Raw genomic sequence first — 55,190 nt, forward strand, 5'->3', positions numbered from 1 at the left:
CCCAGGCCGCTGCGGGCCAGGCTGGTTTCCAACCGCACACTGACTTGTTTCGGGGTATCGTCCAGCAGCAGGCGCTGCAGGGTCGGGCTGTGATCGCCCTGGCCGTCGTGGTCGCGGGTTTGCAGGCCGCTGACGGTGCCGGCGTGGTTGGTGCCGTCTTCCTGGGCGACGCCGAACGGCGGTTTCACTTCGCCGTTGTAGAGTTGGCCGATGATCACCGGTTGGTCGATGTCCCCCTGGCGGAATTCCACCAGCACTTCGCTGTCGACCCGGGGCAGGAAATTGCCGCCCCAGTTCGGTCCGGCCAGGGCTTCCGCCACCGGCACCCAGATGCCGGAAGAATGGTCTCCCGGGGCGTGTCCTGGGTGCTGTCCACCGGTGTCGTCAAGGCCGCCGGGGTTGGGCGCCGCGCCGCGCTGCCAGGCGTATTGAATGCGCACCTGGTGGTCGCGATTGCTGGTGACGGCATCGCCGGGCATGCCCACCACCCGCGCCACCAGCGGCCCGCCCACGGTGGGTTTGGGGCGGTATAGCGGCGCGATCGGGGTGGTCGCCGGCACCGCCAGGAAGGTGTTGCGGTACTGGCCGGCCTTGAGGGTATCGTCGCCGAGCAGTTCGCCGGCGTGGGCCAGGTTGTTCACGGCGGCGTGCTCCACCGCCAGGGTCAGGTAGGGCCCCTGATCACAACGGGGGTGGCCGCTGAGGGTAAACGCCTCACCAGCGGCCAGAGTGCGGGAACGCCCCTCCCCCCGGTGCACGTGCCGCAACACCCGCAGCGCGTCGAGATGATGGCGGGCGCTTTGCTCCGCCTGATCCGCGCCGTCGAAACGGGCGTCCTGGCGGTGCCAGTAGATTTCCCGCACCGGCAAGCCATCGGGATCGGCTTCCTCGGCACGGCCTGTGACGGTACGCACCTTGCCGCTGTGCCAGCTGGCCACCTGCACCGCATTGGGGGTCAGGCGGGTGCCGTCGGTGAAGCGGGTGATCGCCGCCCGCCCTTCCTCGGAAAGGTCATTATGGAAATGCAGCGGCGCGGCCTCGGGGTGTCTGGCATGGCGATCAAAGATCACCAGAGTCACCAGCGCCCCTTGATCCCCCTCCCCTTCGTCCTGGCGATGCTCGAAACGCCAGGCCAGACCACATTCGGCCATCAGCCGCCGCACGAAATGCCAGTCGCTTTCCCGGTACTGGGTAATCATCGGCCGTTGTGGTAGCGGGTCCATCAGGTCGAATCGCACCGCGCCATCGGCGTACTCCGCGAACACCTGCTCCAGCACGTCCCGAACGGTGCATTGGGGGAACACCAGGCTGTTGAGTCGCTGCTCCAGCCACCAGGTCCAGGGCGCCACGATAAGTTCACAGCGAGGCAGGCCGTCCATGTCGACAAAGTGATGGCCGTCCACGCAGACGCCGTGCCAGCGCCGCCAGCCGCCGTCGGTGCGGCGCAGGGACAAGGTCAGGGGCTGACCGATCAGGGCGTCGAGAAAACCGTCGTCACGGCGATCAGAACCGGAGATGAAGCATTGCAACTGGAAACGATAGTCGCCGCAAATTTCCTCGCGGCCACGGAAACGCTCGACCACCAGACCATTCACCGGAGCATCCAGTTCGATCAGGCGCTGATCCTGCAGAGGGCTGGCCAGAGAGGCCAATAGATCACGGGCGAGGGATTGGGTCTCAATCATGGAAAGTCCTTTTCCAGAGGGCGGGTCCTGTCTTAACCTCCCGCCGAATCCGCAGAGCATAGCAAGGCGGCCGGATGAGTCAACCTGGCCGCCACCGGCGTCAGTAACCGTTAACGGTGAGATCCACGGTGAAATGCATGCCCTGGACCCGGCTCACTCCGGACTCGATACGCCCGTCGGGGTAAAGATCCAGCCAGCGGTAGCCCGGGTTGCATTCATCCAGGGCAAAATCGGCGCTGTGCGGTTTGAACTGAACGCAGGTGCTGGGCACCGACAGCAAACGCACATTTTTGCGGCGGCTTTCGTATTCCTGATGAACGTGCCCCCATAACACCGCCCGCACCTGGGGGTGCTGGTCGACGATGCGGAAAAAGGCGTCGGAATTGGCCACCTGCTGCTCGTCGAGCCAGCGGCTGCCCATGGGCACCGGATGGTGATGCAGGCAAATCATCACATGGTGATCACGACTCTCCGCCAGCGCCTGCTCCAGAAACGCCAGATCCCGATCAAACAGCTCACCGGGTACCTGGCCGGGAATGGTGGAGTCGAGCATGATCACCCGCCAGCCGTCCACGGCACCGACACAGGGGCTGACCCGGCCGGCTTCATCGGCGAGCATGGCGCGCATGGGGTGGGTTTCATCGTGGTTCCCCTCCAGCCAGTAGACCGGCACGTCGAAGGCCCTCAGCGTCTGTTTGAGGCGCGTATAGGATGCTTCGGAGCCGTCCTGAGAGAGGTCCCCGGTGGCCAGGATCGCCCGCATATCCGGCTGCTCGGCGCGAACCAGACGAAGAACGGTCTCCAGACTGTGCTGCGTATTCAACCCCAGCATGGTACTGGCCGGGTCGGCGAACAGGTGGAAGTCCGACAGTTGCACCACCCGAACGGGTGTTACCGGTTGCGACAAGGTACGCGCTCCCGCTGTTTGTAGTGATCCGTTTTACCCTCAAGCGCCGTGGCGCCCATCCCATGCGTCGCCGGCCCCTTCCCCAAGCGGCCGGACCACGCTTTCGGCAACTTAGAGCCTGTTCAAGACCTTATAACGCAACCATTACAGGATTGACCAGGAACCTGGTTCCGTTTCAGGAACCGGCCGCCGGCCATACCGGGGCGGCACTGCGTCCATGGTCGCTGACATGGGTCAGCCACTCACCAAGAAAGCGATTCCACTGCGCCTTCTCATCGCGCTGATGCATGTCGGGATTGGGATAGGGGTAGCGGGCGCTGACGCGTTGGAAGCGGCTGGCCTCGGTGACTTCCGCCACCCGGGCATCGTGGTAAAGCCGCACGGTGAGGCGCTGCCCCGGCATGGCTTCGTGCAGCCCCTGATCTTCCAGTCGCAGAGTGGTGGTATAAGGGGCGCGTTCCAGCACCCGGATGTTCAGGGTACGAGGCCGCTCGGCACCCAGCGACAGATCCAGGCTGTCCTGTTCACCCAGAGCGCGGATCAACGGCAAAAGGCGGGCATAGTTGGCCTCACACTGCGCCATCAGATCACGAAAGTTCAGGCGATAGCGGCGAGATACCGTCATCCCCGCCACTCCCGGTCCAGCGCAGCGCGATGCAACAGCAACCATTGAAGGGTGATCAGGGAGGCGGCGTTATCCACCCGCCCGCTTTCCAGCAGTGCCGGAATTTCCGCCACCGCCCATGTCGTCGCCAGGATGTCCTCGCCTTCCCCGGCGCAGCCGTAAACACCGCCGGCACCGGCCAGATCAGCGCGGGCGACGAACAAATGCAGCCGCTCATTGGTGCCGCCGGGGCTGGGCATGTAGCTGAGCACCGGGCGCATCTCGCCAAGTTCAATGCCCGCCTCTTCCATCGCTTCACGGCGTACCAGTTGCTCCACCGGCTCGCCCTCCTTGTCGGCGATACCGGCGATCATTTCCAGACACCACGGGGTATCCCGCCAGCCCAGGGCGCCGACGCGGAACTGCTCCACCAGCAGGATCTCGCCACGTACCGGGTCATAGGGCAGCACCGCCGCGGCCGGCTGTCGCAGGAACACTTCACGGGTCAGTTCGGGGCCCCAATCGCCTTGATAACGGCGATGACGCAGGGTCAACCGGTCCACCTGGAAAAACCCCTTGAACGGGGTTTCCCGCTTCAGCACCTCCACATCGGCGGCACTGAAGCGGGGGGCGCGGGAATTATTCATTGGCCTCATGATAAAGCTTGGAGCCCTGTTGCAGGAATTCGCGGGACTTTTCCTCCATGCCGACACGGGCCTGATCAACCTGTGCCTGTCCATCGCCGTAGGTCTCGCGAACCTCCTGGCTGATCTTCATGGAGCAGAACTTCGGTCCACACATGGAGCAGAAATGGGCCACCTTGTGCGCCTGCTTCGGCAGGGTCTCGTCATGAAAAGCCCGTGCCCGGTCCGGGTCCAGCCCCAGGTTGAACTGGTCTTCCCAGCGGAATTCGAAGCGCGCCTTGGACAGCACATTGTCACGCAGTTGAGCGCCCGGGTGCCCCTTGGCCAGGTCGGCGGCGTGGGCGGCGATCTTGTAGGCGATGATGCCTTCCTTCACGTCTTCCCGGTTGGGCAAGCCCAGGTGCTCCTTGGGGGTCACATAGCACAGCATGGCGGTGCCGAACCAACCGATCATGGCGGCGCCGATGGCGCTGCTGATGTGGTCATAGCCCGGGGAGATGTCCAGGGTCAGCGGCCCCAGCGTGTAGAAGGGCGCCTCGTGGCAGTGCTTGAGCTGCTCTTCCATGTTTTCCTTGATCATGTGCATGGGCACGTGACCGGGGCCTTCGATCATCACCTGGACGTCATGTTTCCAGGCGATCTTGGTCAGTTCACCGAGGGTACGCAGCTCCGAGAACTGGGCTTCGTCGTTGGCGTCGGCGATGGAGCCGGGACGCAGACCATCACCGAGACTGAAGGTCACGTCGTAGGCCTTCATGATCTCGCAGATGTCTTCGAAATGGGTATAGAGGAAATTCTCCTCATGGTGTGCCAGACACCATTTGGCCATGATCGAGCCACCGCGGGACACGATGCCGGTCACCCGGTTGGCGGTGAGCGGCACATAGCGCAGCAAGACGCCGGCATGAATGGTGAAGTAATCCACCCCCTGCTCGGCCTGTTCGATCAGGGTGTCGCGGAAAATTTCCCAGGTCAGGTCTTCGGCAATACCATTGACCTTCTCAAGCGCCTGATAAATCGGTACCGTGCCGATGGGCACCGGCGAGTTGCGCAGGATCCATTCCCGGGTTTCGTGAATGTTCTGCCCGGTGGAAAGGTCCATTACGGTGTCGCCGCCCCAACGGGTGGCCCAGGTCATCTTCGCCACTTCCTCCTCGATAGAGGAGGTCACCGCGGAGTTGCCGATGTTGGCATTGACCTTGGTGAGGAAGTTGCGGCCAATGATCATCGGCTCGATTTCCGGGTGGTTGATGTTGGCGGGGATCACGGCGCGGCCGCGAGCGACTTCATCGCGGACGAATTCCGGGGTGATCTCATCCGGAATGGCGGCACCGAAACTGCGGCCCGGATGTTGCGCCACCGGCAGGCCGGCCTCGCGATGTTCACGCAGGCGCTGGCTTTCACGGATGGCGATGAATTCCATTTCCGGCGTGATAATGCCCTGACGCGCGTAGTGCATTTGCGAGACATTGCTGCCCCGGCGCGCGCGCCGCGGGGCACGGATGTGCGGGAAGCGCAAACCGGCGGTAGCCACATCGGCGGCGCGGCGGCGACCGTAATCACTGGTCAGGTCGGCGAGTTGCTCGCTGTCACCGCGCTCCTCGATCCAGGCACCGCGCAGTGCCGACAGTCCCTGGCGGATGTCGATACGCGCATCGGGGTCGGTATAAGGACCGGAAGTGTCGTACACCGACAACGGCGGATTCTGCTCAAAGGCCCCGTTGGCCAGGGGGGTCGGATCCTGGCGGATTTCACGCATGGGAACGCGGATATCTGGGCGGCTGCCGGAGACATACACCTTCCGCGAACCCATGATGGGTTGGCAGGCCTCGTCGATGGCATTGGGTGCGGCATTACGTTGCTCGTCTGGCACGATCGGCCTCCAGGGCTACAACAAACATGGGGGAGGCGAACACTATACGCAGCGACCCATTTACGGACAACCGAGGGCGCGACGATGGGAGTGTCAATCCGTCTCGCTTGCCATTACCATACTGGCCAGTTCACCATTTCACCGTTACCTGTCGGTGGGGATCAAGCGCCAGCCGTGCAAGGACAAAATGCCCGGCACGGCTGGCGCGAGACACAAGCCGGAACAAAAGAATGAGGAAGGAAACGCATATGAAGCGGAGCCCGCTGAAACCTCTGGCCCTGGCCATCACCCTGCTGTCCATGGGCGCCCAGGCCGCCGACCTGAAACAGGTCGCCAATGCCGCCTGGGATTACGACAGCACCTGGCGCGCCGAGCGGCAAACCTGGGAAGCGGAACAGGAAACGCTGGTGCAGGGCCGGGCGGCGCTGCTCCCCACCATCGATGCCCGCTACGGCCGCTACCGCACCGACCGGGATATCGAGGAAGGTAATTTCAACCAGAAGTATGACTCGGAAGCCACCACGGTAACGCTGTCGCAACCGCTGTTCCGGCTCGACGCCTGGTACGGCTTCAAGGAAGCCAAAGCGGTGGTCTCCACCGCCGAGGCTGAATTCCAGCAAGCGCGCCAGGATTTCGTATTGCGCGTGGCTCAGGGCTACTTCGGCGTGCTGCGGGCCTGGGACACCCTGGTGTCGGCCCAGGCCGAGGAAAAGGCCATCTCCCGGCAACTGGAGCAAACCAACGAACGCTTCGAGGTGGGTCTGGTGCCAGCCACCGAAGTGGAAGAGGCGCAAGCCGCCTATGACCTGACCCGGGTGAACCTGATCGTCGCCGAGCAGGACTTCGCCATCGCCCGTGACCAGTTGGAAACCCTCACCGGTCAGCGTTGGGAAACCCTGGCGGAACTGCGTGAGCAACTGCCGATGGAAGGGCCGCAACCGGCAACAATGCAGGACTGGCTGGACAAGGCCTCGGTACGGAATCCCCAGGTACTGGTGGCCCAGGGGAACGCCACCGCGGCGGGTTTCACCGCCGACCGTCAATTCGGCGCGATGATGCCGCAGGTGGCTTTGGTGGGCACCTACTCCCACACCCACACCTCTCCACGAGGCGACAGCGCGGTGGGCACCACGTCTTCCGGGATCACCCCGGACAACCACGGCACGGAAGTGGGCATCGAGATTTCCATGCCACTGTTCCGTGGCGGCGGCCTCAACAGCCAGCGCAAACAGGCTGCTCTGCGCGCCGACGCCGCCGACCAGTTGTATCAGCAGGCGATCCGTGACGTTACCCAGCAGACCCGCACCTTTTACCGCACGGTGGAGGCGGACGCGCTGCGGGTCAGCGCTCGCAAGCAGGCCATCCGGTCCGCCCGCGCCGCTCTGGAAGCCACCCAGTCCGGCTACGAGGTGGGCACCCGCAACGTGGTTGACCTGCTCAACGCACAGCAGGCCCTGTACGGTGCGTTACGCGACTACGCCAACGCGCGCTATGACTACATCCTCAACACTCTGAACCTGAAAGCCGCCACCGGCGAGTTGGACGTCGAGGATCTGGCCTCACTGAATGACTGGCTGTCCGGTCAGGAAAGCCTGGACCTCTATGATCCGGATCTGGAAGGCCAGAGCGAAGCGCAAATGGTCACGCCACGCTGAAGCGCCCCACGGTTGGCGGCCACCACGGCCGCCGCCCCGGGTCTTCGAACAATCCCGTTACCGCCCGCGCCAGCGCCTCGCCATCGGCCACCAATTCCAAGGCCTCCGCCTGATCCAGCAAATCGGCGATGGCGGTAAAGTTATGCAGATGGGGCCCGCTCAGCACCGGCAGTGACCAGGCCGCCGGCTCCAGCAAATTATGTCCGCCCACCGGCACCAGGGAACCGCCGACGAAAGCCACGTCACTGATACCGAACAGCATCAGTAATTCTCCCATGGTATCCGCCAGGTAAACCTGAGTCCGTTCGTCCACCGCCTCGTCACGGCTGCGGCGAGCGACACTGAATCCACGCCGGCGGGCCAGGCCCGCCACTTCATCAAAACGCTCCGGGTGGCGCGGCACCAGCACCAGCAACGCTTGTGGTTGATCAGCCAGAATCTGGCGATGGGCGGCAAGCACCATCTCGTCCTCGCCGGGATGGGTGCTGGCGGCGATCCACACCGGCCGTTGCGTGAACTCCGCCCTCAATGCCGAGGCCGCCGTTTTCACCGGGTCGTCCAGGGTCAGGTCGAATTTGACGCTGCCGTTGACCTTGATCCGTTGCGGATCGGCGCCCAACTGGCGAAACCGTTCCGCCTCCGCTTCGGTCTGCACCGCCAGCACCTGGAAACGGCCCAGCATCGGGCGCACCAGGGCACCGAGCCTGGCATAGCCGCGATAGCTCTTCTCCGACAGCCGGCCATTCATCAGCATCAGTTTGGCGCCACGGGCTTCGGCGGCGGCGCACAGGTTCGGCCACAGCTCGGTTTCCAGGACGATCACCAGACGCGGATCGAAGGCCCGGAAAAAGCGCCGGTAGGCGCCGGGCAATTCCCATGGGCAATAGACATGCGTGACCCGGTCACCGAACAATGCCCGCACCCGTTCCGAACCGGTGGGCGTGGTGGTGGTCACGATCAATGGCGTTTCCGGGAAACGCGCCAGCAGCGCTTCGATCAACGGCGCCGCCGCCAGGGTCTCCCCCACCGACACCGCATGAATCCAGACGCTGTCCTTGAGCGTACCGGAGCGATAGCCCAGCGCCATGCGCTCACGCCAACGCTGTCGATAGGCCGGCGCCCGCCGCCCCCGCCACCACAGACGCACGAACAGCAACGGCAGCAGCAGATACCAAAGCAAGGTGTAGAAAAAACGCATAGAACGATCCAAACAGTGGCACGGGCGAGACAATCGACCTTGAGGTCGCCGGATATCATCCCCACAGATGACCCACATCGGCATCCTTGACGGCGGCCTATGCTAGCATAGCCGCAACTTTTTCCGGCGGTGAGCCATGACTACCCAGACCCTAGAACCGGACGTTCTCATTTTCGGCGGCGGCATTGCCGGCCTGTGGTTGATCAACCAATTACAGAATCAGGGCTACCAATGCCTGTTGCTGGAAACCGGCACTCTGGGCGGAGCCCAGACCCTGGCCAGCCAGGGCATTATTCACGGCGGGCTCAAGTACGCCCTTGGCGGCGCCCTGTCCAATGAATCCGAGGCCATCGCCGGCATGCCGGAGCGCTGGCGCGCCGCCATGGCGGGACAGGGCCCGGTGCCGCTGAATGGTCTGGATGTGCTCTCGGACACCCAGCATCTGTGGTCCGCCGGCTCCGTGGCCAGCCGCATGACCACCTTCTTCGCCAGCAAGATGCTGCGTGGCCGGATCGAGCGTTTGCGCCGTGGCGACTACCCTTCCGCCCTCGCCAATGCCCGTTTCAAGGGGCAGGTCTACCGGCTCGACGATCTGGTGGTGGATACCGAAAGCCTGCTCGATGTGCTGACCGCGCCGGTGCGAACCCGATTGCTGCGGGCGCCGGATTTAAGCGAACGGCTGACCTGGGATGAGCGCGGCATTCGCGAAGTGCGTCTCGATGGCGCCGTGATCCGCCCGAAACTGTCGGTACTGGCCGCTGGCGATGGTAACGCGGCCTTGCTGGACGACGCCCACGCCCAGCATCTCTTCAGCCAGGATGAGAGCCAGAGCCGGCCACTGAAAATGGTGCTGGTGCGCCATCGTCTCGGCCATTCGCTCTATGCTCACTGTGTCGGTGCCAGCAGCAAGCCCCGTCTGACCGTCACCACCCACCCGCTACCGGACGGTTCCCTGGTCTGGTATCTCGGTGGTGACCTGGCGGAACGGGGCGTGGAACGGAATGACGCCGAACAGATCGCCGCCGCCAAGGCGGAACTCGATCAATTGTTCCCCTGGCTGGACTTCAGCGGCGCCGATTGGGCCACCCTGGATGTGAGTCGGGCGGAGCCGCGCCAGAACAGCCTGGCCAAGCCCGACAACGCCTATGCCCGGCGCGACGGCGACCTGATCCTGACCTGGCCCACCAAACTGACGTTGGCGCCGGACCTGGGTGACCGGGTTGAAGCCTTGATCCGTGAACACGGCCTGCAACCGGGCCCCGCCATGGCGCCGCCCGAAAACCTGCCGCTGGCCCCTCTGGGGCAACCGTACTGGCACCACTGCTTCGCGCGGGAGAATCACTGATGGCGTTTCTGCGCCCGCTCGGCGACACCGGGCTGACCGTCAGCGCCCTCGGCCTCGGCACGGTGAAGATCGGCCGTGACCAGGGCGTGAAATACCCCTCCGCGTTCACCATCCCCGATGACCAGGCGGTGCGCGAGCTGCTGGCGCTGGCCCGGGACCTGGACATCAACCTGATCGACACCGCTCCGGCCTACGGACGCAGCGAGGAACGGCTGGGACAGTTGCTGACCGGGCGCCGGGACTGGGTCATCGTCTCCAAGGTCGGTGAAGAGTTCGAGAAAGGCGAGAGCCGTTTCGACTTTACCCCCGAGCACACCATCGCCTCGGTGGAGCGCAGCTTGCGCCGCCTCAACACCGACTATCTGGATTGCGTGCTGATTCACTCCGACGGCAACGATCTGGACGTGCTGCGTCAGGGCACGCTGGAAGTCCTGGCGGAGCTGAAACGCAAAGGGCTGATCCGGGCCATCGGGGTTTCCACCAAGACCGTGGAAGGCGGCCTGGAAACCCTGCGGCGGGCGGACGTGGCCATGGTCACCTATAACCTGGCCCACGATGAGGAACGGCCGGTGATCGATTACGCCGCCGAACACGGCAAAGGGATTTTGATCAAGAAGGCGTTCGCCAGCGGCCACCTCGACGCCGATCACGCTGATCCGGTTCAGGCCAGTCTCGACCGGGTCCTCGGCACACCGGGCGTCGGCGCCGTGATCGCCGGCACGGTCAACCCCAGGCACCTGCGGGAAAACGTGGAGAAAGCCCGCCGGGCCGTGGGGGCTCTCTGACGCCGGTATTCGCTGCCAAGGCAGCTTCCCACAGCGGCTTCGTAGTGATCTTACTGTGGGAAGCTGCCTTGGCAGCGAATGGTCACGAATGGCGTGTCAGACCCTCACCGGCTCCCCTTGCGGTTGTCTCTCCGCCACTTTTTCCCAGCGATAAACGGACTCGTCCAGGGAGCGGGTCTTCAGCCAGTAGCGCCAGGTGGAGTACGGCCAGATCGCCACGTTGCGGCCATCCGCCTGCTGATACCAGCTGGAACACCCACCGCTCTGCCACACCGTGCCCTTGAGATCCATCTGCAACTGATCATTGAAAGCGTCCATGTCCGAGCGCTTCACATCCAGATAATCCGCGCCACGCCGCGCCACCGTGCGGATGGCATCGACGATGTATCGCGCCTGGCACTCGATCATGAAAATAATGGAGTTGTGGCCGAGTCCGGTGTTGGGGCCGACCATCTGGAACATGTTCGGATAACCAGCCACGCTGACGCCCAGATAGGCCTCGGAAGCATTGCGCCAGTCATCCTGCAGACGATGACCCGGCAGCCCGGTGATCTCGAAATCCTTCATGTAAATGCGCGGATCCACCACGAAGCCGGTACCGAGCACCAGGCAGTCCATCTCCCGCTCGCTACCGTCACTGAACACAATGCTGTGTTCCCGTATTTCCTTTACCCCTTCGGTGACCAGCTCCACGTTGGGCCGGTTGAAGGTAGGATAATAGCGATTGGAGATCATGATCCGCTTGCAGCCCAACCGATAGTTGGGCGTCAACTTGCGGGCGGTGTCCTTGTCCTTCACCTGATAGCGGATGAACTGCTTCACCAACGGTTCCAGCAGCGACGCCAGGCGCGGATGAAAGATCGGCAGTACCCGGGACTCGTTGCTCCAGTACAAGCGCGCCCGATGCAGTTTGCGCAACAGCGGGAAGCGACGGAACCAGTTCTTGTCCCGCTGTGAATAAGCCCTCTCATCACGGGGGACGATCCAGCCCGGGGTACGCTGCACCACGGTCAATTGATCCACCTTCGGCGCAATCTCCGGCACGTACTGAATGGCACTGGCGCCGGTGCCGACGGACACCACTTTTTTGCCACCGAGATCGTAGTCGTGATCCCACTGGGAAGAATGGAACACTTTGCCTTTGAAGTTTTCCAGCCCTGGGAACTCAGGTATGGACGGCACATGCAGCGGGCCGGTGGCCAGCACCCAATGCTGACAATCGACACGGGTGCCGTCGGTGAGCCGCAGCGTCCAGCGGGCTCTCTTTTCATCAAAGTGGGCCTCTTCCACCTCCGAGTTGAAACGGATATTACCGCGCAGCTGGTGCTTGTCCGTCACCCTCAGGATGTATTCCTGAATTTCCCGCCAGCCACTGTAGCGGCGGGACCAGTCCGGGTTGCCCTCGAAAGAATAGGAATACATGTGCGACTGCACATCACAGGCAGCGCCGGGATAAGTATTTTCCCGCCAGGTGCCCCCCACTCCGGCGGCTTTTTCCAGCACCACGAAATCGTCGATCCCGGCCTCTCGCAGTTTGATCGCCATGCACAAGCCACCAAAGCCGCCGCCGACGATCGCCACCTTGGTGGTCAGATCGGTCGGATCGCCAACGTCCAGGTTCACCTTACTGTTCATCTTATTCTCCTGTTGGACACGCCATGCCCGCAGTCTAGCTTGGCGGCCCTCGGCGGGAACGTGTTAGGCTGACCCTGAAATTGATAATTCCGGCCACCACCAGGCGCTTAAGGAAACGCTGAAAGCCCCCGTCATCCCGAGCCTGACCCGTACCGTCATCCCGGGCTTGACCCGGGATCTCCGTCTGTAGGGGCATGGCTTCGTAGAGGGAGATGCCGGATCAGGTCCGGCATGACGTTTTTCAGAGGCTCCTTAACCAAACACCCAGTCAGGCACCTATGTCACAACGCTCCGTTCTTGCCTTGATGTATACCCTGGATCTGCTGGAGGAGCGCGGTATCTCCTGCGCGCCGGTGCTGGCGCGGCACGGCCTGGACGCGGGCAGACTGGATCCCAACGGCGAAATCGAGCGGGACCGGGAACTGCGTTTACTGGCGGAATTGCTGCCCCTGGCGGAGGATCCGCAATTGGGCATGGAGATGGGAAAACGGTTCGGGCTGGCCGGCTACGGCCCGCTGACCATGCTGTTGATGACCAGCGCCACCGCGTTCGATGGCTTCCAGCTCGGCGTCCGCTATCAGTCCCTGACTTATCTTTACGGCGAGTTGTCGCTGGTGCCGGGCAATGATACCACCGCCCTGATTCTGAAGCCGATTCCGCTGCCGGAGTCGGTGCGCCGTATCCTCATCGAGCGCGACATGGTCGGCACCTTCAAACTGGTCAACGATATCCAGACGCAGCTGGGTCTGGACCTGACACCACGGGAAGTCTGGCTGCCCCTGCCCGAGCCGGAGCACAAAGCACCTTATGAACAGTTTTTCCGCGCGCCGGTGAAGTACGACATGCCCTGGTGTCAGGCCACCATCGGCAACCGCGATCTGGCCCTGCCCCTGCCGGGCTACAACCGCACCGCCCATGAACTTTACCGCTCACAATGCGATGCTCTGCTGGCACGCCGCCAGAACCCCAGCGAGCAGCTGGCCGACCGCGTCAGCGCCTATCTGGATTTGTTTCTGGAGGATTTTCCCGGCGCCGCCGAGGTGGCCGTCACCTTCGATCTGCCGGAACGCACTCTGCGCCGCCGCCTCAGCACCGAAGGCCGGCCGTTCCAGCAGCTTCTCGATGAAGTCCGCCTGAACAAGGCCCTGAACTACCTGGCGGACTCCAAACGCAGCGTCGAGAACATCGCCCGCCTGCTCGGCTACAGCGAACCCGCCGCCTTCATTCGCGCGTTCCAGCGCTGGACCGGGGAGACCCCGGCAAAACACAGAAAAGCAGTTGACAGTTGATAGTGGACAGTTGACAGCGGAAAACAAAAACAGGTGATCTTTAGCGGCTGTGGGAAGCTTGCTGGCAAGCGAATGGGCTTCGCTCAGGCGCTTGGCAACATTCGCTTGCAAGCAAGCTTCCCACAGGAAAGGCATGAATCAACTTTGTTGATACGCAAATAGGTTTTGCACTTCCACATTTCTTTTCGCTGTCAACTGTCCACTATCAACTATCAACTCACTCTTCGTTCTTCCTGATTTTTTGCACGATGTGCGTGGTGGAAATGTCCTCGACGAAGTCCAGTACTTCCACCTCGCCACCGTAGGCTTTGACGATGTCGGCGCCAACCACCTGATCGACGGCGTAATCACCGCCCTTGACCAGTACATCGGGCTTTACCTTTTTCAACAGCGGTTCAGGGGTGTCGGTGTCGAAGGCCACCACATAGTCCACCGCTTCCAGCGCCGCCAGCACCGCCATGCGCCGCTCCAGAGGGTTGATTGGCCGGCCCGGCCCCTTGAGGCGGGTGATCGAGGCATCGCTGTTGACCGCCAGCACCAGACGATCCCCCAGACGGCGGGCGGAGTCCAGGTAGCCCACATGACCGGCATGGATGATGTCAAAGCAGCCGTTGGTGAAGACGATTTTTTCCCCCTGGGCGCGGGCGTCCTCGATCGCCACCAGCAATTGCTCCTCGGTCATCACACCCCGCCCCAGGCCGCCGGTCTGATGCACCGCCCGGCGCAGTTCCGGCGCCGATACCACCGCGGTGCCCAATTTGGCGACGACAATACCGGCGGCGATGTTGGCCAGAGCCACCGCTTCCTCCATGGGACTGCCCGCGGCCAGCGCCACCGCCAGGGTGGAAATCACCGTGTCACCGGCGCCGGTGACATCAAACACTTCCCGGGCGCGTGCCGGCAGGTGCAGTTCAGGTTTGCCGGCGCGGATCAGCGTCATGCCCTTTTCGCTGCGCGTCACCAGCAGCGCTTCCAGATCCAGATTGGACAGCAGTTCCTTTCCTTTGGCGACCAGGGTTTTCTCGTCCGGCACCGGCCCCACCACCGCTTCCAGTTCCGCCAGATTGGGGGTCAACAGAGTCGCTCCCCGGTAGCGCTCGAAATCCGTGCCTTTGGGATCCACCAGTACCGGCACCCCGGCCCGGCGCGCCAGCGCAATCAGGCCCTGACAGTCACGCAGCGCCCCCTTGGCGTAATCGGAGAGCACCAGAGCGCCGCAATCACGCAGCCCCTGCTCCACCTCGGCGGCGAACGGAGCCGGATCCTCGTCCTGGAACGATTCCTCAAAATCCAGCCTCAACAGCTGCTGCTGACGACTCACCACCCGCAGTTTGGTGATGGTGGGCAGCCCGGGGATCTTCTGGAAACGGCTGGTGACCTCGGCCGCGCCGAGCCTCTCCTCGAGCAGACGGGCGGCCTCGTCATCCCCGGTGACTCCCACCAGGGAGGCTTTGGCGCCCAGCGCGGCCATGTTCAGAGCCACGTTGGCGGCCCCGCCGGGACGGTCCTCGATGTCCGTGACCCGCACCACCGGCACCGGTGCTTCCGGCGAGATGCGCCCGGTGGGCCCATGCCAGTAGCGATCCAGCATGACATCACCGGCCACCAGCACCCGGGCCTGGCCAAAAGGGGGAATTCGCGGGTCGTGCATCACCGTCTCCTCAAGCGCCGACTCATAAATATCGGCGCAAGCCAATGTTTGCCGCGCAGTGTAGCATAGGACACTGTCGGCACCGCCGCCCCCGGCGTCACTGCCGACGGCCCGCCGGAGTGTGGTTTTTCCCCGGCGCGCTCAGTACACTTCCGACTCGCCGGTGAAGGCGGACAGAGCGTATCAACAGGTTTCTCCTTGACGGAGGACCGGGAGCGATCAACGGGATAAGCATCTATGACGGCATTGCGCCCTAACGTACTGGAAGGCCGGGGACTGCGGCTTTGGTTGACGGTTTCCTTCGCGGTGATGTTCACCGGACCCTTTTTGTTCCATTCCCGGGTCGCCCTTCTCAACGTGGTGGACGTGCTGTTCTTTCTGCCGTCACTGACCCTGTTGACCCGGGCCGTGGTCAGCGGTGATCGCCGCCTGTTGCTGTCCCCCTGGCTGGTGCCGCTGTACGCCCTGCTCGGCTGGTTGCTGCTAACCATGGCCTGGGCGGATAACGCCAATACCTCCCGCACCGTACGCGGCGTGGTGGAGATCATCACGCTGGTGGGCATTCTGCGCTGGCTGCATCTGTACTACCGGCACACGCTCAAACAGGCGCTGACCAACGCCGCGCTCACCTCCACCGTGCTGCTGGTGGTGATCATGATCAGCTACTACACCACCCAACCCCTGGGCAGCCCGCTATTCGGCGAATCCGTGCGTTTGATTTTCGATCTGCCGCAGCCCGGTCCACTGCTGACCACCATGGCCCTGGTGACGCCCTGCTTCATCCTGCTGGCCCAGGCCGTGGAGGAAGGCATCAATGCCAAAGGCGGACGCCGCGCCGCCGGCGCCCTGGTGGGATTCGGCTTCCTGCTGCTGGTGCAATGGCATACCGGCATCATGTTGCTGGTAGCGGCGCTCAGTTGGGTGCTGCTGCGCGCGGAACAACGGATACTTGGCATGCTCGCCGCCGCGGTGGCCTTGTATCTGTCCCTGGATTTCCAGGTACTCGGCAACATGAGCCAGTACTTCACCCATCCTTTCTTCGGCAACGGTCTCAGCCAGGAAACCGGGGAGTCGTTGCTGGTGGGCGTGGACGACGCCCTGCGCATCATTCCGCATCCGGATAATGTGCTGCTGGCGGTAATCCACTCCTCCGGGCTGGTGGGTCTGATTCTGTTCATCGCCGCCTGGGCGGTACCCGCCTGGCGCCTGCCGGACGGTGAACAGAACCTGCGCGAAGGGGCCATCTTCCTGATCGCCGTGGTACCGGGCCTGCTCGCCATGCTGGCGGTGGGCGCCTATCTGCTGGTGCCGTTCCACCCCAGTTGGATGAGCCTGTGGCTACCGCTGGCTCTGATGCTGGCCAGTCTGAGCACCCGTGACACCATCCGCCCGCCGGTGCGGCACCCGCAACCACAAGCGCGGTAACGCCATGGGAAAGAAACGCCGACAACGCCCCACGGATCCCCGTGACCCGCGCCTCTGGCCCACCCGCGTGGGCCTGGCTCTGTTCTGGCTGATTGGCCAACTGCCCTGGGACCTGCTGCTGTCTCTCGGCCGCGGTGTCGGGCACCTCGCCTGGCGGGTCGCCGGCGGACGTCGACGCGTTACTCTGACCAATCTGCGTTTGTGCTTCCCGGAGCTCGATGAGGGCGAACGGGAACGGATGGCCCGCCAGGTATTCCTGAGCACCGGGGAAGCGATCATCGAGATGGCCGGCAGTTTCCATAATCAACGGGTGGATCTGGGCCAGCGCCTCACCGTTAAAGGGATGGAACACATCGATGCGGCCCGGGCCGACGGCCAGGGCGCGCTGCTGCTGGGCATGCATTTCAACAGCATCGACGTGGGCAGCCGCCTGCTAGGAAAGATCCTGGATTTCAGCGTGGTCTACCGCCCCAACGACAATCCGCTGCTGGACCGGCTGATCACCGACGGGCGCGGCGCCTGGGTCAAGCATTCCGTGGATCGCAACGACCTGCGCCGCATGATCAAGCTGCTGCGCCAGGGCGAGATTCTCTGGTACGCCCCGGACCAGGACTACGGCACCGAGCACGCCGTGTTCGTGCCGTTCTTCGGCGTCCCCGCCGCCACCATCACCGCCACCAGCCGGCTGGCCAAAATGGGCCGCGCCCGGGTAATTCCCTGTGCCCATTACCGCCTGCCCGGCGGCCGCTACGAAATCGAGTTCGGCGAGCCGCTGGCCGACTTCCCCAGCGGCGACGATGAAGCGGATACGTCACGTATCAACCGCACCATCGAGCATTTCGTGCGCAAACACCCTGAACAATATTTGTGGGTGCACAAGCGCTTCAAGCACCAGCCGGAGGGGCGGCGCTCGCCTTACTGAGCACGTTTCTCGAACACCAGCACCAGGTCGGAACCCTCGCTGTCGAAGCGCTGGATCAGACGATAGCGTTGTTCCAGTTTGCTCTTGATAGCCGCCTCCTCGTCACGGTCTGTCAGCAATACCTGCCAGCGGCTATCGACCTGCTCCGGCGGGCGGATCTTGTCCGAATGACCACGAAAATAGGGCCGGCCGGAATAAAAGTTCACCTGACCATTGTTGATGTAAACGCGCTCATCACCCGGCAGATTCTTGCGGGCCCATTCGCCCGCCTGCCGAATCGCCAGCTTCTCCGGGCCACGGGTGGATATAGCACCGGACAGCCCCTGTAGCAGTATCAGAAAAATCAGCAGCCCCCAAACCCAGCCCCGCACCTGGTGTTCGGTGAGACGCGTCATACCCACGTAGAGGAACGGTAGCAGGCACACCATTAGCGGCACGAGGTAGCGGGTGGACAAGTAGTAGTGGCGCCAGAGAAACACCACCACCACGGCCAGCCAGGTCAAAGCCAGAGCGCCATAGACCCGCAGCTCACCATCAAACCGCAGCGGCCCGTAGCGTCGCGCCAGAATCGCGGGCAACATCATCGCCAACAGATAATGCAACAGCTTGATCGGAATCAGTATCAGCAGCCCGAACAGCAGCACTTGCGCCCCGTAATCCTTGGAGTACTGATTCAGCACCGCATCGGCCAAAGCCTCCCCGGAGCGTAGAAAACCCTCATGGATCAACGCCGGATTGATGGTATTCAGATAGCCCCATAGCCGCTGACTCAGGCCACCACTATCCCCCAGCAGCACGCCCACCCCCAGCACGCCGATCACTATCGGAACCACGAACAAACGCAGCCTCTCCCGCCAGCGATAACCGCGCTCGAACAGCGACAACAGAAACAAAGGGACCAGGATGATTCCCGTTTCCAGTCGAAACAGAGCCCCCATGAACACGGCCAGAAAAAAGCAAATTGCCCAGGACCAGGCCCGGCTCCGCGAATAGCGCAGGTACAACCATATTGACAGCAGCATGAAGAACCAGGCGGGCCAGTCCCTCAACGCATCCGGCCGGTATTCGTTGAAAGCCGCGAACGAAAGCGCCGTCAGTACCGCCCACCAGATGCTCTTTTCCGGGGTCAATCGGTGCAGAAGAAGCACCAGCATCCAGGAAGCCAGCGCGGCGGACACCACACTGACTCCGTAGGCGACGTGCAACATGGAAACCGGCAGTACCGCCTCCAGAACGGCCATAAAGGCTGAGTAGAACGGCCAGTCGAAAAGGGCGAGAGCCTGATCCAGGCGCCCGTCACCGATCAATTCGGCTACATGGATGTAGAGCATGCCGTCGCGATCCAGGATCGGTGAATAGTGAATAGCCACCAGCGAAAGCATCACACTGCCGAGCAAGGTCACTATCAGCGCTGACCCGTGGGACCGCGCGGGCCGCTGCGCCACGGCGCTTTCATCCATGTTCATCCTGCCTTATCCATTATTTAATCCGGAAGGGAGAAGCCCGATGGCGGGCATGATCACCAACACAATTGCGCTGATCCATCGGCTTGGGCAGACTTGCCCGCACCAATGATGCGTGACCACCAATCCCCGTTCAAGCGCCTGTGTACACTTGGAAATTCAGCAGGCGTCGAGGGTGGCCATTCAAGCTTTTGCATTTTCACCACCGTGGTAGGGACTGCCTTGGATTCTTTCCGCACCGACATCAACGGCCTGAGGGCTTGGGCCGTACTGCTTGTGATCCTGTTTCATTTCCAGGTTCCCGGGTTCCAATCCGGCTTTCTCGGTGTGGACGTGTTCTTCGTCATTTCCGGCTTCCTCATGGCCTCCATCCTCTATCGCGGTCTGGCCAAGAGCACGCTCTCTCTGCCCGCTTTCTACGCCTCGCGGATGAAAAGAATCTATCCGGCCCTGATTGCCGTCTGCGCCGCCAGTCTGGTGCTGGGATGGTATTTGCTGATGCCTCGCGACTATATGGCACTGGGCGCCCATGTTCGAGAGAGCCTGCTATTTTCATCCAATTACCGCTACTTGTCCGAGGCCGGCTATTTCGATACCGCTTCCGAAAGCAAATGGCTGTTGCACACCTGGTCGCTGTCGGTGGAGTGGCAGTTCTACCTACTGTATCCGTTGCTGGCGATGCTGCTCTATCGGTTAACCCGGCATCATCGCACCTTACTCGTCGGAACCCTGCTGATCGCGGCGCTGTCCCTGGCCTGGAATATCCACACGATCCAGGTCGCCCCGGACCGGGCTTTCTATGGTTTTCCCGGCCGCGCCTGGGAAATGCTGCTGGGCGCCGCGGCCTTCCATCTCGCTCAGCTGTGGCGGCCGGAGCGTCGCGTTGGTCTGGCACTGCACCTGGGTGGACTGGCTTCGATAGCGGTGGCAGCCTGTCTGGTCACGCCGGCGTCCTGGCCCGGCCTGTGGGCGCTATTGCCAACGGCCGGCGCCGCCGCTCTGATTCTCGGGAACAGCCACTCACCGCTGACGGCAGGCCGGTTCTGGAACTGGTGCGGTGAGCGCTCCTATTCCATTTACCTCTGGCACTGGCCGGTGGTGGTTCTACTGCACTATTTTCTGATCGCTACGAATCCCCTGTGGGTGGTTGCCGGCCTGGCCGCATCCGCGCTGCTCGCTGAGTTATCCTACCGCCTCATCGAGCAACCCTGCCGTGGCCGAATGGCGCGATTCAGTTCCTGGCGCACCATCGGCACGGTCTTCACCGTGGCGGTTCTGCTCGCCGGGCTAGGACAAACCGTGCGCCGCTCCGGCATTCCCGAGCGCCTTCCCGATGAGGTGATCCATCTGGCGGACGAGGCACGCCTCTCCAATCCACGGCAGGACGAGTGCCTGGATCACGACAGCGAATGCGTCTATGGCAGCGGCCCGGTGGGGTTGATTCTGATCGGCGACAGCCACGCTGATGCGGTGGTCAACGCGATGCAAAGCGCTCTTGAGCCTCGGGTCGGCGGCATTCTGTTCAAAGGCGAGTCCGACTGCATCCCCCTGCCCGGACTTCAGGGCAACGAGCCCGATGATCGCGAGTGCGAACAGCTCGCCGCCGGCATCCCTGATCTGCTGGCACAATACCCCGGATTACCCGTGTTAGTGGTATCCCACTGGGCCGCCTACGCCAATTACGGCGTGGTGGAACCGGACCGGGAGGCGCATTTCTTCGTCCCCGGAGGCGCCAGGCACTTCAGCGAGCGCTGGTTCCAGGAATTTGATAACTGGTACCTGACGTCGCTATGCCGAATCAGCCAAACCCACCCCCTGTGGATCATGCGTCCAACACCGGTGATGCCGGTGGACGTTGCCAGCGTGATGGGCCGCGAAGCTCTGGTAAACCGGGATATTGATCTGTCTCTGCCGCGCCACCAATACGATCTCGACACCGCCTATATCCGGGACTTGCAGGATCAGGCTGCTCGCCAGTGCGGCATCCGCATCCTCGACCCCATCGCCACCTTATGCGATGAACAGCATTGTGTCGCTGAAACCTCCAATGGCCTGCCCATTTACCGGGATGACAACCACTTCACCGAGTATGGCAACCGGCTGTTGATTCCGATGTTCCAATCCATGGTGCTACCCGGGGTTACCGAAGATCATGTCGGCGCTCGTTGAACGGGAAGGTTGCGGCACAACAACCCTCTACGGCAGACTTGCCCGATAACCCAGGGCTCCCTGAGTCTCCGGACTTTTTTGCGTACGAGAATTGGCGTTGAACGACATAGTCTATTTTTCGAAGATGTTCCAGGCAGTGCCGCATCTGGCACAGATCGCCAGGGTTCTGCCGGGAACCTTCGTTTCCAATCGCTCATCCACCCTCAAGGTGGTGCGGCGGCAATATCCTCAACTACAGAGCGCCCGCTACCTGAAGCATCTCGGCCCCCTTGGCAAAGGCAATCGCAAGCTCAGCGGCGCCGATGTTATCGTCACGGGTTCTCCTTACCGGGAGTTTCTGCAACCTTACGCCGCTCGCAAGTGCACCGTCTTTCACGGCACTTACATGTTCCTCAGCCGGGAAGCCCTGCAGGCCAACACACATTTTGATCTGCTTTGCATCATTGGTCCGCGCATGCAGCAAATGGTGGAACGCTTCGCCGATGACATTCCGGTGAAAGCGGTACGCACCGGCTTTCTGCCATTCTGCGAATTTCCCCAACGGACCGAAGCCCATCGCCACGAAGTGCTCACGGAAATGGGCCTCAACCCATCACAACCCACCGTGGTCTACACACCCAGCCGCCGGGGCATCGGTTCCTGGGACCAGGCCGTGGAGGCGCTGCTGGATACCCTCGCCACACATTACAATCTGGTGCTGCGACCCCATCCAAGCCAGGGCGTGACACCGCGCTCCAGGGATCACGCGTTGTTCCGCAAGCTCGCGGCCCGTATCGAAGCGCGACCGCACTGCGTACTGGACTTGTCCCGCTTTGCACTATCCACAGTGTTGTCGGTGGCGGATCTGGTGATCTCCGACGCCAATTCGCCGGCGGAGGAATCGTTGTTCTATGACGTGCCGCAGTTGTTCGTGGAAACCGACACGTTTTCCCGCGACACTCTGGCCCGGCAAGGGGAACGGGAAGGCATGCACGCCGACGACATGGCACGGTTGCTGGCCATCTATGATTGTGGCCCCAGCGTCCACTTCGGCGGCCAGCACCAAGGGCCCCATGATTTCAACGCGACGGTGGAAGACGCGCTGGCCCGGGCGGCACAACATCGCTCCGCCCGCGAGCACTACTTTTCCTGGGTATTCGGTGAGCGCGACCGGCAGGCCAACCAGAGAGTAGCGGCGGCAATCCGCCAACATCTGCTGTAGTCACGATCAGACGGCGCCTCCATCAACGGGGCGCCAGATCCTCCCAGCGTACCGGGGTATTGCGGCACACATCCCGCGCCAGCGTGGCACCCACCACCTGGTCCTGGTACTTCGGCGCCAGCCCGAACCCCGGCCGCACACTGCGCACATTCGCGGCCGACACCACCTCGCCCGCCTTCAGATCACTGACAAAATACAGCGAACGACGGAACTGGGCGTTGCCCTGCTCACTGGATTTTCGTCCGTAATCCACCTCCCCCAACGCCCGCCAGGCGGTCTTGCTGTCCCGGCACAGCGCCGCCAGCTCCGGCGGTTCCAGGGAGAAGCTGTCGTCCGGTCCACCGCCACGGCGATCCAGGGTAAAGTGTTTCTCGATCAGCGCCGCGCCAAGAACCACGCTGGCAATGGCGGTGGTATTGTCCAAAGTATGGTCGGACAAACCGGTAACGACACCGAAACGCTCGGCCATGTCCACCAGCGTTCGCAGGTTATAGTCCTCCGCCGGGGCCGGATACCCGCTGACACAATGCAGAATGGCCAGGGAGGTACAGCCCCCTTCCCGCGCCGCTTCAATGGCCTCACCGATTTCCTCCGCATCGGCCATACCGGTGGAAATAATCATCGGTTTTCCGGTAGCGGCCACATAGCGGATCAACGGCAGGTCCACCGCCTCGAACGAAGCAATTTTATATGCCGGGGCGTTGAGATCCTCCAGCAGGTCCACCGCGGTGGTATCAAACGGCGAACTGAACAGAGTGATGCCCCGCTGGCGCGCATGCTCGAATAACGGCTTGTGCCATTCCCATGGCATATGCGCTTCTTGATAGAGCTGATACAGCGTCTTGCCATCCCAAAGCCCGCCATGGATCTGGAAGTCCTCGCCGTCGCTGTCCAGGGTAATGGTGTCAGGACGGTAGGTCTGCAATTTCACCGCATCGGCACCGGCCTGTTTGGCCTCGTCGATAATGCGTAACGCGGTCTCCAGCCGGCCATTATGGTTGGCGGACAGCTCAGCGATCACATAGGGCGGCTGGTGCCGGGCAATCTCCCGGCCATCAATAATAAGGGAAGGGTATCCGCTCATGACGCCTGACCTCCTGGGATTGGCCACTCGGTGGCCAGTATTCCGAAGCAATATACCGAGTGGTACTGTTCACCATCAAAATGCTGGTCGCGCAGCACCCCTTCGTCCTCGAATCCGAGGGCGCGATGCAACGCGATGGAGCGCTCGTTAAAGGCCAGTGCCTGGCCACACACCTTGTGCAGAGCCAAAGGTCCGAAAGCGTGCGACAGTGCCGCCCGCCCCAGCCTGCGGCCGCTGCCGCGCGGCGCCTCCGGGGTCAGATAAAACCCCCAATCGACCACGCCGCCGTTACCGGCTCGTTTGAACTGAACGAATCCCAGCGGTACCCGGCCGCTTTCCACAATGCACAGGTGGTGGCCAGTGTCGGCGGAGACCCGTTCAAACCAGGCACTGTGTTCCGCCAACGTGATCTCATGGGACTGGTACATGTAGCGGCGAACGTCGGGATGGTTACGCCAGCGTAACACCGCCGGCAGGTCCTCGGTGGTCACCGCCCGGACGATTTCGTTTGCCTTTGTCTCGCTCATGGTCCCGATTTCTCCGAGGTGGGGCCGACCATGTGCTGCGCCACCCGTTCGGCTCCCAGCCCATCGCACAACGCTGACGCCGCACGTGCCATTCTCAACATGCCAACAGGATCGTCCAGTGCCGGCAAATCGATCCGCAACGGCCGCTCGGTGACGTCACCAATAATCATCGCCGCACCGGCCTCCACCAACGCCCTGGCACCGGGCCTCTGATTGTCCGCCAGCACCACCATCCAGGTCGGCAGCCCCAGGCAACATCGCTCCCAGGCCGAACCGCCAGCGGCGCCGATGGCCAGATCAGCCTCACACAGGCGCCGGGCCATATCGGTGACATTCACCTCAACGGAGCACTCGAACGGCACCGTGCTCGCTCGCTCACGCACTTCCACCAGGCCCGGCGCGGAGGCACCCATGACCACGTCCACTTTGATGGAGGCAGGTAGCGGTGCCGTCGACAACGTGGCCAGCACCGCCGAGGTCACGTTGTCCGGATCGGTGCCACCCAGGCTTACCAGAATGCGTTCCGGCAATCCCGCGTCACGACGAGCCAGCGCGAGTTGCCGCCACTGGGCAAATTCCGGCCGCAACAGCGCGAAACGGGGCCCGATTAACGGCGTCGCCGGAGTCGGCAGCAGATCGTGGTAGTCCTCGACGCGACGCCCCAGATTCTGATCCAGCAGCACATCCACGTCATGGCGGCGATCGGCCAGATCGTCTATCGCCAGAATCGCACCAACCCGATCCCGCAATGCCCCTTCCCACCGCTGATCCAGGGCATAATGATCCACCACCAGCCAGTCTACTTCGAGACCGGCCAGAGCCGCGGCACAATCCCGTGCGTCCTCGTCGGCGGGCACTCCCAGCCAGGCCGCATGAGCCGGCGCGCCAGGCGCGGGAACAACATCACCGGTGGGCGCAGGCAGCAGAGTCAGCCGGTGGCCGGCCTGCTGGATGCGCGCCCCCAGGTGGCCCGGCAAATCACGGCACAGGAAATGTATCTCCGCGCCGTGACGCTGAAGGGCCGCCGCCAGGGTCAGACAGCGCATCACATGACCACTGCCGATACGCAGCGACGCATCCGCGCGAAACACCACGGACAGCGCGGTCATGACGGGTCGGGCTCGCTTTGCAGCACCTGAAACAACGCTTCCGCGCGGCGCCAGTCTTCCGGAGTATCAATATCCTGAACGCGGTGGCGGGGCAGCCTCACCGCCACCGACCCCGGCGTGAAAACCGCCCTTCCATCAAGCCATGCCCGCGCCCTGCCCCAATAAAACTGACCGGCATCGTGGAAGGCTTCTTCCAAATCCTGGGAGCGGGTATTGGCGTGAGCCGGTTCAAACATGCTGACGCGCTGCCGTGGATCCAGACGCAGAGCGCGCTGGATCGGAAAGGCGAAAGTGGTTACGGGAAACGCGTAGTCACCGCCACCGGCTCGCAGCGCCTCCAAGGCGGCAAGGATATCCCCGGCACGAACAAAAGGTGCGGTGGCATACAAACAGCACACCTCGGATACGGAAACGCCCTGTTGCCGAAGCCATGCCACCGCGTGGGCGATCACCGGCACCGTCGGAGTGTGATCGTCCGCCAGTTCGGCGGGGCGCCGGAACGGCACTTCCGCGCCTTCCGCCAAGGCGACCGCCGCCACCGCGTCGTCATCGGTGGACACCAGAATGCGGTCAAAACAGTCCGCCTCGCGGGCCGCCTGGATCGACCAGGCGATCATCGGGCGGCCGCAGAACGGCTTGATGTTCTTATGCGGGATTCGCTTGCTGCCGCCCCGCGCTGGGATGACGGCAACCCGCACCGGCGCCGTCGTCATGCTCTGACCACCTCCGCCACCGCCTCACAGACCTGCTCCTGCTGCGCTTCGGTCAGTGTCGGAAACAGTGGCAGACTGATGGCCTCACGGTAATAGGCTTCCGCTTCAGGGAAATCGCCATCGGCGAAGCCAAAGCGCCGGTAGTAAGGTTGGGTATGCACGGGAATATAGTGAAGGTTAACGCCGACGCCACGCTCACGGAGTGATTCGAAAGCACGAGCATGCTTTTCCTTACCGCATCGCGGTAACCGGATCACGTACAGATGGCGTCCGGAATAGCTGTCCGGATGCTGCCAGGGCGTGGTCAGCGGCAGCCCCGCCAGGCGCTCATCATAACGATGCGCCAGCTCATTGCGGCGGGTCACATACTGATCCAGCCGGGCCACCTGACTCAACCCCAATGCTGCCTGCATTTCGGTCATGCGGTAATTGAAGCCCAGCTCGATCTGCTGGTAATACCAGCCGCCGTCCGGCTCCCGGTCCATCAGCGCCGGATCACGGGTGATGCCGTGGCTACGCAACAGTGCCATGCGCTCCGCCAGCGCCCCGTCCCGTGTCATCGCCAGCCCGCCTTCCGCGGTAGTAACGATTTTTACCGGATGAAAACTGAAGACGGTGATATCACTATAACGACCGCAACCAATAGGTTCGTTCCGATAACGACCGCCGATGGCGTGGGAAGCATCCTCAATCACACGGAAGCCGTACTTGTCGGCCAACGCACCGATCGACGCCATGTCACAGGGCTGGCCGCACAAATGCACCGGCACCACCACTTTCGGCAGGCGGCCGTTCTTCTCCGCCTTGATCAGTTTGCGCTCCAATGCCCGCGGGCAAAGATTGTAGGTGCGAGGATCGATGTCAACGAAGTCCACGCTGGCGCCACAGTAGAGACCACAGTTGGCGGAAGCCACGAAGGTGATCGGCGTGGTCCAGAGCCAGTCCCCAGGCCCCAGATCCAGCGCCAGGCATGCCAGATGCAATGCCGAAGTCGCGCTGTTCATCGCCACTCCATAGCCACCGCCGCAGTGCGCGGCCACCGCCTGTTCAAACGCCGGCACCTTGGGGCCCTGGGTAAGAAAGTCCGACTGCAGCACCTCGAGCACCGCGTCGATGTCCTCCCGGGTAATGTCCTGACGGCCGTAGGGAATCATCAAGCGTCCGCGCGTCGGTTGAAGTCCAGGATCTCGTCATGATCCAGAAAATGCTCATTGATACCGGAGTTGTACTCGAAGCCTTGTGGGACCGGCGCCCCTTTTTCTCCCAGGCCATTGACCTGGAAGTCGTTCTGGCTGGAGGTAAAAGTGATGGTTGGCTGGATCACGTAGTGATCCTCGAACTCCAGCGTCAAGTGAGAATCATCCGCCGGGCACATGATCTCATGCAGCTTTTCCCCGGGCCGGATACCGATGATGTCCTGCTTGACGCCCGGTGCCATGGCCTCGGCCAGATCGGTGATGCGCACGGACGGGATCTTCGGCACGAAGATTTCACCGCCATACATGCGCTCGAAATTCTTGAGTACGAAATCCACCCCTTCCTGCAAGGTGATCCAGAAGCGCGTCATGCGCTCGTCGGTGATGGGCAGGCTTTCCGCGCCTTCAGCGATTTTCTTGCGGAAGAACGGCACCACCGAGCCACGCGAACCAACCACATTGCCATAACGCACCACGGCGAAACGGGTCGGGTGACCACCGGCCATATTGTTGGCCGCCACGAACAGCTTGTCCGAAGCCAGCTTGGTGGCGCCGTACAGATTGATCGGATTGGCGGCCTTGTCGGTGGATAGGGCAATGACCTTTTCCACATCATTGGCCAACGCGGCCTTGATCACGTTCTCGGCACCGTTGATGTTGGTTTTGATGCACTCCATCGGGTTGTACTCCGCCGCCGGCACCTGTTTCAGGGCGGCGGCATGGATCACGTAATCCACCCCACGCATGGCTTGTTCCATACGCGCCGCGTCGCGGACGTCACCGAGGAAATACCGCATGCAGGGCTGATTGAAGTCCTGCTGCATCTCATACTGTTTGAGCTCGTCCCGGGAGAACACGATGACACGTTTCGGCGTGTAGCGGCTCAGCAGCGTTTGCACGTATTTTTTACCGAACGAGCCGGTACCGCCGGTAATCAGAATGGATTTGTCGTTGAACATAGTTAACCCACTGAGTCGATCCATAGGATGTTGTTGAAAGCGACGTTCCCGGCCCTGCCCGCAGAGTGATCGACCGACCCCGTCCGTATGCCTTATTGTAACGGCTGGAGCGCCGCGGAATAACTCGATAATACCGCCGACAGCCTCAGTCGTGCTGATTCTGGAAATTCGCCGCCCAACGCTTGCGATCCCGAGCCACCAGCCTGGCGGTCTGGCCCTTCGACAATCCCAACTGCATGGCGTCCAGGTCGAGAATACACAGCCGCCCTTCGACCCACAGGAAATTAGTGGCCTTGAGGTCGCCGTGATTGAAATGCAGGGTTTCCATCAGGAAAAACAGCCGCGCCACCTGTTGGCGCGCGCGTGCCATCGCCTCGGAACCGCCGCCGGCCAGATCCTTCAGTGACGGCCCGGACACGTACTCACAGATAAAGTAAGCGGTATCCTGCAGCCCCATCACTCTGCGCTCAACGTAGCCTACCGCTGGCGGCGTATCCAGTCCGATCAGCTCCAGCCAGCGAGCGTTGCGCCAGGAGCGGGCGGCACGGCTGGGCTTGAATTGCTTGCGCAGCCGGTGACCGGCGCTTTTCACATTATAGCGTTTGATCACCCAGTCCCGGCCCTGCCAATGAACCCGGCAGACGGTGCTGCTGTTGCCGGGTTTGAGCATCTCGCCTTCCGCCATCAGGCGATCGATTCCCGCCTCCAGCAGCGCTTCGAACACCGCCCGCAGCGGCCGGCGGACCATACCCCGCAAGGATGAATGGCGCACCACCGCGAAATCGGTGCAATCCCGCTGCACTTTGCCGAGCGCATGCCGGTAGCGCCGCTGGCGTGCCCGGCCCAACGCCGTTTCAAGCTCCGCTACGGACGGCGCCCCTTCACCATAGGCGGCCACCACCGGCGCCAGTTCACGGGTATCCACCGGGTAGAACTGTGCCAACAAAGCCGCCAGGTTGGCCAGGCGGTCGGCGGCCGGCACCTGCCCCGGCTCGAACAGACGCACGCTGCCGGCGTCCACCAGATAACATTGATCGCCATCGATCAGAAAGTTGCCAAGATGGACGTCATCCTGCACACAACCGGCGCGGTGAAGCTTTGCCAGGAACGCCACCAACAGTGCCGCCCATTGCTCTCCAGCATCGTTCCTGTAGGCCTGTTCATAGAGTCTGGCGGCATCGGTGCCGGATAAATGCTCCAGCACCAATACCCGCCCTCCGGCTACCGGTCCACTGTCGCCCACCAGCCGCGGCGCCGGAACGCCACGCTCAGCCAGAGCAACCAACCGCTCCGCCTCTTGTCTCGCGTCTCGCACCGATTTCGGGTGGTCAAAAAACACTTTGGCGATCACGGGACATTGATTCAGTACCGCCAGCGCGGTAAACCGCCGCTCTGGCAGAATGCGCAAGGCCCTTCGCAGCACCAATTCACCGAATTCGGTTACCACCGTGGCGGGCAAATCCGGCTCACGTCCGGCCTTGGAGAGCACATTAAGCGACAGGCTAAGGGGCTGGGGGTTATCCGGCATGGCGAGTCAGATATCCTTTCCCGGATGCTCGGCGAACGGCAGAGGAAACGCCGGCGTCTTCTCGAAGTAGCGCTGATAGATGCGCTCGCCCTCACGACGGCTGGCGTCCAGTAGCGGCGCCTTGTCGCCAAGCGCTTCCCGCAACGGCATGTCGGTGTAGATCCGCACGAAGCGCAGCACATCGCGCCGGGTCAACGAAAAACGGGCGGTGGAGAAATACAGACCGCCAAGATCCTTGACCCGCCAGCGGCGTGGCACCCGCCCTCGCACCTGGGAGCGATGCAGATCGATCAGATACAGCGGCGCGGTGGCGTCGTGCGCGGCCACGGCGTCCTTGGGCATCAGGAAGTGCCCCAGGTAGAAATCGCGGTGATTCACGCCGGCGTCGTGCATGCGCTTGGCGATCTCCGCCACGCGCCGGATCAACGCCCATTTGAAGGCCGCCGGCGGCGGATTCAGGCGCCAGGTTTCACCCAGTTCTTCCAGGCTCACGGTGTCCAGCAGTTCTTCGGTGACCAGGAAGCTTTGCCGTGATGCCGGGTTAAGGCCGCGTTCGCCATAACCGACGATGGTGAGCGTCTCCAGCCCGGCTTTCGCCACCCGGCGAATGGCACGCACTTCCGACATGGCGCCGAGAATCGGCAGCTTGGCCTGGGTCAGATTCTTGACGATTTCGCCCCAACCAATGCCTCCGTGGTACTTGAGGAAATAGTGGCCGCGCCCGGTCTGGAAACGCAGCGTGCGACGCCCTTCCCGTTCGCGAAATACGTCTCCCTGTTGGCGGGCGGCCTGCTCGAAAGGGTCCTTGCCGTGCCAGACCTCCGCCAGATCGTCACGCAGATACAGCGTCATGAAGACTTCCTTGGATGGCGTTCAATGGCGTCCACCGCGTGGCGCACCAGATCGTAGATATCCGCGCTCTCAGCGAACGCCCTGCCACGCTGACGCCACTGGTCCCTTGATGTGGCCATCAATGCCTGAACATCGGCGGCGGACGGTTCGGCACTGACCTTACCCATGTTCGCCCGCTCAATGTAGGGCGCGTAGCCGCAAGCCGGGGTGGTCAGCACCGGCAGGCCGGCCACCGCCGCTTCCAGCAATACCGTGCCGGTATTTTCCGCATAGGCGGGGTGGACCAGCAAGTCCGCGCTCCACAGCCATTCCGCCACGTTATCCTGACCGCCCATGAAGTGCACGCGGTCCTGTACCCCCAGCCGGCGGGCCTGGCGCAGGTAAGACGCCGGGTTATCGTCACCCACCACATACAACGGGATGTTCTCCGGTAAGTCCGGCAGCAACGCGATAGCGCGATCCAACCCCTTGGTGCGAAAACCGGAACCGACGAACAGCAGCATGGGCATGTCCTCCGCCAGTCCCAGCCCGGCCCGCAGGTGTTGACGGCGAGAGGCGTAGTCCTCCGGCAAAATCCGGTCACGGCGGATGCCCGGCGGCAGATCGACGAAGCGCTCGTCGGCGGTGCCGTAGTGATATTGGTACAAGGCTCGCTGGGGCGGCGAAATAGAAAGGATCCGGGTGCTGGCGTCGGCACCGAGCACCGCGGCCTCCTTTGCCAGTTTGTCGCGGTAGCGGGAAAGCCAGCGCCGCACGCCCCGGTAACGGGCGGCCAGGCAGCCGTCGGCGGCATAATACCAATCCAGCCCCGGCATTTTGTTGAAGCCCACCACGCTGTCGAAGTCCCCGAGCCGGTCTTGCACCCGCCGGGCGAAGCGATCATCACGAACATGGTTCATGCCGTCGCTCACCGGCAGGATTTCCACCTCCAGCCCCGGCTCCGGCTCACCGTGCCAGGCGCGGGTAAACACGGTGACCTCATGGCTTCGGGACTGCGCCTCCCGGGCGATGGCGAGCATGTCCCGCTGCAGGCCACCATAAGGAAAGTACTCGAACAGCGGAAAGGCCAGCTTCATGGATCCGTGACCTCCAACAGCCGCTGCCACACCCATTGTGGTTTGAGACTGCTGAAACAGGGGGGCTCCACCCCTTTGCCCAGGCTGCCCCGGTAGGTGCATTTTTCCTGTACACAGGGCGCGCAGGGAAATTCGGCGCCCAGCGACTGGGCGCGGCTGCCCCAGACGCCGGTCAATCGCGGGTCGGTGGGGCCGTACAGCGCCACTCCGGGCATGCCGGTGGCGGCAGCCAGATGAGCCAGTCCGGTGTCCACGGCGATGAAGGCATCCCAACCGAGGAAGTGTTCAGTCAGTGCCTCCAGCGACAGGCGCGGCAGCACTCGCGCGCCGGGCACGCCGCGAACCAGCCGTTCCGCCCGGCGTTTCTCGGTTTCATCGCCCCAGGGCAGATACACGCGGTGGCCGGCCTGATCGGCCCATTCCACCAGCTCACGCCAGAACGCTTCGGGGTAGTGTTTGGTGGGCCAGGTGGTGCCATGGCAAAACACCAGATCGGCGCCCGGGGTCAGTAGCGAGCGAGGCTCCTGTTGCCGGTGCAGACCGTAATCCGGCGCACTGTCCGGTGTGGTGTAGCCGAACACCCGGGCGAACAGTTCCCTCACCCGGCTGACCGCGTGCCCGCCACGGGGGATCGGCAAGGGATGATCCAGTACGCGGGCCGACAAGGCCTCCCGGGCGGAAGTGCGGTCAAGGCCGTACTTGGGGCCTCGCGCCAGCCGGGTCAGGAAAGCGCTCTTGATCAGCCCCTGGGCGTCGATCACCGCGTCGTACTCGGAAGCCTGAAGACGTGCTTTGAAACCGCCCCATTCACCGCTGCGGCGAGCCCTAAGGGGATGGCGGCGCCAGCGGCGCAGGGCGCAGGGCAGCACTTGCTCCACCGCCGGGTGTCGGCCCGCCAGGTCAGCAAAGGCTTCTTCCACCACCCAGTCCACGCGCAATCCCGGCACCACCGCCCGGGCGTCGGTCAACGCCGGCAGGGTGTGGATGACGTCCCCCATGGACGAGGTTTTGATCAGCAGAACGCGCATGTGCTTCCTGGTATTAGGGCCTGTTCTCACAGTCGCCCGCCATCATAACGGCTGCTTGGGGCCGGTTCATGCTCTTTACCGAAAAGATCGTGAACCTGGCGTCTGTTCATGCCCTTTAAGAAACCTGAAAAACACCCCGTCATCCCGGACTTGACCCGGGACCTCTGTTTACAGGGCACCTGGCTTGGTAGAGGGAGATGCCGGATCAAGTCCGGCATGACGTTTCAGGAGCCCCTCAGCGATAGCGCAGCTTCCGGGCCAGCCAGCGGGCGAGAATTTTGCCATCCTCACTGAGATGACCGGTGTCCAGGTAATACTTGAGAAACCGGAGTTGATCGCGGCGACTGACATTCTTGCTGCGTCGCGCCAGGCTCTCCAGATCCCGGAACAAGTGCCGGAATCCGGTGAACAAATGGGTTTTCTCCAGATCGATGAAGCGGACGTCGAATCGTTCCAGCATCGGTCGCCAAGCCACGAATACATGCTTGGGGTAGAGATTGCGATGAGCAAAACCCCGCAGGTGCATGAAACGCAAGGTCCTGCCCACGTCTTCCAGCAAACGGCGGCGGCGCGCGAACGGCAACGCCGGGATATCAATCTGATCAAGACTCTGGAAACCGTCCAGCCCCAGACTCACCAGAACATAGTGTTCATCGCCATTGTCATCGACAAAGTGATCGAAAAACACCGGCCGCGCCACCGGCACACCCTTTTTCAAGCAGGCCGATAGCGCTCTGAACTCCGTTTCCAGGGTGGCCCGCCCGCGCAGTGGATGGCGCGGAGACCGTCGGCGCTGATTGCGCTGGCATTTGACATAGAGGCTGTGGGCCGCGCCCGTGCCGTCGTCCATTTCCAGACGATAGACGTGCATGCTGCCGCCATAGCGCAGATTGGGCTCATCCACCAACTGCTTGCCGGACAACGCCAGCCAGGCGGCGGCGTGATTCAAACCCCGACTGATCAGCGCCGGACGCCAATCCGGATCGATGTATTTACGCGGCACACGCACACTTAATCCTCCCTGACGGCCAGGTCCCGCAAAGCGGAAATCACCCTGGCCGGCTCCAATTGGCGCAAGCAATTGAGGTGCCCCAGGGGGCATTCACGCTGAAAACAGGGACTGCAATCCAATCCCAGACGCACCACCCGCACCGCCGAGCCCAGCGGCGGGGTGAAATCCGGAGAAGTGGAGCCGTAAACCGCCACCAGCGGACGGCCAAGAGCGGCGGCGATGTGCATCAGTCCCGAATCGTTGCTGACCACGGCATCAGTGGCGGACAGCAAATCCACCGCTTGTTCCAGGCTGGTGCTGCCGGCCAGCAACTGTACCGACGACCGCTGCGCCCCGGGCAGCGCATCGCGAATGGCTTCCGCCACGGGCAGATCCTTGCCGGATCCGAAAATCCAGACCTGGCCGCCGCGGGTGCTGATCCAGTCCCGCGCGACCTCGGCGTAGTGGTATTCTGGCCAGCGCTTGGCCGGGCCGAACTCCGCCCCGGGACAAAGCCCGAGCACCGGCACATCCCGATTCAAACCGTGGGCCCGCAGTGCCTGCTCCAGGCTGTCCTCACTAACCACCAGATGCGGCGGGGTGATCGTCTCAAGCAGCGGCGGAGCGGCTTGAGAGGGCAACGCCAGGGCAACGAAACGCTGCACCATCAAGGGATAACGCTGCTTATCGAGTACCCGGACGTCGTTGAGCAGGCCATAGCGCATCTCGCCACGCCACCCCGTGCGTACCGGCACCCGGGCCCAAAAGGGCACCAACGCGGATTTCAGAGAGTTGGGTAAAACGAAGCATTGATCGTAGCGGCCACGCAGGGAGCGACCCAGCTTCCGGCGGGCAGCCAGCTTCAGATCGCCATGGTCGAACGGCAAATCGAGGGGGGCACGCACTTCCGGCATGCGCGATAACAAGGGTCGGCACCAGGCGGGCGCCAGAACATCGATGGCGCAGTCCTGCCGCCGCTGTAACTCGGCGAACAGGGTCTGCGCCATCACCATGTCGCCCACCCACGAGGGGCCGACGACAAGGATACGCTGGGATTCGGACATCAGGCGTCAGGCGTCCGTCTTCGCGTCTCAGACCGCGAAGGTCAGCCAGTCGCGGTACTCGTCCAGCTTGCCGCGCACCAGATCGAAATACACCGCCTGCAGTTGCTCGGTGATCGGCCCCCGCTTGCCTTCGCCGATGATACGGCCGTCCAGCTCACGGATCGGCGTCACTTCCGCCGCGGTACCGGTGAAGAACGCTTCGTCGGCGATGTAGAACTCGTCTCGGGTGAGACGCTTCTCACGCACCTTGTAGCCCCGCTCCTCGGCCAGTTGAATGATGGTCTTGCGGGTGATGCCGTCCAGACAGGAGGTCAGTTCCGGGGTGTACAACACCTTGTCACGGATCAGGAACACGTTCTCGCCGGAGCCTTCGGCCACATAACCTTCGTTATCCAGCAGCAGCGCTTCATCGGCACCACCGGAGAGGGCTTCGTTCAGCGCCAGCATGGAGTTCATATAGCTGCCGGAAGACTTCGCCTTGCACATGGTGATGTTCACATGGTGGCGGGTGTAGCTGGAGGTCCGCACCTTGATACCCAGCTCCAGGGCTTCCGGAGACATGTACGACGGCCATTCCCAGGCGGCCACGGCCACATGCACGTTAAGGCCGGCGGCGCGCAGCCCCATGCCTTCGCTTCCATAGAACACCAGCGGACGCAGGTAGGCGTGGGGAAGTTTGTTTTCCCGGACCACGTCGATTTGCGCCTGGTTGATCACATCCTTGGCGTACGGCACCTTCATGTTAAGAATATGCGCACTGTTGAAGAGCCGGTCCGTGTGCTCCCGCAGGCGGAAGATAGCCGGGCCCTTGTCGGTCTCGTAGGCCCGCACGCCTTCGAACACGCCCATGCCGTAATGCAGGGAATGCGTCAGCACGTGCACCTTGGCATCGCGCCAGGGCACCAGTTTACCATCCAGCCAGATAACACCATCTCTATCAGCCATGGACATGGCGGTCATTCTCCCAGAACTATGACCCGTGGAAGCGTGCCTTGCCGGGCACGTCTATTCTTCGAGGTCGAACCATTGCTTCCAAATCGCACGAACCCCCTCCCGCAGATCGCGGAATTCGGCATCGTCGACGATGGATTTCTCTTTGCGCAGCGAGGCGCGATGAGCCGCTGACCGGTAGGCCAGGTAGGCTTCCCTTAACAATCCGGCGTCCTGCGCCGGCATCAGTTCCAGAGCGGCAAGCGTTTCCAGCAACCGCACGTTATCGGTGAAGCGGGTCAGTTCACCGTGGGAGGAGGCCCATCTGAGTACGCCATATTGCACCATAAATTCGATATCAACGATACCTCCAGGATCCTGCTTGAGGTGGAAACGGCCTTTCTCCCCCGATCCCAGGTGCGTCACCATGCGTTCGCGCATGGCCAGAACGTCATCGCGCAGGGTTTGAGGATCGCGCGGCTGACACAGCACCTGATGGCGAATCGCGTCGAACGCCTGACGCGCCCGATTACAACCGGCCACCACCCGGGCCCGCACCAGCGCCTGATGCTCCCAGGTCCAGGCATCCTGGGTCTGGTACTTCTCAAACGCGCTCATGGCGGACACCAGCAAGCCGGATTTGCCACTGGGACGCAACCGCATATCCACTTCATAAAGCTGGCCACTCATGGTGCGGGTGGACAGGATGTGGACAATGCGCTGCCCCAGGCGGGCATAAAACTGCTCGTTGGAGACCGGTTTGTCACCGTCGGTATTACCGCCGGGGGCGGCATCGTGCAGGAACACCAGGTCCAGATCCGAGTTATGGCCCAGCTCGATGCCGCCGAGCTTGCCGTAGCCCACCACCACGAAATCCGGATCGCAGGGCTGGCCGCTGTCCCGTGACGGCTTGCCATGGCGTTCCACCAACGGCTCCCAGGCCAGCATCACCACCTGATTGAGAATGCTCTCGGCCAGCCAGGTGAGATAATCACTCACCTTCATCAATGGCAGCACCTGGGTCACCTCGGACGCCGCCACCCGCAGCAGATGCGCCTGCTTGAAGTTCCTCAGCACCTCCATCTGCTGCTCGAGGTCATCCTCCGCCACTCTCAGCAACTGCTGGCGCAACTCATCGTCCAGTTCGGTCCGGGCCGGCGGCGAGTACAACGTACCCACGTCCAGCAACTCGTCCAGCAACACCGGGTGACGCGCCAGCCTTTCGGCGATCCAGGGGCTGGCCCCGGACAGTTTCACCAACTGGGTCAGGGCGCCGGGATTTTCCACCAGCAGCGCGATATAGGCGCTGCGCCGCAGCACCGCTTCGATAAAAGCCACCAGCCGTGCCGCGGTAACCGCGCCATGCCCCTGATAGCCCAGGCCCTCCAGCAACAACGGCATCAACCGGTCGAGACGCTCGCGCCCGATACGCTGCATGTTCTCCACCGCCCGGCTCTCGCGCAGTGCATGGACCTGCTCGTAGACCTGCTCCGCCTCCTGGATACCCATGTTTGACAGCACCGTAACGGCCGCCTCCGGCTCCAGTCGTCCCAGCCAGACATCCACCAGTTCCTGATCGCCCTGGCGCTCATCGGACTCCTGCTCGGGATCCGCGATCACCTGGCTGAAGTGGAAACGCACCCGCTCCCGGTGGCGGCGCAAACCGCGTTCGAATACGCGCCGTGAAGAGAACCCCATGGCAAAGGTCAGCCGCTCCCAACCCACCTCGTCATCAGGCAGACGCTGGGTTTGCCGGTCCGCCACCGCCTGCAGCCGGTGTTCCACATCGCGCAGGAACACGTAGGCGTCCCGCAATTCCTCCACCACATCCTCCGGCAGCAGCCCCTGCTCGAGCAGCAGCGGCAGAACCTGAATCAGGTTGGGCTGACGCAGCGCCGGCAACTGGCCGCCCCGGATCAGTTGGAAGGCCTGAACGATGAACTCCACTTCACGAATGCCGCCGGCGCCGAGCTTGACATCCGCCTGCATCCCCTTGCGGTTCACTTCCCGCTCGATCAGGGATTTCATCTCGCGCAGCGACTGGAACGCGCCGTAATCGATGTAACGGCGATAGACAAAGGGATTGAGCCGCTCCACCAGGCGGGCGCCGGCCTCCAGGTCACCAGCCACCGGGCGCATCTTGATCAGCGCGTAGCGTTCCCATTCGCGGCCCTGGGTTTCGTAGTAGCTCTCCATGGCGTCGAAGCCCACCGCCAGCGCGCCGCTCTTGCCCCAGGGGCGCAGCCGCATGTCGACACGAAATACAAAGCCGTCGGCGGTGGTCTGGTCCAGTGCCTTGATCAACTGCTGGCCAAGACGCTGGAAAAACTGATGGTGGCTGAGTGCTCGCCGCTCGCCTTCCAGCTCGCCTTCGTGTTCATAGGCGAAGATCAGATCGATATCGGAGGAGAGGTTCAGTTCCCGCGCCCCCAGTTTGCCCATGGCGAACACCACCAGCGTCACTGGTTGCCCGTCCGGCCCGATCGGCGTGCCCTGGCGGGCCCGGGCCCAATCGTAAAGCTGCTCCAGCGCGCAGGAAATCAGGGTATCGGCCAACAGGGAGAGGTCCGCCACGGTGCTGTGATAGTCGCCCTGCCCGGCCAGGTCCCGCCAGATGATGCGGGCCATATGGCGCTGACGCAGCCGCCGCAGCACCTGTTTCAACTCATCCTCGCCGGCGCAGGCAGCCACCGCCTGTTGCACCTGGGTAACCAGGGACATCGCATCCAGGCGTTGATTCAGGGAGTGCTCAAGCAACCAGGGTCCCAGCTCACCGTCACGAATGAACTGTTCCGCCACGAAGTCGGAACCCGCCCAGACCTTGGGCAGATCGGCGCGCAGAGCATCAGGCAGGGTATGGCCCGCCTCCTGAAACCGTTGCCAATGCTGGCCAACCAGCTGAGCAAGGTCATCGGGCAGGCCGGAATAGTCCGGTTCTGTCATGGGTGGTATTGTCCACAGCCTCGGGAAACAAGGAAAGGCCCGGTCCGGGCTTTTCCGCTGGCACGCTGGCACGCTGGCACGCTGGCACGCTGGCACGCTGGCACGCTGGCACGCTGGCACGCTGGCACGCTGGCACGCTGGCACGCTGGCACGCTGGCACGCTGGCACGCTGGCACGCTGGCACGCTGGCACGCTGGCACGCTGGCACGCTGGCACGCTGGCACGCTGGCACGCTGGCACGCTGGCACGCTGGCACGCTGGCACGCTGGCACGCTGGCACGCTGGCACGCTGGCACGCTGGCACGCTGGCACGCTGGCACGCTGGCACGCTGGCACGCTGGCACGCTGGCACGCTGGCACGCTGGCACGCTGGCACGCTGGCACGAAACACGCTAAACCCGAAGCCAGATCGCTGGCAAACAATAGCGAGCATGTTTGCGCACCCGCGATGACAGCCTTCCCAAACAATCCGCCCTCCCCGTCTCGCTACAGGGTCGGCAAGCATGGCGTGCTAGCGTGCTGCGTGTATGCGTGTCAGCCCAACAGCATATCCGGGGATGGCGTTACCCGCATCACTTCTTCCACCGTGGTGAAGCCGGCGGCCACTTTCCGGGCACCGCTGATACGCAAGGGTTTCATCCCCCCACGCACCGCCTCGCGGGTAAGTGATTCGAGGTCTCCGCCACGATTAACCAGGCTTTTTACCGGCGCCGCCAGCGGCATGGCCTCATACACCCCCATGCGCCCCAGGTAGCCGGTACCCCGGCACTCCAGACAGCCCACCGGCCGATACCAGGTTTCCGGCGGAGTCATCTTGAAGGGCCGCACCAGCTCCCGCCAGGACGCCGCGTCCACCGCTTGCGGCGCCTTGCAATGCGGACACAGGGTCCGCACCAGCCGCTGGGCCATGACCCCGGTGACGGCGGCGGTGATCAGATAAGGTGGCACGCCGAGATCGGTGAGTCGCACGATCGACGACGGCGCGTCATTGGTATGCAGGGTGGACAACACCAGGTGACCGGTCAGCGCCGCCTGGATCGCCATTTCCGCGGTGGCCAGGTCACGGATCTCCCCGATCATGATGATGTCCGGATCCTGCCGCAGCATCGCCCGCACCCCTTCGGCGAAGCCGACGTCGATATTCGCCTGCACCTGCATCTGGTTGAAACTGGGCTCCACCATTTCGATCGGATCCTCGATGGTGCAGACATTGACCTCGCTGGTCGCCAGTTGCTTGAGCGTGGAATACAACGTGGTGGTTTTGCCGGAACCAGTGGGCCCGGTGACGAAGACGATACCGTGGGTGTGGCCGGTCATGGCCCGCCAGGCCTGATGATCCTCCTGGCTGAATCCCATTTGCGCGAAGCTGCGCACCAGCACCTCCGGATCAAAGATACGCATCACCATCTTCTCACCGAAGGCGGTGGGCAACGTGGACAGGCGCAATTCCACCTCATTGCCATCCGGGCTTTTGGTCTTGAGCCGGCCGTCCTGGGGTTTGCGTTTTTCCGCCACGTTGAGCCGGGACAGGATCTTGAGGCGGCTGGTCACCGCCGCCATCACCGGCGCGGGCAGTTCATAGACGTCATGCAGAACGCCATCGATCCGGAACCGCATGCGGCCGGTGTCCCGGCGCGGCTCCAGATGAATGTCGCTGGCACGCTGGGAAAACGCGTATTGCAGGATCCAGTCGACGATATTGACGATGTGCTGATCATCGGCGTCCGGCCGCCCCCGGCCAACTTCCAGCAGTTGCTCGAAGTTGGCGATATCCGTGCCCCCCTGCCCCCCGGAACGACGGGCACCGGCGATGGAGCGGCTGAGATTGTAGAATTCGATGCGATAGCGGCGCAGCGCCTCCGGATTGGCCAGCACCACCCGCACGGTCCGATCCCCCAGCACCTGCTGCAGATCCTCGCGCCAATCCAGACGGAACGGCTGATCGCAGCCCACCATCACCGTCTCCGCCGACACTTCCAGGGCCAGAATGCCATGGCGTTCGGCGAAGGCGTAGCTCATCACGTCGGTGACCCGGTCCACTTCCACCTTGAGCGGATCGATGTGATACAGGCTCAGACCGCTTTTTTCCGCCAACCAGGCGGTGAGCGCATCGATATCAAGGAAGACGTGCTCATTCTGACGATCGGCCAGCCGGTATTTCGCCACTACCTGTAGCGGATGCCAGCCCTGCTCGCTGCTTTCCCGTGGCGTTGTGGAAATCACATTGTAGTCTTCCCGGGTCACGCGCTGCTCTTCGAGCAGTTCACGCATGACCCAGCGAACATCCAGCTCAAACGTCCGGGACGAATGAGCCGCGGTGGTGGCCCCGATCACTACTACCCCCAAAAACCTAATTTACAATTAAGGAAATACTATCACCTATCCCCGGAATAGACAGCGGCGCTTTCCGGAACAGGCTCCGGCATTTCATGGAATAGGCAGCAGCGCCGCTATCCACTATACTCGCGCCCACTTCAGTGACGATTCCGTGACAGGGTTCCTATGTCCTTTGGCAGCTCCATCGCCGGCCTTTTTGGCCGATCGCCGATACGCCCCCTGCAAAAGCATTACGACACCGTGCACGATTGCGCTTTGGGCCTGGGCGATTTCTTCTCCGCGGTCCGCGACAATGACTGGGAACGCGCCCGCGAAGCCCGCCAGCGCATCGCCCAATTGGAAAACCAAGCCGACGAGCTGAAGAAAGAGTTCCGCCTCAACCTGCCCAAAAGCCTGTTCTTGCCGGTGCCCCGCTCCGATCTGCTGGAACTGGTCAGCGTGCAGGACAAGGTGGCCAACAAGGCCAAGGACATCGCCGGCCTCATGCTCGGCCGGCAAATGACGCTCCCTCCCAGCCTCGCCGATAGCATGACCGATTATCTGCAAGGCGCCATCGACACTTCCGCCCAGGCCAAGAAGGCCATCAATGAACTGGACGAACTGGTGGAAACCGGCTTCAGCGGCCGGGAAATCCGTCTGGTGGAAGAGCTCATCGAGGAACTGGATCGCCTGGAACGGGCCAACGACGACCAGCAGGTGCAGATCCGCGCCCGGCTGTTCAAATTGGAATCCGAACTGCCTCCGGTGGATGTGATGTTCCTGTACAAGATCATCGACTGGATCGGTGACCTGGCTGACCGCGCCCAAAAGGTCGGCGGCCATCTTCAATTGTTGCTTGCCCGCTAGGGTCCGGCAGACCAGCAGAGGTTCCCTATGGAGTGGATGCTCGAACACAGCACCCTGATGCTGCTCATTGCCGGCGGCGCCGGTTTCCTGATGGCCCTGGGCGTGGGCGCCAATGACGTCGCCAACGCCATGGGCACGTCGGTGGGGGCGCGGGCTCTCACCGTCAAACAGGCGGTTCTGATCGCCATCGTTTTCGAGTTCGCCGGGGCCTACCTGGCCGGCGGTGAGGTCACCGCCACCATCCGCAAGGGCATCATCGACGCCGAGGTTTTCAACCAGACCCCTCATTATCTGATCTACGGCATGCTCGCCGCATTACTGGCCGCCGGCATCTGGCTGGTGGTGGCTTCCTGGGCGGGCTGGCCGGTGTCGACCACCCATTCCATCGTCGGCGCCATTGTCGGCTTCGCCGCGGTCGGCGTCGGTATGGACGCGGTCCATTGGGGACAGGTGGGTTCCATCGTCGCCAGTTGGGTCACCTCGCCGCTGCTGGCGGGCTTTCTCTCTTTCGCCTTGATCAAGAGCGTGCAGAAACTGGTTCTCAACCATGACGACCCGTTCCAGCGGGCCAAGAAAGTGGTGCCGTTCTACATGTTCCTGGTGGGCTTCGTGATCACCAAGGTGACCCTGGTGAAAGGCCTCAAGCATGTGGGCCTGGAGATGAACTTCGCCTCCAGCACCCTGTGGGCGATCGTCGGCGGCGCGGTGGTGGCCGGCCTCGGGGTCCTGTTCCTGAGCCGCATCCAACCGGATCCGGAAGCCGACAAGGATTTCCGTTTCAGTTCGGTGGAGCGGGTATTCGCGGTGCTGATGATCTTCACCGCCTGTGCCATGGCCTTCGCTCATGGCTCCAATGATGTGGCCAACGCAGTAGGCCCGCTGGCGGCGATCAGCAGTGTGCTCGCCAATGGCGGCGTGATTGGCAAGGAAGCGATCATTCCCGGCTGGGTTTTGCTGGTGGGCGCCATGGGGATCGTGTTCGGGCTGGCGGTGCTCGGCGCCCGGGTCATGGCCACGGTGGGCACCAAGATCACCGAGCTGACCCCGAGCCGTGGCTTCGCCGCCGAACTGGGCGCCGCCACCACCGTGGTACTGGCGTCCGGTACCGGACTGCCCATTTCCACCACCCATACCCTGGTGGGCGCGGTACTCGGTGTCGGCATGGCGCGCGGCATCGGCTCGCTCAACCTGCGCGTGATCAGCACCATCTTCACTTCCTGGATCGTCACCCTGCCCGCCGGGGCCCTGTTGTCGATTCTGTTCTTCTATTTCTTCAAGGGACTGTTCGGGGCGTGAATTCGCTTACACGCCAGCACGCGAACACGCTTGGTTCGCCCCGCCGGTTTTAGGGGTTAGCGTGCAAGCGTGTTGCGTGTAAGCGTGCTTCGGCCCCTGGCGTCGCCCTGGCGGCGCTGGCTATACTGGCCCATCCCCTTGATTGGCCGAGAAAAACCGTGAGCACTACCGACCAGGTGAACTGGTTCCGCAATTCCTCACCGTACATCAACGCGCATCGTGGCCGTACTTTCGTGGTGATGATGACCGGCGAGGTTCTGGACAGTCCGTTACTGCCCTCATTGGTGCATGACCTGGCGCTGCTCAATACCCTTGGCGTGCGCCTGGTGCTGGTTCACGGGGCCCGGCCGCAGATCAGCCGGCGCGTTCATGCCGCCGGCCTGGAAACCCATTTCGAGCACCACACCCGGATCACCGACAGCGCCGCGCTGGAAGCGGTGATCGCCGCGGTGGGCGCACTGCGGCTGAAGCTGGAAGGGCTGTTTTCCATGGGGTTGGCGAACACGCCCATGCACAACGCCTCGATCCAGCTGATCAGCGGCAACTTCGTCATCGCCAAGCCCAAGGGGGTGCGCGACGGCTTTGACTACCAGCACACCGGCGAGGTACGCCGCATCGAGGTCGGACCGATCCGCCGCCAGGTGGACGCCGGCAACGTGGTGCTGCTATCCCCGCTGGGAAGCTCCCCCACCGGCGAGCTGTTCAATCTGAATGCGGAGGAAGTGGCCTCCACCGCCGCCATTGCCCTGGCCGCCGACAAGCTGATCGTGCTCGGCGACGGCGTGCGCATTGACGATGAACACCAGCGCATACTGCGCGAGCTGACGCCGCAGGAAGCCGGACGGTTGCTCGCCGGACAGCGTCTACAGGACAGCGCTCTGGAACGGCACCTTACCGCCGCGTGTCACGCGGCCAGCAACGGCGTGGCACGCGCCCACCTGCTCGACGCCAGCGACGACGGCGTACTGTTGAAGGAACTGTTCACCCGTGACGGCTGCGGCACCATGGTCACGAGAGAGACCTATGAAACCCTGCGCGGCGCCCGCATCGAGGATGTCGGCGGCGTACTGGAGCTGATCTCTCCGCTGGAGGCGGACGGCACCCTGGTGCGCCGCTCCCGGGAGTTGCTGGAAAGCGAGATACAACGCTTCCTGATCATCGAGCGGGACGGCATGGTGATCGCCTGCGCGGCACTCTATCCCTTCCCGGCGGAAAAAGTGGGCGAGTTGGCCTGTGTCGCCGTGCACCCGCAGTATCGCAGTAGCGAGCGGGGCCTTCAGTTGCTGCGGCAATTGGAGCGGCGGGCGCGGGAGCAGGGATTGGAACGGCTGTTCGTGCTCACCACCCATACCGCCCACTGGTTTCAGGAGCAGGGATTCCAGCCCGCGGATGTACACAGCCTGCCGGCGCAGCGGCAGCAGCTGTATAATTGGCAGCGCAATTCCAAGGTGTTCGTCAAGACACTCTGACCATGCCCACTTCCCAGTCCCCAGCCAATGGCGCCGCCGACACCGCCGGCCTTCGCTTGCAGCATGCCCTGGCGCGCTTTTTTCAGCTGCGCCAACACGTTGACGACGCGGTGTTTCTGGCCCGCTTGCAACGGCTGCGGGCCACCCAACGGCAGCGGCTTGCCGAGACCCACGCCGATCTGCTCGCCGATCACCAGCTGCGACCGGCGCTGACTTTCCTGCTGGATGATGTCTACGGTGGTCAGGATCTGCTGCCGGTGGCCACCGAGATTCGCCGTGCCCTGCCCAAGGCGCTGAAGTTGCTGCCCGACCGGGTCATGGCCACCTCCGCGGTGGCCCTGGAAGCGGCGATGCTCACCCAGGAACTGGATGAGGCCCTGGTCCATACGCTGGGAGCCCGGCTGGATCAGCCGCTGGATCCCGCCAGCTACGCCGAAGGCTACCGGGATCTCGGTGACGATGGCGCGCGCCGGCAACAGATCACGCTGGTGGAGGAACTGGGGCCCCGGCTGGACCGCTACATCCGCTCACGCACCCTGCAAACCACCTTCCGGCTGGTGCGCAAACCCGCTCATGCGGCGGGCTTCTCGAACCTGTATGATTTCATCGACCGCAGTTTCCGGGTAATGAAACCGGTGCCCAGCGTGACCGCCCTGCTTGAGCGAGTGGCGGCCCGCGAGGACGCGATCATGACGCGCCTGTTCAGCCGGCACCCTTTTCCGTTCAAGGACATCCCATGACCGACACCAACGACGACAAAGTAACCCACTTCGGCTACCAGCAGGTTCCCTGGCAGGAAAAGCAACAGCGGGTGGCGGGCGTGTTCCGTTCGGTGGCGGCCAAATACGATGTCATGAACGATCTGATTTCATTGGGCAGCCATCGCATCCTCAAACGCATGACCATCGAACTGGCCGGGGTGCGCCCGGGCCAACGGGTGCTTGATCTAGCCGGCGGCACCGGCGATCTGGCGATCAAATTCTCCCGCCTGGTCGGCGAAACCGGCCAGGTGGTCCTGGCCGACATCAATGACGCGATGCTGGGCGTGGGCCGGGACCGGCTCTACGACGCGGGTTGCGGACACAACACACAAGTGGCCCAGGTCAATGGTGAGCACCTTCCTTTCGCCGACAATAGCTTCCATTGCGTGACCATCGCCTTTGGTCTGCGCAACATCACCGACAAGGACGCGGCCCTGCGCTCCATGCTGCGCGTGCTCAAACCGGGCGGACGCCTGTTGGTACTGGAATTCTCGCAGCCGGTGAACAAGCCCTTCGCCAAGCTGTATGACCTGTACTCCTTCGCGGTCTGGCCGCGGCTGGGCAAACTGGTGGTGAACGACGCCGACAGTTATCAGTACCTGGCCGAGTCGATCCGCATGCACCCGGACCAGGACACGTTGCAGGGCATGATGGATGAGGCCGGTTTCGTGCGTACCGAATACTTCAACATGATCGGCGGCGTGGTGGCCCTGCACCGGGGGTTCAAAGCCTGATGTCGGATCCCGGACTGCTCTCCACCACCGCCGTGGCCGCCCTGGAACGGGCCATCAACACGGCACTGCGCGGCGACCCGGTGACCGCCGCCGCGCTCCGCCAGCATGCCGGCCGGCTGCTGGGGGTACACAGCACTTTGCCGCGCACCTCGGTGTTTCTGCTGATCGTGGATGACGGCGTCGAGCTGTACCTGCGCAGCGAAGCGGCGGCGGACGTCAGCGTCACCGGCAACCCGGTGGACCTGGCCGCGCTGTTGCTGGACTGGAAACGTCAGCCCAGCGCCATCGGCGGCCCGGTTCGCATCGAGGGCAACCGTGAACTGCTGCAATCCTTGCGTGAGCTGGCCCGCGACCTGCAATTGGATTGGGGCGCCATGCTGGAGCCGGCGCTTGGTGGCGAGTTGGCGCAGACCCTGCATCAGGGCGCCCTGCGCCTGGGAGGCTGGGCCCGCGAGGCGTTTCGCCGCCTCGGCGACCAGGTGGGCGACTATCTGGGCAACGAGTCCGGCCTGCTGGCACTGCGCCGGGAAGTGTACGAATTCTATCAGGACGTGGATGAGCTGCGCGGTGATGTGGACCGCCTGGAAGCCCGCGTTCAGCGTTTGAAGGCCTGTTCCCGCCCGGTTCGATAGTCGCGTTGCCGCCCCAAAGCGGGCCAGGCAAGGCGTGAGGAGAGAAGTTTAGCGTGCTAAATGAACGACGAAGAACACCGACTGGCCCGCTTTGGGGCGCAACCCGAAGGGTCGGGGCCGTATTCCCGCGATCCCGCGTTGCGATTCGCTCATGTAACCAGCCACACCGCGCTCACCGCACCCTGGCTGGTGAGAAAACGGCCCCCGGCGCGATTATCGAACCGGGTGGGAACAGGTCCGCAAGGAGTTCCGCGCCCTGATGCCACCGTTTGCCCGCTTGTTCTCGGTCACCCTGGTGGTGTGCCGCTATCGTCTGCTGTCCCTGCTTTCGGCGCATCCCATTCGCCCGCTGCTGGTCTTTCTGCAGTACCTGGTGCCAACCAGTTGGCGCGGCACCGGCGACCTCAGCGAAGGCGAACGTCTGCGGTTGGCGCTGGAGGAGTTAGGGCCGATCTTCATCAAATTCGGCCAGTTGATGGCCACTCGCCGGGATCTGCTGCCACCGGACTGGACCGAATCCCTGGCGCGCCTGCAGGATCAGGTGGCGCCCTTCGATGGCGGCGAAGCCCGGCGAAAGGTCCAGGCCAGTCTGCCTAAGCCGTTCGACCAGGTGTTCGCCACCTTCGACGAGCGGCCGCTGGCCTCCGCCTCGGTGGCCCAGGTGCATCCGGCCACCTTGCTGGACGGCCGTGAAGTCGTGGTCAAGGTACTGCGCCCCGGCGTTGAAATGAAGGTGGAGCGGGACCTCCGGGTAATGGGTTTCGGCGCCCGGATACTGGAGAAACTCTGGTCCGATTCCCGCTATTTCCACCCGGTACGGGTGGTGCGGGATTACCAGTCGGTGATCCGTGGCGAACTGGACCTGGAGCAGGAAGCCGGCAACAGCGAGACCATGCGCCGGCATTTCCTGTTCAGTTCGCTGCTGCACATCCCGGAGGTGCACCTGGAGGTGTCCTCCCGTCAGGTGATGATCTCCGATCGCATTTACGGCATTCCGGTCAATGACATTGAGCGCATCAAGGCGGCCGGCATCGACCCGCGCGCCCTGGCCGAACGCGGTGTGGAAATCTTCTTCGCCCAGGTGTTCCGGCATAATTTTTTCCATGCCGACATGCACCCGGGTAATATTTTCGTCAATCCGGCCACCCCGGATCTGCCCCAATACATGGCGGTGGACTGCGCCATTGCCGGGCGCCTGTCCCGCCATGACCTCAACGTGCTCGGGCGCATGGTACTGGCGGTGATGCGCGAGGATTACCCGATGCTGGTGGATCTGGTGATCCGGGCGGGCTGGAGCAACGCCCCGATCGATCGCCACCGTTTCGAACAGGAGGCCACGCAGTTGCTGGCACCGGTTCGCTCCGCCTCGCTGGAACAGCTGGAATTCGCCCCGCTGGTCCTGCGCCTGTTTGATCTGGCCCGGGAATACCACATTGAGGCACCGGTACAATATGTGCTGTTGATGAAGACCCTGGTGCATATCGAAGGTCTGGGCCGCAGCATCTACCCGCAACTGGATATCTGGACCGTGGGCCGGCCGCTGCTGGAAGCGTGGATGATGGAGGAATACGGCCCCGCCGCCACGCTCAATAAACTGCGCAACCGGCTGCCGGAATGGACCGCTCAGTTGCCGGAAATGCCGGATCTGCTGCGTGACGCCCTGGAGAATCTGCGCGATCATCCGCAGCGGCAACGGGACCTGGAATTCCGCCTGGCATCAAACTTGCGCCACAATCGCCGCCGTGCCCTGGCCGGGGTCGGCGCGGTGGCCCTGGGCCTGCTGGCGGGCATTGACGCGCTGCTGGTCGGTAGCGGCTGGGCCTGGCCTCTGGGCGGTACTGGCGCCGTGCTGCTGGCGTGGTCATTGCGCGCGTAGCGGCCCGTACTTTGCTACACTGACGGGCCTGCACTGGAGACACCATGTCGGATATTCTCAACCAATTGCACCAAGTCCTGGAGGCCCGCAAGGGGGCGGACCCGGACAGTTCCTATGTGGCGAGTCTGTACCATAAGGGCCTGAACAAGATTCTGGAGAAGGTGGGCGAGGAAGCCATCGAGACCCTGCTCGCCGCCCGGGACCTGGAAGCCGGCGGCGACACCCGGGCCCTGGTCAGCGAAACCGCGGATCTGTGGTTTCATTCCATGGTCATGCTGGCTCATCTAGGATTGCATCCCGACCAAGTGCTGGCGGAACTGGAGCGTCGCTTCGGCCTGTCCGGGCACGAAGAAAAAGCCTCTCGAGGAGATTAATCATGTTTTCCGGTATCAGTATTTGGCAATTGCTCATCGTCCTGGCCATCGTGGTTCTGCTGTTCGGAACCAAGAAGCTGCGCAACATCGGCAACGATCTCGGCGGCGCGGTCAAGGGCTTCAAGGATTCCATGCGCGATGGCGAAAATGAGCAAGACCAGCAGCGTCTAGCCGACGAGAAAAACGACACCACCCAGGAACAGAAAGAAAAGGACAAGGATCAGGTCTGACCTGAGCGGAGCCGCTACCCATGTTCGACGTCGGCTTTTCCGAGCTGCTGCTGATTTTTGTCATCGCCCTGGTGGTGCTGGGCCCCGAACGCCTGCCGAAAGCGGCCCGCACCCTGGGCTACTGGATCGGCCGTGCCCGTTCCACCTTCAACAACCTGCGCAACGAGCTGGAACGCGAAGCGTTGAACATGGACATGCGCGAGCGCATGGAAAAACAGATGCGGGAAATGGGGCTGGACGAAGACAGCATCCGCAAGGCCAAGGACAGCCTGCTGTCCCCGGACGAGGTAGCCCAGGCCCGGCAGAAGCCCGACCCGATCAAGGCGGAAAGCCGTCTGAATACGCTCGAACCCTCCGAGCCAGCGTCTTCCACCCCGGAGGAGAAGAAATCCGATGAATGACGAGCACCACGGCGATACCGCGCAACCGCTGGTAGCTCACCTCCTGGAACTGCGTAACCGTCTGCTGCGTGCGGTGGTGGCGGTTCTGGTGGTGTTCCTGTGCCTGTTTTATTTTTCCCGGGAACTGTACACGCTGATCGCCGCGCCGCTGATGCAGGCGATGCCCGAGGGCACCCACATGATCGCCACCGGCGTGGCCGCGCCCTTTCTCGCGCCATTCAAGCTGACGCTGTATCTGAGCATCTTCGTGGCGGTCCCGGTCATTCTGCATCAGGCCTGGGCCTTCGTGGCCCCGGGGCTTTACCGGCACGAGAAGCGGCTGGCGGTCCCCTTGCTGATGAGCAGCGTCCTGCTGTTCTATGCCGGCGCCGCCTTCGCCTACTTCGTGGTCTTTCCGCTGATGTTCCAGTTCTTCACCTCGGTGGCGCCGGAAGGTGTGGCGGTATCCACCGACATCAGCAGTTATCTGGATTTCGTGCTGGCGCTGTTTCTGGCTTTCGGCGTCGCCTTCGAGTTGCCCATCGCCATTGTCCTGCTGATCGCCTCCGGCGCCACCACCGCCGCCAAGCTGTCCTCTTCCCGGGCCTATGTGGTGGTGGCGTGTTTCGTTCTCGGCATGCTGCTGACACCACCGGACATCATCAGTCAGACGTTACTCGCCCTGCCCATGTGGCTGCTGTTCGAAGTGGGCCTGATCTTCGGACGCTTCGTCGAGAAAGAGAAGGTGCAGCGGGAAGAGGAAAACGACGGCGTTTCCGCCAAGGACGAGTGAGAGATTGATCGCGGTACTTTCTTTGGCCGCTCCTGGCTGGAAAGCAGCGGTGGGAAGCAGCCTTGGCCGCGAATGCCCCCGAACCGTTAGTCATTCGCTTGCAAGCAAGCTCCCACAGCGGCTTCGTAGCATGTGGGAGCCAGCCTGCTGGCGAAGGGACGCGCTAGCTTGACGATCAGCCTCCCAGGCACGCCTTGTCGCGCAGGAAATCGACGATCCGGGCGCGCACCGCCGGATCTCTCGTTCCCTGCCCATGACCGCCGCGCAGCGGCTGAAACAGCTTCGGCGCCTCGGCGGCGTGGTACAAGCGCTCCCCCTGAGCGTAGGGGATCACCGGATCTTCCAGGCTGTGCAGAATCAGTAAAGGGCGCGACGCCAGAGCGGCAATGTTATTTTCCGGATCCCAGTCACGTGGCGGCAGCGTCGGCACCACCAGCCACTGCAACGGCCATAGCAGCCAGCTGCGCCCCATCACATCCTTGGCAATATCCCGGTAGCTGGCGAAGGCGCCTTCGAACACCACGCATTGGACTTTGTCCTCATTGACCGGTCGCGCCAACACCCGGGTTCCCATTGCCGCCCCCAGGCTCTGGCCAAACAGAATGATCGGCTGTCCCTCGGCACGCCCGGATGCCACCAGCCAGTCGAGCCCGAGCTGGATATCATCGAAGACCTCCGGCAATTCGGCGGAGCCCTCCGACAAACCATAGCCCCGATAATCCAGCAGCAGCACATTGAAGCCCTGCTCCGGCATCCATTGCACATTGGCCAGGTGAGTACTGATGTTCTCGCCATTACCGTGCAGATAATAAACGGTGGCAACACTGCCCCCCCGAGCCGGCAACCACCAGGCGTGCAGGCGCAGCCCATCCGGATGAATCAGAATCACATCCTCGTAGTCCAATCCCTGGCGGGCAGGATTCTGCGCCCAGGGCTTCATCGGATAGAAGAATACCCCGCTGCAACCGCTCACCAGCAACGGCACCAGCAGCAACATCAGTCGTAATACCATCGCCACTCCAGATTGAAACCGGTGTCACTGTCGCCGCGCCAGCCTTCGCGCTCCAGAGAGGCGCGCAAACCATGCTGGCGCCCCAGTGCGTAATGGGCACTAAGCCGGGAACGATGCCGGTATCCGTCATTGGTAAAGTAATGTCCGGCACTGCTTAGTTGCCACTGCCAGGCGCCGCTGTTGTATAGCAGTCCGGCCTCGGCGCCCCCGCCCGGGGTAATCCAGGTGCTGAAAGCACTGTTGTTTTCCGCCCGGGCGCTGAGTAGTACATAGGGCTGCCAGCCCTGCCAGCGCCAGCTGAGGCCGGCGCCGCCCTGAACATAACGGGTCAGCCGGCGCCCTTGCGCCCAGGCCCGTTCCAGCCCGCCCTCCACATACCAGCTCAGCGGCTTGGAGAACGTATCGCGGGGACTCAATGAGCGAATGCTGACCAGGTCCAGGCGCTCCAGCTTCACCGCCTGGCTTTCGGTACTGCGCAAGGTAACACCCAACCCTTCGATTTGCGCGCCATCAAGAAAACCGCGGCGGTTATCCAGCAGGTCATGGTAGGTCATCCGCCAGCTGAACTGACCGTAATCGTCCGCGCCCCATTGGCCGCCGGAGACGCCCAGCATTTTGGTACCATGCCCCTCTTCCGGCGGACGTTGAGGCTGCACCCGGGGCGGTGTCGCCGCTGGCAGCCGGCTCATCAGCCCCAACAATGCGAAGGAACGCTTGGCCACATCCTCGGTGCGTTCCTCCTTGCGATGAACAAACCGTACATGACGATAAGCGGTTTGCGCCATCAACGCCTGCCGTGGCGGCGGATAGGCTTGAAACTCCGCGCTTTGCGCCAAATCCGGATCATCGGCGAGACGGCGGGAAAGGCGCCGTTCCGCCACCGTCATCTCCGCCACCAGGGCTTCCAGCTCCTGCGCCTTGGACGGTCGATAATGGCGCTGTTCGATCAGGTCCTTATCGTCCAGCGCCCGCACCGTATTGACGGGCAGCTCAGCAAACCGCCACTTGTCCAGCAAGCCGGTGCCGGGCCGGGCCACTTCCATCAGTTCCAACAGCCGGAACGAGCAATTCTCATCGAAAAAGTAATAGTCGAAATTGATGTCCTTGAGTTCCCACAAATGCTCGATGACCCAATCAATCTCGTCCTGATTCAGAGCCAGGTCGTACTCCCAGATGTCCCGGTTTTCCATATGGGAGTATTCCTGGATTTTCTGCACATAAGGTACCAGGGTGAAGCGTCCGGGATAGCCGCCGGCCAGGCCGCGGTATATGTAGAACAGGGAGTTGTCTTGTTCCGAGGTCATGGCGCCAAAATTGACCGCCCAGGACAGCCATACGGTCCCGTCACCGGTCTGATCCAGCCGTAATAAAGTATGGCCGAACATGGAGGAAGGGCTGTTCAGGTAGGCGGCGGGAAAGACCAGCACGGCCCGGTTCGCCTGAACCGATTGACGCCATTCCATGTATTCGTCGCAATGGGCGAAAGGCGCGCTCTCTTGCCCCCCACTCTCTTCCCAACCCAAGTGCTCGGCAAAAAAGCGATAGCGGGCCGGGAAACGGCAACGCTCCGGCGCCTGTGCTGGCCGCAACGCGTCAATGGAGGCGTTCAGCTCCGCCAGCGGATCATCCTTACCGGTGTCGGAGAGGAAAAAATTATCGTCGTCCACATAGCTGCGGTGGCGATCACGAAGGGTGGCGCCCGGGTTAATATGCAGCAAGGCCTGCCAGCGTGGTTCCCGGGCAAGGTCTTCCCGATTCTGCGCGGCGGCAACGGTAGTGGACAGGGTCAGGAACAGGCCCGCGAGGGCGCACAGAACTCCGGTGCGCATGGCACATCCTGGCAGGGGAAAAGAAAAGCGTGAAACGAAGGCCCCGCCAAAGCAGCGGGGCCGTCAAGCACTTATACGTACTTGGCCAGTTGTTGATCCTGGCTCATTACCATGTTGATTTGCTGCATCACTTCCGCGGCAGTGACGTCCTGGCTCGGGAAGATGGAGGCAAAGTTCTGATGCATGATGCTGTTGAAGTGAGCGCGATCCGCCGCGTCCACACCGATGGAAACGGACAGCGCGGTCAGGGCCTCACCTTCACCCACCGCCATGTCCTGAGCCACTTCTTCCATCACGCCGGTCATCCCCAGCAGGCTTTCACCGCTGTAGGTCAGGGCGCCATTGGTGTCACAACCGTTGGTACCGGAAGTCATACCGAAAGTGGCGTTGCCGGAGGTACCGTTCACAATCGTGGCCAAAAGATGCATGGGAAGGCCGGATTTGCCTTCGAACAACAGGTTACCCCAACCACAGCCCGGACCACCCGGAGCCACGGCGTGAGCGGAGAAGGAAGCACCCATCAGTGCAGCAGCAAGAAGCGTTTTTTTCATCTTTGATCTCCTGATGTTTTTTACCATCGTCCCTAAGGAACTTGCCTTGGCCCCCATCGACGATCCCCGGGAGCATGCGAATCATCATAAACCAGGGTTGTTCCATTGCAATACGGCTGTCACCTAAAAAAAGGCCATTTACAAAACGCAACCTGACCCGGATCACAGCTCCAGCAGAAAAGTCACCGGCCCGTCATTGATCAAATGCACCTGCATGTCAGCACCGAAACGGCCGGTCGCCACCGGCACACGTCGTGCTTTCAATGCCTCGACAAACTCCTGGTACAGGCGCAGCCCCAGGGCCGGCTCCGCGGCGCTGGAGAATCCGGGCCGGCGCCCTTTGCGGGTATCCGCCGCCAGAGTGAACTGAGACACCGCCAGCACTTCCCCGGCCACAGCGCGAACATCCAGATTCATCTTGCCCTCGGAATCCGCGAACACCCGGTAGCCGCTCACCCGTTCCGCCAACCGCCGGGCCGTGTCGGACTCATCACCGTGCTCCACACCGACCAACACCAACAGACCCCGGCCGATACGACCAACCTCTTCCCCCGCCACCTCCACATGGGCCTGGCGCACTCTCTGTAGCAGTACCTTCACGCCAGATCCCCGCGTTGCTCCAGCCGATGGACCGCGGCAATCAACGCCTCTCCGACCCCCGCCTCACTGGTGGCATGGCCGGCACCGGGCACCCACCGCAAACGGCTGTCTGGCAGCGCTTCATGTAACAGCCACGCCTGTTCCGGCGGACACACCAAATCATAGCTGCCATGCACGATTTCCACCGGGCAGCGCAGTTGCGCGCAGCGCGGCAACAAGGGTTCCGGCAAAAAACCATCGTGCATGAAGTAATGGGTTTCCAGTCTGGCCATGGACCAGGCGTGGCCATCCACATCCAAGCCGGCTAGCGGTATCAGGGCGGACAGATGGGTTTCCCAAAGTGTCCATTCCCGGGCCAACCGCATACCCTCCCCGCTCCGCGCTTCGCCAGCGGCAAGGGCGGCGTGATAGCGCGCCAGCACCGTGCCTTCTCCGGCCGGCAGGGCATCCACCAGCCGTTGCCATTGCTCGGGGCGATAGCGGGCGGCGCCGTGCTCCGTATAAAGCCAGTCCATGTCTTGCCGCCGGCACAGAAAGACACCGCGCAACACCAGCGACGCCACTCGGTCGCCGTGTTCCAGAGCATAGCTGAGAGCCAGCGTACTGCCCCAGGATCCTCCCATCATCACCTGCCAGCGAGATACGCCCAGATGACGGCGAATGCGTTCGATGTCATTGACCAGATGCGACAGGGTATTGTGGTCGGTACCGGCATGAGGACGACTCTTGCCGGCGCCGCGCTGGTCATGGAGCACAATGCGGTAATGACGTGGATCGAACAGTCTGCGCAGCAATGGCGAACTGCCGCCACCGGGGCCGCCGTGGAGCACCATCACCGGCACACCGTCCGGATTGCCGCATTGTTCCAGATAGAGCTCATGGCCGTCGCCGACGGCCAGATACTCGTGCTGATAGGGTTCGAGAGGAGGATACAGCGCCATGATGATCTTCTTGCCGGAGTGCGCTCCAGCATAAGGATTGCGGGAACGAGCGCAAGACGCCGGACGCCGGACGCCGGA

At 62.8% G+C, this 55,190-nt stretch carries 49 protein-coding genes; 20 read left to right on the forward strand and 29 right to left on the reverse strand.

Annotated elements, in window-relative coordinates:
- From A6D6_RS14365 to thiC, 5 genes are all read right to left on the reverse strand, one after another.
- The coding region (locus A6D6_RS14365; RefSeq protein WP_159661111.1) for a type VI secretion system Vgr family protein at positions 1-1,685 on the reverse strand (1,685 nt) is incomplete at its 3' end.
- A gap of 100 nt (positions 1,686-1,785) precedes the next feature.
- Positions 1,786-2,592, reverse strand: coding sequence for a 3',5'-cyclic-AMP phosphodiesterase (gene cpdA / locus A6D6_RS14370; RefSeq protein ID WP_133491652.1), 807 nt, complete (start codon positions 2,590-2,592; stop codon positions 1,786-1,788).
- A gap of 175 nt (positions 2,593-2,767) precedes the next feature.
- Positions 2,768-3,217 (reverse strand): DUF1249 domain-containing protein, encoded by a 450-nt coding sequence (locus tag A6D6_RS14375; protein ID WP_133491651.1) that lies wholly within the window; start codon positions 3,215-3,217, stop codon positions 2,768-2,770.
- Positions 3,214-3,843, reverse strand: coding sequence for an NUDIX domain-containing protein (locus A6D6_RS14380; RefSeq protein ID WP_159661112.1), 630 nt, complete (start codon positions 3,841-3,843; stop codon positions 3,214-3,216). The genes A6D6_RS14375 and A6D6_RS14380 overlap by 4 nt, the downstream gene beginning before the upstream one ends.
- Entirely contained in the window at positions 3,836-5,713 is a 1,878-nt protein-coding gene (gene thiC / locus A6D6_RS14385) for a phosphomethylpyrimidine synthase ThiC (protein WP_159661113.1), read from the reverse strand. Before thiC ends, A6D6_RS14380 begins: the two co-directional genes overlap by 8 nt.
- A gap of 248 nt (positions 5,714-5,961) precedes the next feature.
- On the opposite strand from thiC, the gene A6D6_RS14390 reads away from it, so the two are divergent.
- The gene (locus A6D6_RS14390) at positions 5,962-7,368 is read left to right on the forward strand and encodes a TolC family outer membrane protein (protein WP_133491648.1); all 1,407 of its coding nucleotides are present in this window, start codon (positions 5,962-5,964) and stop codon (positions 7,366-7,368) included.
- Here the strand turns inward: A6D6_RS14390 and waaA are convergent.
- Positions 7,355-8,566, reverse strand: coding sequence for a lipid IV(A) 3-deoxy-D-manno-octulosonic acid transferase (waaA, locus tag A6D6_RS14395; protein ID WP_369412898.1), 1,212 nt, complete (start codon positions 8,564-8,566; stop codon positions 7,355-7,357). The two genes, A6D6_RS14390 and waaA, sit on opposite strands and share 14 nt — an antisense overlap.
- Before the next feature lie 136 nt (positions 8,567-8,702).
- Between waaA and A6D6_RS14400 the strand changes: the two genes are divergently transcribed.
- Entirely contained in the window at positions 8,703-9,911 is a 1,209-nt protein-coding gene (locus A6D6_RS14400) for an FAD-dependent oxidoreductase (RefSeq protein WP_159661114.1), read from the forward strand.
- Positions 9,911-10,696, forward strand: a complete 786-nt coding sequence (locus A6D6_RS14405; RefSeq protein ID WP_159661115.1) for an aldo/keto reductase — start codon at positions 9,911-9,913, stop codon at positions 10,694-10,696. The genes A6D6_RS14400 and A6D6_RS14405 overlap by 1 nt, the downstream gene beginning before the upstream one ends.
- Before the next feature lie 96 nt (positions 10,697-10,792).
- Here A6D6_RS14405 and A6D6_RS14410 read toward each other — a convergent pair whose 3' ends face one another.
- Entirely contained in the window at positions 10,793-12,331 is a 1,539-nt protein-coding gene (locus tag A6D6_RS14410; protein WP_159661116.1) for a flavin-containing monooxygenase, read from the reverse strand.
- A gap of 278 nt (positions 12,332-12,609) precedes the next feature.
- Here A6D6_RS14410 and A6D6_RS14415 point away from each other — a divergent pair, with 278 nt between their 5' ends.
- Positions 12,610-13,620 carry an AraC family transcriptional regulator gene (locus tag A6D6_RS14415; RefSeq protein WP_159661117.1) on the forward strand — a complete coding sequence of 337 codons (1,011 nt, stop codon included), beginning with the start codon at positions 12,610-12,612 and terminating at the stop codon, positions 13,618-13,620.
- Between the two features lie 217 nt (positions 13,621-13,837).
- Here A6D6_RS14415 and hldE read toward each other — a convergent pair whose 3' ends face one another.
- Positions 13,838-15,271, reverse strand: coding sequence for a bifunctional D-glycero-beta-D-manno-heptose-7-phosphate kinase/D-glycero-beta-D-manno-heptose 1-phosphate adenylyltransferase HldE (gene hldE, locus A6D6_RS14420; protein WP_159661118.1), 1,434 nt, complete (start codon positions 15,269-15,271; stop codon positions 13,838-13,840).
- Between the two features lie 237 nt (positions 15,272-15,508).
- On the opposite strand from hldE, the gene A6D6_RS14425 reads away from it, so the two are divergent.
- Together A6D6_RS14425 and lpxL are read left to right on the forward strand one after the other, a co-directional pair.
- Positions 15,509-16,696, forward strand: coding sequence for a hypothetical protein (locus tag A6D6_RS14425; protein WP_159661119.1), 1,188 nt, complete (start codon positions 15,509-15,511; stop codon positions 16,694-16,696).
- A 4-nt stretch (positions 16,697-16,700) separates the two neighbouring features.
- Positions 16,701-17,618 (forward strand): LpxL/LpxP family Kdo(2)-lipid IV(A) lauroyl/palmitoleoyl acyltransferase, encoded by a 918-nt coding sequence (gene lpxL, locus A6D6_RS14430; RefSeq protein WP_159661120.1) that lies wholly within the window; start codon positions 16,701-16,703, stop codon positions 17,616-17,618.
- Here the strand turns inward: lpxL and A6D6_RS14435 are convergent.
- The gene (locus A6D6_RS14435; protein ID WP_159661121.1) at positions 17,612-19,084 is read right to left on the reverse strand and encodes an ArnT family glycosyltransferase; all 1,473 of its coding nucleotides are present in this window, start codon (positions 19,082-19,084) and stop codon (positions 17,612-17,614) included. The two genes, lpxL and A6D6_RS14435, sit on opposite strands and share 7 nt — an antisense overlap.
- A 219-nt stretch (positions 19,085-19,303) precedes the next feature.
- Between A6D6_RS14435 and A6D6_RS14440 the strand changes: the two genes are divergently transcribed.
- Together A6D6_RS14440 and A6D6_RS14445 are read left to right on the forward strand one after the other, a co-directional pair.
- Positions 19,304-21,250 carry an acyltransferase family protein gene (locus tag A6D6_RS14440; RefSeq protein ID WP_159661122.1) on the forward strand — a complete coding sequence of 649 codons (1,947 nt, stop codon included), beginning with the start codon at positions 19,304-19,306 and terminating at the stop codon, positions 21,248-21,250.
- A gap of 97 nt (positions 21,251-21,347) precedes the next feature.
- Entirely contained in the window at positions 21,348-22,451 is a 1,104-nt protein-coding gene (locus A6D6_RS14445) for a CDP-glycerol glycerophosphotransferase family protein (RefSeq protein WP_159661123.1), read from the forward strand.
- 22 nt (positions 22,452-22,473) lie between these two features.
- Here the strand turns inward: A6D6_RS14445 and pseI are convergent, their stop codons facing one another.
- The 14 genes from pseI to glnE form a co-directional block, all read right to left on the reverse strand.
- Complete coding sequence (pseI, locus tag A6D6_RS14450; protein ID WP_133491636.1) at positions 22,474-23,535, reverse strand: pseudaminic acid synthase; 1,062 nt, start codon at positions 23,533-23,535, stop codon at positions 22,474-22,476.
- Positions 23,532-24,062, reverse strand: coding sequence for a UDP-4-amino-4,6-dideoxy-N-acetyl-beta-L-altrosamine N-acetyltransferase (pseH, locus tag A6D6_RS14455; RefSeq protein ID WP_201303797.1), 531 nt, complete (start codon positions 24,060-24,062; stop codon positions 23,532-23,534). The genes pseI and pseH overlap by 4 nt, the downstream gene beginning before the upstream one ends.
- Complete coding sequence (gene pseG / locus A6D6_RS14460; protein WP_133491635.1) at positions 24,059-25,171, reverse strand: UDP-2,4-diacetamido-2,4,6-trideoxy-beta-L-altropyranose hydrolase; 1,113 nt, start codon at positions 25,169-25,171, stop codon at positions 24,059-24,061. The genes pseH and pseG overlap by 4 nt, the downstream gene beginning before the upstream one ends.
- The gene (gene pseF, locus A6D6_RS14465; RefSeq protein ID WP_236564114.1) at positions 25,168-25,884 is read right to left on the reverse strand and encodes a pseudaminic acid cytidylyltransferase; all 717 of its coding nucleotides are present in this window, start codon (positions 25,882-25,884) and stop codon (positions 25,168-25,170) included. Before pseF ends, pseG begins: the two co-directional genes overlap by 4 nt.
- Complete coding sequence (gene pseC, locus A6D6_RS14470; protein ID WP_159661124.1) at positions 25,881-27,038, reverse strand: UDP-4-amino-4,6-dideoxy-N-acetyl-beta-L-altrosamine transaminase; 1,158 nt, start codon at positions 27,036-27,038, stop codon at positions 25,881-25,883. Before pseC ends, pseF begins: the two co-directional genes overlap by 4 nt.
- A complete protein-coding gene (gene pseB, locus A6D6_RS14475; protein WP_133491633.1) occupies positions 27,038-28,039 on the reverse strand; it encodes a UDP-N-acetylglucosamine 4,6-dehydratase (inverting) in 1,002 nt (333 codons plus the stop codon). Before pseB ends, pseC begins: the two co-directional genes overlap by 1 nt.
- A gap of 145 nt (positions 28,040-28,184) precedes the next feature.
- Positions 28,185-29,567, reverse strand: a complete 1,383-nt coding sequence (locus tag A6D6_RS14480; protein ID WP_133491632.1) for a lipopolysaccharide kinase InaA family protein — start codon at positions 29,565-29,567, stop codon at positions 28,185-28,187.
- A 6-nt stretch (positions 29,568-29,573) separates the two neighbouring features.
- The gene (rfaP, locus tag A6D6_RS14485) at positions 29,574-30,419 is read right to left on the reverse strand and encodes a lipopolysaccharide core heptose(I) kinase RfaP (RefSeq protein ID WP_133491631.1); all 846 of its coding nucleotides are present in this window, start codon (positions 30,417-30,419) and stop codon (positions 29,574-29,576) included.
- A complete protein-coding gene (locus A6D6_RS14490; RefSeq protein ID WP_159661125.1) occupies positions 30,416-31,495 on the reverse strand; it encodes a glycosyltransferase family 4 protein in 1,080 nt (359 codons plus the stop codon). The genes rfaP and A6D6_RS14490 overlap by 4 nt, the downstream gene beginning before the upstream one ends.
- Positions 31,492-32,523 (reverse strand): lipopolysaccharide heptosyltransferase I, encoded by a 1,032-nt coding sequence (gene waaC / locus A6D6_RS14495; RefSeq protein ID WP_133491629.1) that lies wholly within the window; start codon positions 32,521-32,523, stop codon positions 31,492-31,494. Before waaC ends, A6D6_RS14490 begins: the two co-directional genes overlap by 4 nt.
- A gap of 235 nt (positions 32,524-32,758) precedes the next feature.
- On the reverse strand, positions 32,759-33,532 hold the full coding sequence (locus A6D6_RS14500) for a lipopolysaccharide kinase InaA family protein (protein WP_159661126.1): 774 nt from the start codon (positions 33,530-33,532) through the stop codon (positions 32,759-32,761).
- Between the two features lie 2 nt (positions 33,533-33,534).
- Positions 33,535-34,578: a lipopolysaccharide heptosyltransferase II gene (gene waaF, locus A6D6_RS14505; RefSeq protein WP_133491627.1), complete on the reverse strand. Its 1,044-nt coding sequence runs from the start codon at positions 34,576-34,578 to the stop codon at positions 33,535-33,537.
- A gap of 27 nt (positions 34,579-34,605) precedes the next feature.
- Positions 34,606-35,529, reverse strand: coding sequence for a branched-chain amino acid transaminase (locus A6D6_RS14510; protein ID WP_133491626.1), 924 nt, complete (start codon positions 35,527-35,529; stop codon positions 34,606-34,608).
- A 54-nt stretch (positions 35,530-35,583) separates the two neighbouring features.
- Positions 35,584-38,451 (reverse strand): bifunctional [glutamate--ammonia ligase]-adenylyl-L-tyrosine phosphorylase/[glutamate--ammonia-ligase] adenylyltransferase, encoded by a 2,868-nt coding sequence (glnE, locus tag A6D6_RS14515; RefSeq protein ID WP_159661127.1) that lies wholly within the window; start codon positions 38,449-38,451, stop codon positions 35,584-35,586.
- On the opposite strand from glnE, the gene A6D6_RS14520 reads away from it, so the two are divergent.
- Positions 38,392-38,847: a hypothetical protein gene (locus tag A6D6_RS14520; RefSeq protein ID WP_159661128.1), complete on the forward strand. Its 456-nt coding sequence runs from the start codon at positions 38,392-38,394 to the stop codon at positions 38,845-38,847. The two genes, glnE and A6D6_RS14520, sit on opposite strands and share 60 nt — an antisense overlap.
- A 138-nt stretch (positions 38,848-38,985) precedes the next feature.
- Here the strand turns inward: A6D6_RS14520 and tfpB are convergent, their stop codons facing one another.
- Positions 38,986-40,785, reverse strand: a complete 1,800-nt coding sequence (gene tfpB, locus A6D6_RS14525) for a type IV pilus assembly ATPase TfpB (RefSeq protein ID WP_159661129.1) — start codon at positions 40,783-40,785, stop codon at positions 38,986-38,988.
- Between the two features lie 168 nt (positions 40,786-40,953).
- Between tfpB and A6D6_RS14530 the strand changes: the two genes are divergently transcribed.
- The 11 genes from A6D6_RS14530 to tatC all read left to right on the forward strand — a co-directional run bounded on the left by A6D6_RS14530 (position 40,954) and on the right by tatC (position 50,179).
- Positions 40,954-41,634, forward strand: a complete 681-nt coding sequence (locus A6D6_RS14530; RefSeq protein WP_133491623.1) for a TIGR00153 family protein — start codon at positions 40,954-40,956, stop codon at positions 41,632-41,634.
- A 27-nt stretch (positions 41,635-41,661) separates the two neighbouring features.
- Positions 41,662-42,930 carry an inorganic phosphate transporter gene (locus A6D6_RS14535; protein WP_133491622.1) on the forward strand — a complete coding sequence of 423 codons (1,269 nt, stop codon included), beginning with the start codon at positions 41,662-41,664 and terminating at the stop codon, positions 42,928-42,930.
- A gap of 158 nt (positions 42,931-43,088) precedes the next feature.
- A complete protein-coding gene (argA, locus tag A6D6_RS14540; RefSeq protein WP_133491621.1) occupies positions 43,089-44,399 on the forward strand; it encodes an amino-acid N-acetyltransferase in 1,311 nt (436 codons plus the stop codon).
- 2 nt (positions 44,400-44,401) lie between these two features.
- Positions 44,402-45,139 carry a DUF8198 family protein gene (locus tag A6D6_RS14545; protein WP_159661130.1) on the forward strand — a complete coding sequence of 246 codons (738 nt, stop codon included), beginning with the start codon at positions 44,402-44,404 and terminating at the stop codon, positions 45,137-45,139.
- Positions 45,136-45,894, forward strand: coding sequence for a bifunctional demethylmenaquinone methyltransferase/2-methoxy-6-polyprenyl-1,4-benzoquinol methylase UbiE (gene ubiE / locus A6D6_RS14550; RefSeq protein ID WP_133491619.1), 759 nt, complete (start codon positions 45,136-45,138; stop codon positions 45,892-45,894). Before A6D6_RS14545 ends, ubiE begins: the two co-directional genes overlap by 4 nt.
- Positions 45,894-46,526, forward strand: a complete 633-nt coding sequence (locus tag A6D6_RS14555) for a ubiquinone biosynthesis accessory factor UbiJ (protein ID WP_133491618.1) — start codon at positions 45,894-45,896, stop codon at positions 46,524-46,526. The genes ubiE and A6D6_RS14555 overlap by 1 nt, the downstream gene beginning before the upstream one ends.
- A gap of 259 nt (positions 46,527-46,785) precedes the next feature.
- Positions 46,786-48,402: an AarF/UbiB family protein gene (locus tag A6D6_RS14560; protein WP_159661131.1), complete on the forward strand. Its 1,617-nt coding sequence runs from the start codon at positions 46,786-46,788 to the stop codon at positions 48,400-48,402.
- A 44-nt stretch (positions 48,403-48,446) separates the two neighbouring features.
- Positions 48,447-48,776, forward strand: a complete 330-nt coding sequence (locus tag A6D6_RS14565; RefSeq protein ID WP_133491616.1) for a phosphoribosyl-ATP diphosphatase — start codon at positions 48,447-48,449, stop codon at positions 48,774-48,776.
- A 2-nt stretch (positions 48,777-48,778) separates the two neighbouring features.
- Positions 48,779-49,006, forward strand: coding sequence for a Sec-independent protein translocase subunit TatA (gene tatA / locus A6D6_RS14570; RefSeq protein WP_133491615.1), 228 nt, complete (start codon positions 48,779-48,781; stop codon positions 49,004-49,006).
- Between the two features lie 20 nt (positions 49,007-49,026).
- Positions 49,027-49,407 (forward strand): Sec-independent protein translocase protein TatB, encoded by a 381-nt coding sequence (gene tatB / locus A6D6_RS14575; RefSeq protein ID WP_159661132.1) that lies wholly within the window; start codon positions 49,027-49,029, stop codon positions 49,405-49,407.
- The gene (gene tatC / locus A6D6_RS14580; RefSeq protein WP_159661133.1) at positions 49,400-50,179 is read left to right on the forward strand and encodes a twin-arginine translocase subunit TatC; all 780 of its coding nucleotides are present in this window, start codon (positions 49,400-49,402) and stop codon (positions 50,177-50,179) included. The genes tatB and tatC overlap by 8 nt, the downstream gene beginning before the upstream one ends.
- A gap of 175 nt (positions 50,180-50,354) precedes the next feature.
- On the opposite strand, the gene A6D6_RS14585 is transcribed toward tatC, so the two are convergent.
- From A6D6_RS14585 to pip, 5 genes are all read right to left on the reverse strand, one after another.
- Positions 50,355-51,191 (reverse strand): alpha/beta hydrolase, encoded by an 837-nt coding sequence (locus A6D6_RS14585; protein ID WP_159661134.1) that lies wholly within the window; start codon positions 51,189-51,191, stop codon positions 50,355-50,357.
- Positions 51,176-53,020, reverse strand: a complete 1,845-nt coding sequence (locus A6D6_RS14590) for an Lnb N-terminal periplasmic domain-containing protein (RefSeq protein ID WP_159661135.1) — start codon at positions 53,018-53,020, stop codon at positions 51,176-51,178. Before A6D6_RS14590 ends, A6D6_RS14585 begins: the two co-directional genes overlap by 16 nt.
- A 71-nt stretch (positions 53,021-53,091) precedes the next feature.
- A complete protein-coding gene (locus tag A6D6_RS14595; protein WP_133491610.1) occupies positions 53,092-53,571 on the reverse strand; it encodes a DUF3015 domain-containing protein in 480 nt (159 codons plus the stop codon).
- A 162-nt stretch (positions 53,572-53,733) separates the two neighbouring features.
- Positions 53,734-54,171 (reverse strand): D-aminoacyl-tRNA deacylase, encoded by a 438-nt coding sequence (gene dtd, locus A6D6_RS14600; protein WP_133491609.1) that lies wholly within the window; start codon positions 54,169-54,171, stop codon positions 53,734-53,736.
- Positions 54,168-55,190 (reverse strand): prolyl aminopeptidase (gene pip / locus A6D6_RS14605; RefSeq protein WP_255461657.1); only part of this gene is annotated, 1,023 nt, incomplete at its 5' end. The genes dtd and pip, both read right to left, overlap by 4 nt.

The organism is Alcanivorax xiamenensis (assembly GCF_009846745.1).
Taxonomy (GTDB): domain Bacteria; phylum Pseudomonadota; class Gammaproteobacteria; order Pseudomonadales; family Alcanivoracaceae; genus Alloalcanivorax; species Alloalcanivorax xiamenensis.

Coding starts and splice junctions, on each gene's coding strand:
- A6D6_RS14520 (WP_159661128.1), top strand. CDS start 38,392: ATGCTGGCCAACCAGCTGAGCAAGGTCATCGGGCAGGCCGGAATAGTC.
- waaC (WP_133491629.1), bottom strand. CDS start 32,523: ATGCGCGTTCTGCTGATCAAAACCTCGTCCATGGGGGACGTCATCCAC.
- A6D6_RS14415 (WP_159661117.1), top strand. CDS start 12,610: ATGTCACAACGCTCCGTTCTTGCCTTGATGTATACCCTGGATCTGCTG.
- tatC (WP_159661133.1), top strand. CDS start 49,400: ATGAATGACGAGCACCACGGCGATACCGCGCAACCGCTGGTAGCTCAC.
- A6D6_RS14565 (WP_133491616.1), top strand. CDS start 48,447: ATGTCGGATATTCTCAACCAATTGCACCAAGTCCTGGAGGCCCGCAAG.
- A6D6_RS14585 (WP_159661134.1), bottom strand. CDS start 51,191: ATGGTATTACGACTGATGTTGCTGCTGGTGCCGTTGCTGGTGAGCGGT.
- A6D6_RS14490 (WP_159661125.1), bottom strand. CDS start 31,495: ATGAAGCTGGCCTTTCCGCTGTTCGAGTACTTTCCTTATGGTGGCCTG.
- tatA (WP_133491615.1), top strand. CDS start 48,779: ATGTTTTCCGGTATCAGTATTTGGCAATTGCTCATCGTCCTGGCCATC.
- A6D6_RS14435 (WP_159661121.1), bottom strand. CDS start 19,084: ATGAACATGGATGAAAGCGCCGTGGCGCAGCGGCCCGCGCGGTCCCAC.
- waaA (WP_369412898.1), bottom strand. CDS start 8,566: ATGCGTTTTTTCTACACCTTGCTTTGGTATCTGCTGCTGCCGTTGCTG.
- A6D6_RS14405 (WP_159661115.1), top strand. CDS start 9,911: ATGGCGTTTCTGCGCCCGCTCGGCGACACCGGGCTGACCGTCAGCGCC.
- A6D6_RS14425 (WP_159661119.1), top strand. CDS start 15,509: ATGACGGCATTGCGCCCTAACGTACTGGAAGGCCGGGGACTGCGGCTT.
- A6D6_RS14480 (WP_133491632.1), bottom strand. CDS start 29,567: ATGCCGGATAACCCCCAGCCCCTTAGCCTGTCGCTTAATGTGCTCTCC.
- hldE (WP_159661118.1), bottom strand. CDS start 15,271: ATGCACGACCCGCGAATTCCCCCTTTTGGCCAGGCCCGGGTGCTGGTG.
- A6D6_RS14410 (WP_159661116.1), bottom strand. CDS start 12,331: ATGAACAGTAAGGTGAACCTGGACGTTGGCGATCCGACCGATCTGACC.
- A6D6_RS14535 (WP_133491622.1), top strand. CDS start 41,662: ATGGAGTGGATGCTCGAACACAGCACCCTGATGCTGCTCATTGCCGGC.
- pseH (WP_201303797.1), bottom strand. CDS start 24,062: ATGAGCGAGACAAAGGCAAACGAAATCGTCCGGGCGGTGACCACCGAG.
- A6D6_RS14510 (WP_133491626.1), bottom strand. CDS start 35,529: ATGTCCATGGCTGATAGAGATGGTGTTATCTGGCTGGATGGTAAACTG.
- A6D6_RS14590 (WP_159661135.1), bottom strand. CDS start 53,020: ATGCGCACCGGAGTTCTGTGCGCCCTCGCGGGCCTGTTCCTGACCCTG.
- pseC (WP_159661124.1), bottom strand. CDS start 27,038: ATGATTCCCTACGGCCGTCAGGACATTACCCGGGAGGACATCGACGCG.
- A6D6_RS14595 (WP_133491610.1), bottom strand. CDS start 53,571: ATGAAAAAAACGCTTCTTGCTGCTGCACTGATGGGTGCTTCCTTCTCC.
- A6D6_RS14400 (WP_159661114.1), top strand. CDS start 8,703: ATGACTACCCAGACCCTAGAACCGGACGTTCTCATTTTCGGCGGCGGC.
- A6D6_RS14375 (WP_133491651.1), bottom strand. CDS start 3,217: ATGACGGTATCTCGCCGCTATCGCCTGAACTTTCGTGATCTGATGGCG.
- A6D6_RS14390 (WP_133491648.1), top strand. CDS start 5,962: ATGAAGCGGAGCCCGCTGAAACCTCTGGCCCTGGCCATCACCCTGCTG.
- A6D6_RS14555 (WP_133491618.1), top strand. CDS start 45,894: ATGTCGGATCCCGGACTGCTCTCCACCACCGCCGTGGCCGCCCTGGAA.
- ubiE (WP_133491619.1), top strand. CDS start 45,136: ATGACCGACACCAACGACGACAAAGTAACCCACTTCGGCTACCAGCAG.
- A6D6_RS14545 (WP_159661130.1), top strand. CDS start 44,402: ATGCCCACTTCCCAGTCCCCAGCCAATGGCGCCGCCGACACCGCCGGC.
- glnE (WP_159661127.1), bottom strand. CDS start 38,451: ATGACAGAACCGGACTATTCCGGCCTGCCCGATGACCTTGCTCAGCTG.
- pseI (WP_133491636.1), bottom strand. CDS start 23,535: ATGAGCGGATACCCTTCCCTTATTATTGATGGCCGGGAGATTGCCCGG.
- waaF (WP_133491627.1), bottom strand. CDS start 34,578: ATGTCCGAATCCCAGCGTATCCTTGTCGTCGGCCCCTCGTGGGTGGGC.
- pseG (WP_133491635.1), bottom strand. CDS start 25,171: ATGACCGCGCTGTCCGTGGTGTTTCGCGCGGATGCGTCGCTGCGTATC.
- A6D6_RS14530 (WP_133491623.1), top strand. CDS start 40,954: ATGTCCTTTGGCAGCTCCATCGCCGGCCTTTTTGGCCGATCGCCGATA.
- lpxL (WP_159661120.1), top strand. CDS start 16,701: ATGGGAAAGAAACGCCGACAACGCCCCACGGATCCCCGTGACCCGCGC.
- pseB (WP_133491633.1), bottom strand. CDS start 28,039: ATGTTCAACGACAAATCCATTCTGATTACCGGCGGTACCGGCTCGTTC.
- tatB (WP_159661132.1), top strand. CDS start 49,027: ATGTTCGACGTCGGCTTTTCCGAGCTGCTGCTGATTTTTGTCATCGCC.
- pseF (WP_236564114.1), bottom strand. CDS start 25,884: ATGACGACGGCGCCGGTGCGGGTTGCCGTCATCCCAGCGCGGGGCGGC.
- A6D6_RS14560 (WP_159661131.1), top strand. CDS start 46,786: ATGCCACCGTTTGCCCGCTTGTTCTCGGTCACCCTGGTGGTGTGCCGC.
- rfaP (WP_133491631.1), bottom strand. CDS start 30,419: ATGACGCTGTATCTGCGTGACGATCTGGCGGAGGTCTGGCACGGCAAG.
- A6D6_RS14380 (WP_159661112.1), bottom strand. CDS start 3,843: ATGAATAATTCCCGCGCCCCCCGCTTCAGTGCCGCCGATGTGGAGGTG.